Annotated in this window: 42 protein-coding genes; 18 read left to right on the top strand and 24 right to left on the bottom strand. The window is 74.6% G+C overall.

Annotated elements, in window-relative coordinates; translation table 11 throughout:
* The 4 genes from ACFC1F_RS23710 to ACFC1F_RS23695 form a co-directional block, all read right to left on the bottom strand.
* Window positions 1-1,205, bottom strand: a 1,205-nt coding sequence (locus tag ACFC1F_RS23710; protein WP_376161057.1) for an SAV_2336 N-terminal domain-related protein, incomplete at its 3' end; no start/stop codon positions are given.
* A complete protein-coding gene (locus tag ACFC1F_RS23705) occupies window positions 1,202-2,302 on the bottom strand; it encodes an AAA family ATPase (protein WP_376161055.1) in 1,101 nt (366 codons plus the stop codon). The genes ACFC1F_RS23710 and ACFC1F_RS23705, both read right to left, overlap by 4 nt.
* A 41-nt stretch (window positions 2,303-2,343) precedes the next feature.
* Window positions 2,344-4,485 (bottom strand): hypothetical protein, encoded by a 2,142-nt coding sequence (locus ACFC1F_RS23700; protein WP_376161053.1) that lies wholly within the window; start codon window positions 4,483-4,485, stop codon window positions 2,344-2,346.
* Window positions 4,482-5,843 carry a hypothetical protein gene (locus ACFC1F_RS23695; protein ID WP_376161051.1) on the bottom strand — a complete coding sequence of 454 codons (1,362 nt, stop codon included), beginning with the start codon at window positions 5,841-5,843 and terminating at the stop codon, window positions 4,482-4,484. Before ACFC1F_RS23695 ends, ACFC1F_RS23700 begins: the two co-directional genes overlap by 4 nt.
* A 355-nt stretch (window positions 5,844-6,198) precedes the next feature.
* Here ACFC1F_RS23695 and ACFC1F_RS23690 point away from each other — a divergent pair, with 355 nt between their 5' ends.
* Entirely contained in the window at window positions 6,199-6,624 is a 426-nt protein-coding gene (locus ACFC1F_RS23690; RefSeq protein ID WP_376161049.1) for a hypothetical protein, read from the top strand.
* Between the two features lie 53 nt (window positions 6,625-6,677).
* Here ACFC1F_RS23690 and ACFC1F_RS23685 read toward each other — a convergent pair whose 3' ends face one another.
* Window positions 6,678-7,778: a chemotaxis protein gene (locus ACFC1F_RS23685; protein ID WP_376161047.1), complete on the bottom strand. Its 1,101-nt coding sequence runs from the start codon at window positions 7,776-7,778 to the stop codon at window positions 6,678-6,680.
* 268 nt (window positions 7,779-8,046) lie between these two features.
* Between ACFC1F_RS23685 and ACFC1F_RS23680 the strand changes: the two genes are divergently transcribed.
* Complete coding sequence (locus ACFC1F_RS23680; RefSeq protein WP_376161045.1) at window positions 8,047-8,301, top strand: hypothetical protein; 255 nt, start codon at window positions 8,047-8,049, stop codon at window positions 8,299-8,301.
* 131 nt (window positions 8,302-8,432) lie between these two features.
* On the opposite strand, the gene ACFC1F_RS23675 is transcribed toward ACFC1F_RS23680, so the two are convergent.
* From ACFC1F_RS23675 to ACFC1F_RS23665, 3 genes are all read right to left on the bottom strand, one after another.
* Complete coding sequence (locus ACFC1F_RS23675; RefSeq protein WP_376161043.1) at window positions 8,433-10,142, bottom strand: sigma-70 family RNA polymerase sigma factor; 1,710 nt, start codon at window positions 10,140-10,142, stop codon at window positions 8,433-8,435.
* Window positions 10,143-10,401: 259 nt separating this feature from the next.
* Window positions 10,402-11,385: a CAP domain-containing protein gene (locus ACFC1F_RS23670; protein ID WP_376161041.1), complete on the bottom strand. Its 984-nt coding sequence runs from the start codon at window positions 11,383-11,385 to the stop codon at window positions 10,402-10,404.
* Window positions 11,386-11,604: 219 nt separating this feature from the next.
* The gene (locus ACFC1F_RS23665; RefSeq protein ID WP_376161039.1) at window positions 11,605-12,144 is read right to left on the bottom strand and encodes a GNAT family N-acetyltransferase; all 540 of its coding nucleotides are present in this window, start codon (window positions 12,142-12,144) and stop codon (window positions 11,605-11,607) included.
* Window positions 12,145-12,469: 325 nt separating this feature from the next.
* Here ACFC1F_RS23665 and ACFC1F_RS23660 point away from each other — a divergent pair, with 325 nt between their 5' ends.
* Both ACFC1F_RS23660 and ACFC1F_RS23655 read left to right on the top strand, forming a co-directional pair.
* The gene (locus ACFC1F_RS23660) at window positions 12,470-14,014 is read left to right on the top strand and encodes an ATP-dependent DNA ligase (RefSeq protein WP_376161037.1); all 1,545 of its coding nucleotides are present in this window, start codon (window positions 12,470-12,472) and stop codon (window positions 14,012-14,014) included.
* 81 nt (window positions 14,015-14,095) lie between these two features.
* Window positions 14,096-14,608 carry a hypothetical protein gene (locus ACFC1F_RS23655; RefSeq protein ID WP_376161035.1) on the top strand — a complete coding sequence of 171 codons (513 nt, stop codon included), beginning with the start codon at window positions 14,096-14,098 and terminating at the stop codon, window positions 14,606-14,608.
* 157 nt (window positions 14,609-14,765) lie between these two features.
* Here the strand turns inward: ACFC1F_RS23655 and ACFC1F_RS23650 are convergent, their stop codons facing one another.
* Window positions 14,766-15,356, bottom strand: coding sequence for a TetR/AcrR family transcriptional regulator (locus ACFC1F_RS23650; protein WP_376161033.1), 591 nt, complete (start codon window positions 15,354-15,356; stop codon window positions 14,766-14,768).
* A gap of 328 nt (window positions 15,357-15,684) precedes the next feature.
* Between ACFC1F_RS23650 and ACFC1F_RS23645 the strand changes: the two genes are divergently transcribed.
* Window positions 15,685-16,626, top strand: a complete 942-nt coding sequence (locus ACFC1F_RS23645) for an alpha/beta hydrolase family protein (RefSeq protein ID WP_376161031.1) — start codon at window positions 15,685-15,687, stop codon at window positions 16,624-16,626.
* A gap of 130 nt (window positions 16,627-16,756) precedes the next feature.
* On the opposite strand, the gene ACFC1F_RS23640 is transcribed toward ACFC1F_RS23645, so the two are convergent.
* Window positions 16,757-17,974 (bottom strand): erythromycin esterase family protein, encoded by a 1,218-nt coding sequence (locus ACFC1F_RS23640; protein ID WP_376161029.1) that lies wholly within the window; start codon window positions 17,972-17,974, stop codon window positions 16,757-16,759.
* Between the two features lie 58 nt (window positions 17,975-18,032).
* On the opposite strand from ACFC1F_RS23640, the gene ACFC1F_RS23635 reads away from it, so the two are divergent.
* Entirely contained in the window at window positions 18,033-18,842 is an 810-nt protein-coding gene (locus ACFC1F_RS23635) for a TioE family transcriptional regulator (protein WP_376161027.1), read from the top strand.
* 43 nt (window positions 18,843-18,885) lie between these two features.
* Here the strand turns inward: ACFC1F_RS23635 and ACFC1F_RS23630 are convergent, their stop codons facing one another.
* On the bottom strand, window positions 18,886-19,419 hold the full coding sequence (locus ACFC1F_RS23630; protein ID WP_209415014.1) for an NUDIX domain-containing protein: 534 nt from the start codon (window positions 19,417-19,419) through the stop codon (window positions 18,886-18,888).
* Window positions 19,420-19,952: 533 nt separating this feature from the next.
* Between ACFC1F_RS23630 and ACFC1F_RS23625 the strand changes: the two genes are divergently transcribed.
* The 4 genes from ACFC1F_RS23625 (at window position 19,953) to ACFC1F_RS23610 (ending at window position 22,392) form a co-directional block, all read left to right on the top strand.
* The gene (locus ACFC1F_RS23625; RefSeq protein ID WP_209415015.1) at window positions 19,953-20,162 is read left to right on the top strand and encodes a ferredoxin; all 210 of its coding nucleotides are present in this window, start codon (window positions 19,953-19,955) and stop codon (window positions 20,160-20,162) included.
* An 88-nt stretch (window positions 20,163-20,250) separates the two neighbouring features.
* Complete coding sequence (locus ACFC1F_RS23620) at window positions 20,251-21,465, top strand: cytochrome P450 (protein ID WP_376161025.1); 1,215 nt, start codon at window positions 20,251-20,253, stop codon at window positions 21,463-21,465.
* Window positions 21,466-21,773: 308 nt separating this feature from the next.
* A complete protein-coding gene (locus ACFC1F_RS23615) occupies window positions 21,774-21,926 on the top strand; it encodes a hypothetical protein (RefSeq protein WP_376161023.1) in 153 nt (50 codons plus the stop codon).
* Window positions 21,927-22,107: 181 nt separating this feature from the next.
* Window positions 22,108-22,392, top strand: coding sequence for a hypothetical protein (locus ACFC1F_RS23610; RefSeq protein ID WP_148647228.1), 285 nt, complete (start codon window positions 22,108-22,110; stop codon window positions 22,390-22,392).
* A gap of 347 nt (window positions 22,393-22,739) precedes the next feature.
* On the opposite strand, the gene ACFC1F_RS23605 is transcribed toward ACFC1F_RS23610, so the two are convergent.
* From ACFC1F_RS23605 to ACFC1F_RS23590, 4 genes are all read right to left on the bottom strand, one after another.
* Entirely contained in the window at window positions 22,740-23,624 is an 885-nt protein-coding gene (locus ACFC1F_RS23605) for a hypothetical protein (RefSeq protein ID WP_376161021.1), read from the bottom strand.
* Between the two features lie 36 nt (window positions 23,625-23,660).
* On the bottom strand, window positions 23,661-23,945 hold the full coding sequence (locus tag ACFC1F_RS23600; protein WP_209415018.1) for a DUF427 domain-containing protein: 285 nt from the start codon (window positions 23,943-23,945) through the stop codon (window positions 23,661-23,663).
* A gap of 72 nt (window positions 23,946-24,017) precedes the next feature.
* Complete coding sequence (locus tag ACFC1F_RS23595; protein ID WP_376161019.1) at window positions 24,018-24,254, bottom strand: DUF6296 family protein; 237 nt, start codon at window positions 24,252-24,254, stop codon at window positions 24,018-24,020.
* A gap of 69 nt (window positions 24,255-24,323) precedes the next feature.
* Window positions 24,324-24,560, bottom strand: coding sequence for a DUF2277 domain-containing protein (locus ACFC1F_RS23590; protein ID WP_376161017.1), 237 nt, complete (start codon window positions 24,558-24,560; stop codon window positions 24,324-24,326).
* 328 nt (window positions 24,561-24,888) lie between these two features.
* Here ACFC1F_RS23590 and ACFC1F_RS23585 point away from each other — a divergent pair, with 328 nt between their 5' ends.
* Complete coding sequence (locus tag ACFC1F_RS23585; protein ID WP_376161015.1) at window positions 24,889-26,175, top strand: MFS transporter; 1,287 nt, start codon at window positions 24,889-24,891, stop codon at window positions 26,173-26,175.
* An 82-nt stretch (window positions 26,176-26,257) separates the two neighbouring features.
* Here ACFC1F_RS23585 and ACFC1F_RS23580 read toward each other — a convergent pair whose 3' ends face one another.
* From ACFC1F_RS23580 to ACFC1F_RS23570, 3 genes are all read right to left on the bottom strand, one after another.
* Window positions 26,258-26,845 carry a gamma carbonic anhydrase family protein gene (locus ACFC1F_RS23580; protein ID WP_376161013.1) on the bottom strand — a complete coding sequence of 196 codons (588 nt, stop codon included), beginning with the start codon at window positions 26,843-26,845 and terminating at the stop codon, window positions 26,258-26,260.
* A 75-nt stretch (window positions 26,846-26,920) separates the two neighbouring features.
* Entirely contained in the window at window positions 26,921-28,300 is a 1,380-nt protein-coding gene (locus tag ACFC1F_RS23575) for a serine hydrolase (protein ID WP_376161011.1), read from the bottom strand.
* A 436-nt stretch (window positions 28,301-28,736) separates the two neighbouring features.
* Complete coding sequence (locus ACFC1F_RS23570) at window positions 28,737-29,303, bottom strand: DJ-1/PfpI family protein (RefSeq protein WP_376161009.1); 567 nt, start codon at window positions 29,301-29,303, stop codon at window positions 28,737-28,739.
* A 262-nt stretch (window positions 29,304-29,565) separates the two neighbouring features.
* Here ACFC1F_RS23570 and ACFC1F_RS23565 point away from each other — a divergent pair, with 262 nt between their 5' ends.
* Window positions 29,566-30,114, top strand: a complete 549-nt coding sequence (locus ACFC1F_RS23565; RefSeq protein WP_376161008.1) for an RBBP9/YdeN family alpha/beta hydrolase — start codon at window positions 29,566-29,568, stop codon at window positions 30,112-30,114.
* Between the two features lie 170 nt (window positions 30,115-30,284).
* Here the strand turns inward: ACFC1F_RS23565 and ACFC1F_RS23560 are convergent, their stop codons facing one another.
* Window positions 30,285-30,719, bottom strand: a complete 435-nt coding sequence (locus tag ACFC1F_RS23560) for a hypothetical protein (protein ID WP_376161006.1) — start codon at window positions 30,717-30,719, stop codon at window positions 30,285-30,287.
* Between the two features lie 443 nt (window positions 30,720-31,162).
* Here ACFC1F_RS23560 and ACFC1F_RS23555 point away from each other — a divergent pair, with 443 nt between their 5' ends.
* A complete protein-coding gene (locus ACFC1F_RS23555; RefSeq protein ID WP_376161004.1) occupies window positions 31,163-32,431 on the top strand; it encodes a glycerophosphodiester phosphodiesterase in 1,269 nt (422 codons plus the stop codon).
* 81 nt (window positions 32,432-32,512) lie between these two features.
* Here ACFC1F_RS23555 and ACFC1F_RS23550 read toward each other — a convergent pair whose 3' ends face one another.
* Window positions 32,513-34,813 carry a transglycosylase domain-containing protein gene (locus ACFC1F_RS23550; protein ID WP_376161002.1) on the bottom strand — a complete coding sequence of 767 codons (2,301 nt, stop codon included), beginning with the start codon at window positions 34,811-34,813 and terminating at the stop codon, window positions 32,513-32,515.
* 184 nt (window positions 34,814-34,997) lie between these two features.
* Window positions 34,998-36,071, bottom strand: coding sequence for a hypothetical protein (locus ACFC1F_RS23545; protein ID WP_376161000.1), 1,074 nt, complete (start codon window positions 36,069-36,071; stop codon window positions 34,998-35,000).
* Window positions 36,072-36,190: 119 nt separating this feature from the next.
* Between ACFC1F_RS23545 and ACFC1F_RS23540 the strand changes: the two genes are divergently transcribed.
* The 3 genes from ACFC1F_RS23540 (at window position 36,191) to ACFC1F_RS23530 (ending at window position 39,072) form a co-directional block, all read left to right on the top strand.
* A complete protein-coding gene (locus tag ACFC1F_RS23540) occupies window positions 36,191-37,231 on the top strand; it encodes an SPFH domain-containing protein (RefSeq protein ID WP_376160998.1) in 1,041 nt (346 codons plus the stop codon).
* Window positions 37,228-38,220 (top strand): hypothetical protein, encoded by a 993-nt coding sequence (locus tag ACFC1F_RS23535; protein WP_376160996.1) that lies wholly within the window; start codon window positions 37,228-37,230, stop codon window positions 38,218-38,220. Before ACFC1F_RS23540 ends, ACFC1F_RS23535 begins: the two co-directional genes overlap by 4 nt.
* A gap of 201 nt (window positions 38,221-38,421) precedes the next feature.
* Window positions 38,422-39,072, top strand: coding sequence for an HAD family acid phosphatase (locus ACFC1F_RS23530; RefSeq protein WP_376161059.1), 651 nt, complete (start codon window positions 38,422-38,424; stop codon window positions 39,070-39,072).
* Window positions 39,073-39,343: 271 nt separating this feature from the next.
* On the opposite strand, the gene ACFC1F_RS23525 is transcribed toward ACFC1F_RS23530, so the two are convergent.
* The 3 genes from ACFC1F_RS23525 to map all read right to left on the bottom strand — a co-directional run bounded on the left by ACFC1F_RS23525 (window position 39,344) and on the right by map (window position 42,261).
* Window positions 39,344-40,690: a DUF2254 domain-containing protein gene (locus ACFC1F_RS23525; protein WP_376160994.1), complete on the bottom strand. Its 1,347-nt coding sequence runs from the start codon at window positions 40,688-40,690 to the stop codon at window positions 39,344-39,346.
* A 215-nt stretch (window positions 40,691-40,905) separates the two neighbouring features.
* Entirely contained in the window at window positions 40,906-41,331 is a 426-nt protein-coding gene (locus ACFC1F_RS23520; protein ID WP_376160992.1) for an acyl-CoA thioesterase, read from the bottom strand.
* Between the two features lie 162 nt (window positions 41,332-41,493).
* Window positions 41,494-42,261, bottom strand: a complete 768-nt coding sequence (gene map / locus ACFC1F_RS23515; RefSeq protein WP_376160990.1) for a type I methionyl aminopeptidase — start codon at window positions 42,259-42,261, stop codon at window positions 41,494-41,496.
* 80 nt (window positions 42,262-42,341) lie between these two features.
* On the opposite strand from map, the gene ACFC1F_RS23510 reads away from it, so the two are divergent.
* The gene (locus ACFC1F_RS23510) at window positions 42,342-42,611 is read left to right on the top strand and encodes a helix-turn-helix domain-containing protein (protein WP_376160988.1); all 270 of its coding nucleotides are present in this window, start codon (window positions 42,342-42,344) and stop codon (window positions 42,609-42,611) included.
* Window positions 42,612-42,932: 321 nt separating this feature from the next.
* Window positions 42,933-46,928 (top strand): hypothetical protein, encoded by a 3,996-nt coding sequence (locus ACFC1F_RS23505; RefSeq protein WP_376160986.1) that lies wholly within the window; start codon window positions 42,933-42,935, stop codon window positions 46,926-46,928.
* Window positions 46,929-47,252 lie beyond the last annotated feature (324 nt).

Here is a 47,252-nt window from a genome sequence, read left to right as displayed (position 1 = left end):
GGCGGGGGGGGGGCGGGGGGGGGCGCCGGGGCCCCCCGGCCGGCCGGGGGGGGGGGGGGCCGGGCGCGGCCCCCCCCCCCCCCCGGCCCGGGTCCGCCGGCCAGCAGGCAGCTGAGCCGGCTGCGGCGGCCGCCGCCGGAGACCAGGGCGGCGAGGGCGGCCAGTGAGGACGGGCTCGGATCCACCACCGGTACCGGCAGTGGCCGGCCGACCGGGTCCGCCAGGTCGCCGGCGTCGGCCCGCAGCCGCCGGTGGGAGCGCCCGCGCGGGCGGGTGGCGGCGGCCTCCCAGCGGGCGTTGGGGGCGGCCGGACCGGTGGCGCGCAGCCAGAGCGGGGTGGGACGGACGGCGCCGCGGGACCAGAGGCGTTCGGGCAGCACGTTGAGCACGGCGACCGAGCCGTGGCGGCCCCACCCGCGCAGCACCGCGTCCAGGGCCGGCCCGCCCCAGCCTCCGCCGACGGTGTCGGTGACCACCAGGACCAGGCGGCGGCCGGAGGGGTCGGCGATCTCCTGCGGCCGGCGGGGCGCCCCGCCGGGGCGGGCCGCGAGGCCGGGGAGTCCACCCGCTTCGGTGCCGCCGAGGTACCAGGTGCGGACGTCCCGGAAGACACCGGTCTGGGCGATCACCCTGCGCAGCTCGGCGACCAGGTCGTGCCAGAGGGCCATCGAGCGGTGGGTGTCGATGACCAGGGCGAGGTCGAGCCAGCGGCCGGGGGTGGGGCGCAGGACGGGCACCAGGAGCCGCTGCTCGACGCCCGCGCTGACGGTGGCCTCCTCGTCCAGCTCGGTCTCACTGCGGCTGTGGGCCAGGGTGCGGCGACCGAGCGGGCGCAGGGCACGCATGACGGCGAGCGGGTCGGCGAGGGCGGCGGCGCGGGCGACCCGGACGAGGTCGCCGCGGCGGGTGTCCGGGGCCGGCTCGGTGCTGCCGGGGGCGGCCAGGTCGGCGGTGGCGTAGTGCTGTTCGAGCCTGCCGCCGGTGGAGCCGGGGGCGGGGTCCGGGTCCGGGTCGTCGGCTGCGTCGGGGCCTGGGGGTGGGTCGGCCTCGGGGGCGGCCGGGTGCTCGGGCTGCTGCGGCCGCTCGCGGGAGGCTCCGCCGAGGCAGCCGGCCAGCCAGAGGATGTCCGCCAGCTCCTCCGCGCCGAGGCCGGCCGCGGAGGCGGCGTCGGCCTCGGCAAGGGCGCGCAGCAACCGGTCCGTCACGGCGAGGCCGGTCCGGTGAGCTTCTGCAGGACGGTGTGCAGGAAGGCCTCGCGTTCGGTGTCGTCCGACCAGGCGCCGCTGAGCCGGAGCTGGACGGCGTTGAGGAGCTGGTCGGTGGCGAGGTCGCCCTCGGCCCGCCGCTCGTCGAAGGCGTGGATCAGTCCGAGAACGAGGTCGCGGCGCCGGTCGTCGAGGTCGGCGGGGAGGCGGAGCCGCTGTCTGACGATCTGTTCGAGCCGGGCCGGGCCGGGCGGCTGGACGTGCAGGCGGATGCAGCGGCGGAGGAAGGGCGGCGGGAAGTCGCGCTCGTTGTTGCTGGTGAGGACGACGATCGGGAAGGCCCGGCACTGGACGCGGCCCCGGTCGACGGCGACGGTGGCGTCCTGGGCCTCCGGGACGTCCGGGGCGTCGTGGCTGGCCTCGGCCTCGCGGGTGCCCGGGGTGTCGTCGGTGCCGATCCGCACGCGCGGTTCGCGGGCGGCGATCCGGGCGAGCTCCGGAATCTCGAAGCCGCCGTCCTCGAAGACGGTGAGCAGGTCGCCGGGCAGGTCGATGTCGCTCTTGTCGATCTCGTCCACGAGCAGGACGCGAGGGCGGTCCTGCGGGATCAGCGCGGTGCCCAGCGGGCCGAGCCGCAGGTAGGGGGCGATCGATCGGTCGGGTGCCGAAGTGACCGGTGGACCACCGTGCAGTTGCTGGAGGTTGGCGTCGTGCAGGCGGCTGATCGCGTCGTAGCGGTAGAGCCCGTCGCGCAGGGTGCTGCGGCTGGTGACCGGCCAGTGCAGGACCGGGCCGAGGCCCAGGTCGGTGGCGATGCTGTAGGCGAGGGTGGACTTGCCGACGCCCGGCTTGCCGGTGACGAGCAGCGGGCGGCTCAGGAGGAGGGCGGTGTTGACGGCGTCGATCTCGGTCTCGTCGGCGACGTAGCCGGTGCCGCGCCGGGTGGTGCGCTCCCAGGCGTGTCCGGAGGGGCCGGGCGCCCGGTACTGCGGGTCCGGCGTGCCGTCGAAGTCGCGCCAGGGCGGCTGCTTGCCGGCCAGCCGGGCCAGCCGGTCGCCCGGGGTGCCCTCGCCCTGGTAGATCCACCAGTCCTTCATGTGCTGCTTCCTTCCCTTCCAGGCCGGAGGGCGATCCCCCGTCAGGACAGTGATCTGGTCCGGGGCCGGTGCTCGGGGTCGTCCCAGAGCAGTCCCAGGCGCGGGCCGGCCGGGCAGCCCGCGCACCCGCCCGGGGCGGCTGCGATGCGTAACAGCCTTACAGTGTCGGGCAGTCGGTCGAGGTCGAGGCCGGGGTCGGGGTCGGGGCCGCGGGCGGGGTCGGTGCCAGGGCTGGGGCCGGGGCCGCGGAAGGGGTCGCCGGCCCGATCGGTCGCGGGGCCGGCACGGGAGGCGAGCAGGGCGGCGAGGCCGTCGGGCCGGGTGCAGCAGTCCGTCGTCGGGCCGGGCCGCACCCATACCGCGATCGGCAGGCCGGCATCCAGGACCGTCTCCAGCCGGTCGGCCGGCGGTGCGGGGTGCCGGTCGAGGAGGGCGCAGACCGGGTGGTCCTCGGCGCCGAGCCGGTCGGCCAGGCCGGGGTCGGGCGGGGTGTCCCCGGCGAGCGTGCGGACCGCGTCCGGGTGGCGGCCGCCGTGCTCGCGGTACCAGGCCCACTTGCGCCGCCACCGGTGGCCGGACTGGTGGGTGCGCTCGTCCGGGCAGCGCACCAGCACCTCGTACTCGGCGCCGAGTTCGGCCGTGCGGCGGGCGCGGATGGGCAGCGGCCAGCGCTCGAACTCCTCGTCGAGCAGCGGTTCGGGGACGTGGAACTCGATCCGCCGCAGCTCGGGGCCGACGGCGGCGCCGAACACCTGCCGGGCCAGCTCCTCCCGCACCGCGGCCAGGGTGATCGGGCGGGCGGACTCCCAGAGCGCCTCGAAGCCCCGCCGGTGCAGCCACATCCGGACCAGGTAGGCGTCCTCGTCACTGGACTCGGTGAGCTGGACGTGCAGTTCGGTGCGGCCGTCCCGCTCGCGCGCCGGGGGCACGGGGACGGCGTCGGCGCCGAGCCTTCGGCCGGTGCGCCGGACCCAGTCGACCAGCCGGTCGGCCCGGTCCCGGTCGTCCTCGCGGGCGGCGAGGTAGCGGACGAAGGCCAGTGGGAGCGGGAGGCGGCGGGAACCGGCGCCGAGCCGGTGGTCGAGGTCGCGCACCACGGCCATCGGCTCGGCGGCGGGCAGCACGGGCCCGGGCGGGGCGCAGCCGGCCGCCTCGAAGGCCCACCGGTAGGCGCGGTAGGCGTCCGGCGGCAGGCCGGGACCGGGGAAGAGGCCGTCCAGCTCGGCCCAGGCCTGGTCGTCGAGCCTGGGCGCGCCGGGCTGCTCCGGCGGCCAGCCGTCGTCGGTGAGCGGGTTGCCGTCCCAGCCGCTGATGCGCCACTGGATCTGCTGCCAGGCCTGGCCGCGGTCGGCGAGTGCGGCGAGGTCGGCGTGGACCTCGCGCGCGATGTCGGGCAGGCGGCGCAGGTTCTCGTCCAGGCTGCGACTGTCCAGCCGGGCGAGCAGGGTGTCCGTGAGCCGGCCGGCGCCGCCGATGTTCTGGGCGGGCAGTCCGGGCCGGGTGGCGTAGAGGACGAAGGTGCTGCGGCTGCGCACCAGCGTGCCCTCGCCGTATTCGACCCGGCCGAAGGTGGGGACGGCCCCGGTGCGGACGTCGAGGCGGCAGGCGTCGCCGATCGAGACCACCCGGCGGAACCGCCGGTTGACCTTGTTGGAGCTCCAGAACCGGAGGGCGGAGTCGAGGTCGAGGTGACGGATCGGCGGGGCGGAGGCGTCGGCGAACGGCAGCAGCAACTGGTCGTGGTCGCCCGCGAAGCCGTGACCGGCCCAGTAGATGAGGAGCAGGTCGCCGTCGCACTTGGGCAGTTCGCGCAGCAGCGCGTCCTCGATCTCGTTGCCGGTGGCGGGGCGGTGGGCGGGCAGTCCGGGCGGGGCCGCGAGCGCGGCGGGCGCGGCGCCGGCGGCTGCGGCTGCGGGCGGCTGCGCGACAGCGGTCGGCGCTCCGCCGGGCGGCGCGACGACGGGGGCCACGACGGGTGCGGGCAGCGGGGAGAGGAAGAGCCTGACGTTGGCGGCGGGCACGCCGGCCGGGCCGGTCAGCCACTCGGCGATGCGGACGGCGTCCCGGGCGGGGCCGCGGAGGTCCCAGTCGGCGCCCACCCCGTACGACTCGATGCCGACGACCAGGGCGAAGACGCGTTCGGGCGCGAGGTACTGGGCGTCGTCGACCACGAGGTGTCTCACCCGGCGGCCCCGGCGGCCGGCACCACGGGCGCGTCCCCGGCCAGTGCCGCGGCGATCCGGTCGTAGAAGGCGGGGAGCTTGAAGTAGGCGCTGTGGCAGTACGGGAACGGCTGGCGGCTGCTCACCTCGTGGTCGGTGACGCGCGGGTCGCCGGGGAAGACGGGCCCGGCCCGGTAGCCGAGGACGTCCCCGGGGTCGTAGACGTTCAGCCAGTCCGGGAACCCGGCCGGCAGGGCCGCGCCCGGTTCCAGACCGCTGAGCGCGCCGAGTTCGTGCAGGAACGGCGCCTGCGAGCCGACGGTGACCAGCAGTCGGACCCCGGCCGGGGGCTCACGGCGGGCGGCGGCGAGGGCCAGGCAGTCGACCAGGGCGATGCCGCCGAGGCTGTGACCGATCAGTACGGTCGGGCCGGGTGCGGCGGCGATCCGTTCGGCCAGGAACGCCCGGAGCGGGCCGCCGCGCGCCTGGTAGCGGAGGATGTCGCCGAGTGCGGGGGTGGCGCCGACGGTCAGGGCGCCGCGGTGGCGGTCCAGCATCCGCTGGCCGCCGATCCGCATGCTGAGCCTGCCGAGCACCCCGGCCGCCCGGCCGAGCGGCCCACGGGCGGCGCCACCGAGGCGGTCGCCGAGGAGTTCGACCAGACGGTCACGCTCGTCGGCGGTGCAGAGCGCCTCGGGGCCGGCCGCGGTGAGGAGTTCGGCGGTCAGCGCGCGGGCGGCGAGGGCGATCAGCTCGGCGCCGGCCACCGGGTCCACGGCGCGGTCGCAGGCTTCGGTGAACTCCTCGGCCCCGGCCAGCCGGTCGAGGGCGGCCGGCAGGTGCGGGCCGAGCCCGGTGGCGGCCAACAGGGCGTCCAGCTCGGCGTCTTCGGCCGTGGGGCCGTCCGCACCGGGGGGCGCGAGTACCGCCAGTTTGCCGGCGACGGTCTCGCCGGGCGTCCGGACCCCGGGGGCGCCGAAGCCCTCGTCCTCGACGGGCAGTCGGGCGAGCACCCGCAGCTCGCAGAGCGGGTCGACCAGCAGCAGCGCCCAGCCGCCGTCCGCCCAGCCGCCGTCCGCCCAGCCGCCGTCCGCCCCGCCGCCGTCCGCCCCGCCGCCGTCCGCCCGGCCGACCGAAGCCCCCGGCCGTGCCGCGGCCGTCTGGGCCGGCAGGAACACCGGCGCCGGCCCCGGACGGCCGGCGAACCCCGGGATCGAGGCGCCGCCCGCGGCCAGTGTGGCGCCGTGGTCGTCGCCCCAGTAGCAGGGCGCCACCTCGGCGTCCGGGAACCGGGCCGTCAACTCCCGGGCGACCAGCTCGAACAGCGGGTCGTAGCCCGCGCGTCGCACGCCGGTGCCGTGCACGAAAAGGAATCGCATGCCGCCCCCACGCCCTCCGCCGAGTCCGCGGACTCCCCGAGCCCCGGATGCTCCGGTCAGCACCCTAGCGCCGCACTTCGGCGCGCGGCAGCGGTCCGCCGCAAATCAGCGCGCGGCGGGGGCGGCACCACCGGACAGCTCGCTCGGAAAGGGGCTCCGTGGCAGGCTTTCTGACGCTCCGACAGGACCGCTCCGCCTTGCCTCTCCGGCACCGGGGAGGGCGCCGGCCGAGGCGCCGGCCGAGGCGGCGAGGAGCAGCGGGGAGACGCTGCGATCTGACGCACCATCGACTGTCAGTCCCCCTTGCTACAGTCGCGAGCGTTCGACAAACGGTTACACACCATGGGGGGCCTGAATGAACGAGGAACTGCGGCGGTTCGGCGTCGAGGCGTACGACCGCTGGACGGCGATGTGGAACGGCGACACGGGCCTGGCGGCGGAGATCATGGCCCCTGAGTTCACCCTGCGCTACGCCCAGGCGAACACCGAGCCCTTCGACGAGGCCCGCACCCCCGACCAGCTCGCCGAGCTCGTCGCCGGATGGCACCGGTACCGGTCCGGGATCAAGTTCGAGGCCCAGGGGACGGCGGTGGTCGACCTCACGCTGGTCGACGGCCGTCCGTCCGGGCTGGTCGCCCGCCCCTACCTCGCCACCTTCGCGGACGACCAGGGCAGGCCGGTGGCCCGCAGCGGGACGGACACCCTGCGGATCACCGCCGGCCTGATCAGCGAGGTCTGGTCGGTCTCCTCGGGCGCCGCCGGGCGGACGTTCTACCGCTGACGCACCGGGGCCCGGTCGCCTTCCCGCGGCCGGGCCCCCCGCCGTGACGGCGGTCAGTACCGCAGCGCCGCGGCGATCCGGCCGTGGGCGGCGAGCTCCCCGGCGGGGACGAACTGCACGGTGGCTCCGGTGTCCAGCGCCCGCTCGACGATCTCGTCCACCATGTCCTCGCGGACGTCCGGCTCGCCGGCGGGGGCGGGCACCAGGTGGTTGTCCGTCACCTTGACGGGCTCCCAGTAGTCCTCCTCCACCGCCAGCACGGCGACCCGGCCCTCGGTGACGTTCTGCCAGACCTCGTCCATGCCGCTGGCCAGCGCCCTGACGCCGAGCGACTGGTCGAGCCGCCGGTGCAGTTCGGCGACGGCCTGCCGTGCCTGCTGCTCGACCGTGGGCCGGGCGGCCTCGACGACGACGGCGGGCGCCGCGTGGCCGAGGCCGCCCCGCGGCACCTGGGCGGCGGCGCGCTTGACCGCGGTGCCGACCTCGCCCAGCAGGGAGAGCGCGGCGGCCTCACCGAGCACGTAGAGCGGGCGCGGGTCGGCGTCCAGCACGGCGCCGAGCGCGGTGTCCGCCTCGCGCAGGAAGCGCCGGGTCTCCTCGTCGCGGAACGTGCTGGGCACGTCGCCGATCCGCTCCTTGCGCTCCACGTCCCAGTCCGGGCCGACGTGGTCCAGCGGGAAGCCGCCCGCCGTGTGCTCCGCCAGCCTCGCCCCGGTACCACCGAACAGGGCGACCCGGTCGGCGGCGACCGTCAGCACCCAGTGGGGCGCACTGGCGGTGTAGGCGGAGACCAGATTGCGGGTCAGGAAGGTCTCTGAGAACACCACCCGGGCCGGCACGGTGCGCGGCAGCGACCAGACCTGGTGCTCACCGGGCGCCGCGAAGATCACCAGACCGTCCTCGGCGTGCACCAGGTCGACCTCCCGCAGGGCCAGGTCCAGCTGCCCCACCACGTCCAGCCGGTCGGCCCGGGAGAGCGCCTCGTCCGCGTGCAGCCGGTTCTTGGCCTCCGCGATCAGGTTGCGCAGGCGCACCGGGTCCTGGGTCTTGTCGGGCTCGCTGCGGTGGGTCGGCAACAGGACGGAGACGGCCGGGTAGCGCCGGGGGCGGCGCAGCTCGACGAGGACGGCTGGCGTGAGCTCCGCTGTGTGCATCGGATGCCCTTCTTGTCGCGGTTGGCGTGGGCGCAGTCGGAATGTTCGGCTTTGCCGGATTCCCCCCAACCCCTCCCCATCCCACCGCCCTCCTAAGCCGCCCGTCACCGGGAACCCCGCTCTCCGTCCGCGGCCTGTCCGGGCCCCGTGGACGACCCGTCCACCCCGTCCACCCCGTCCACCCGTCTGTCCACCGCACGTCCACGCGCACGTCCACCGGCCCGGATCCGGCCCGTAACCCGTGCGGCGGAGCGTCGTTGGACAGCGCATGAAGAAGCGCAGCATGCTCGCCGTCGCCTCGCTCGCCGTGGGTGTCGTGGCCTCCCTGACCGCTCCCAGTGCGCACGCGAGTGCGGTCGGCGGGCAGGGTGACCTGACCGGCCCGCTCCAGCAGGGCGGGGCGCTCACCACGGCACCGGCCGCCGTCCAGGGGCAGGTCGGGGACGCCGGCGGCGTGACGGGTGACGCGACGGGCTATGTGACGGGCCAGGCGAACGGCCTGGTCGGGCTGCCCGCCGTCTGACCGCCCGCGGCCTCGCCCGACCCCGCCTGGTTCCGTCTGACCGCCCGTGACCACCCTTGACCGCTCGGGGGCAGGCGGCTGTCGGCTCCCGGCCGGACACGGTCGGCCGGGAGCGCCCGCCCCGGCACGGCTCAGCCGAGTGGGGCGCCGAGGTCCTGGGTCCAGTAGAGGCCCGCGGGCCCGGTCGCGACGCCGACACCGACGTCCTTGAAGGCGCAGTCCAGCATGTTGGACTGGTGGATCCCGCCGTCCATCCAGCGGGAGAACACGGTGGCGGGGGCGCTCGTCCCCCGGTCGAGGTTCTCGCCCCACTGCGACCAGCGGTAGCCGGCGGCGGTCAGCCGGGCGTCGGCGCGGGCGCCGTCCGGGTTGACGTGGTCGAAGAAGTTGCGGGCCACCATGTCGTCCGCGTGCTTCTGGGCCGCCGCGTGCAGCTTCGGATCGATCCGCAGCGGGCCACAACCGGCCTTGGCGCGTTCGGCGTTGACCAGGTCCACCAGCTGGCGCTCCGGGCCGGGCGGGGTGGCCGTCGGACGGGCTGCGGTCGGTGACGGCGTGGGGGTGGCGGTGGCGGGCGGCTCGGTGGGCAGCGGCGCCGCCGTCGCGCTCGCGGTCACCGGAGGCGTGGGGACCGCGGACGGCTCCGGGGCGGGCGGCACGGGTATCGCGGCGGCCGGGGCTATGTCGGGCGCGGCGGCGGCCGGGGCGGTCGGTTCGGGCCCGGCCGGTTCGGGCTGCGGGTGGTGCGGCCAGACCAGGGCAAGGGTCGCGACGGCGAGCACCGTGGCCGTGCCGCCGGCCACGGCCGCCTTCCCCCGGGTGAGGGCGCTCCACGGACCGCTCCCGCCCCCGGTGGGGTCGGCCGGAGTGCCGGCGGCGCCGTGCGCCGCTCCGCCGTTGCCGGCGCCGCTGGCACCGCCGTCGGTGGCACCAGCGTGCGCGGCACCTCCGTGCGCGGCACCTCCGTGCGCGGCACCTCCGTGCGCGGCACCACCGTCGGCGCCTCCGCCCGTGGCACTGCCCGGCGTCGCCGTGGCGGCCGTGGCCTGGAACGACAACGCCACCGGCGAGTCCAGCGGAATCGGCACCAGGGCCAGGCCGGCCAGCAGTCCCTCGGCGGGGAAGAGGTCACGGCCGAGCCCGTCGCAGGCGGCGCAGCTGCGGATGTGCCGGGCGATGCGCTTGCGCCAGACCGAGTTCGGGGTGCCGTCCCAGCCCGTCGTCACCTCGGCCAGCTCCGGGCAGCGCGGGTAGGCCGTGAGCGCCCGGACGACGACCCGGCCGGCCTCCAGCTGCTTCTTCATCCGCTGCACCCGGACCGCCGTGTGCTGCGGGGACAGGTCGAGCGCCTCGGCCAGCTCGGCCCGGGTGAGGTCCCCGCAGGCCTCAAGCCACCAGAGGGAGAGCAGCTCGCGGTCGTCCGGGTCCAGCCAACGGGTCGCCTCGGCCACCTCGCGCCGCTGCCCGGAGAGTCCGAGGCGCAGGATGGTGAGGTCGGTGAAGTCGGCCCTGGGGTCGGCCAGCTCCCACGCCTCGTCGAGGCCGCCGACGGTGCTCTGCTGCTGGCCGGTGCAGCGGCGGCGGACCTGGTTCATGGTGATCGCGACCAGCCAGGAGCGGAACGACTCCGGGTCGCGCAGCCCGTCCAGGCCGTCCAGCGCACGGATCATCGTCTCCTGCGCGACGTCGTCCACGTCGGCATGGCCGTTCAACGCGCGCCCGGCCACGTTGTACACCAGCGGCAGCCAGGTGGCGACCAGCGCCTCCTGGGCCTGCCGGTCGCCAGCCTGAGCCGCCAGCACCAGGGTCGTCCCGGTCCGGTTCTGCACGTCAACGTTCATGGGTCCGCACTCCGTCTTGCCGTCATCCGTCCGCCGCTGCCTCCTCGGAGACCTCGGCGAAGTGCTCAGATAACAACAATTCGCGCGGATTCGGAAAACGGGGCTCGGGGACGCCTCCCGGCGGGGGTTCGGCCGGACCGTCCGGCGGGGTCGGCCGAGGGGCCGGCCCGGGGTTGTGACGTGGTCCCGGCACGGGGTTGTGACGAGGTCTCGGCGGGGTCGGCCCGGGGTGCCGGTGGTTCCGGCCGGGCCCGGCGGGTCAGGACGGCGAGGCGAACACCTGCGTCCACCAGGGGCCGCCGGAGCCGGTCTTCACGCCGACGCCGATCTGCTTGAACGAGCAGTTGAGGATGTTGGCGCGGTGGCCCGGGCTGTTCATCCAGGCGTCCATCACCGCGGCCGGGTCCTTCTGGCCCCGCGCGATGTTCTCGCCCCAGGCGCTCCAGCGGTAGCCGGTCGCCTCGATCCGGTGGTCGGCGTGGTAGCCCTCGGGGCTGGCGTGGTCGAAGTAGTTGCGGGCCGCCATGTCCTCACTGTGGCCCTGGGCGGCGGTCGCCAGCCGGGGTTCGGCGGTCAGCGGGCCGCAGCCGTTCTGGGCGCGCTGCGCGTTCACCAGGTCCACGACCTGCTGGGCGTACTCGGCCGCGGTGCCGCTCGCCGCGGTGGCCGGAGCCGGGCCGCCGCCCCGGGCGGAGGCCGTGGTGCTCGCGGACGCCTTGGCAGGGGCACCCGCCGAGGCGCCGGAGCTCGCCTTGGCCGACCCGGCCGGGCTCGAACCCGTCGCGGTGGGCTTGGCCGGGCCCGTGGCCGAGGGGGTCGCAGCGGCCGTGGTCGCAGCGGTGGCCGACGGGGTCACGGGGGCGGCGTGAGCCTCGTCGGTGGCGGTCGGGCTGCCACCGGCCGCGGCCGGCGTCGCGTCGAAGCCGCCGGCGCCGGGGACCTGGATGCCGTCGTGGTCGCCGGCCTCCGCCGCGATCTGCGGCTCCAGCGCCACCGCGGCCCCACCGTCCCGGTCACTCCCGGCCCCGCCGTACGCGGCGTACCCGGCTCCGACGAGCGCCGCGAGCACCCCGGTGCCGGCCACCGCGGCCACCACGGCCGCCACCGGGCCGACGCCCCGGCCGCGGCTCCGGCGGCCCCGCCCACGACGCCGGTCTGCGGCACGGCGCGCGGAACGGCCGCCGTCCGCGGCGCGGCGGCCGGAGGCGGCGGGGAGGATGGTCGTCCTGTCTTCGCTGTTCACCTGGGCACGCTTCCTGTGTCGGGTCGGCCGGTACGGGTGCCGACAACTGGGAGACCTCGCGGCGGCGCGTCGATAACAGAAAACACGAACGAATTTCCGAGTCCCGACCGGGGGGTCCTCCGGCACGCCCCGGGCCGGGCACGGACGCGGGGCCGGCTGCAGCCCGGGGACCGGAGAAGGACGAGGGCCGGGACAAGGGCCGGGACCGGGGCTGCGTGGTCAGCCCGCGTCCGGCGCCATGTCGTAGGTGACGAACATGGTCCGGGTGGCGACCTGGTCGTACTTGCTCCGCGCCCGGTGGTTGTTGTCGGAGGTGATCCACCGCACCACGTTCCAGCCGCGCTCGGCGGCGATCTCCCGTAGCCGGGCCAGCAGCGCGTCCACCGCACCGCCGCCGCGTGCGTCCGGGCTCACGAACAGGTCGTCCAGGAAGCCGCCGACAGCCCCGTGCAGCGGCCGGGAGAAGGGACGGTAGTGGGCCAGCCCGACCGGCGTGCCGCCGGCGTCGCGGACCAGCAGACCGTCCAGCTCGTGCGCCGGATCGTTCAGCCAGGACCAGACCAGTTCGGCCTTCTCCTCCGGCATCGGAACGCGGTAGAACGCGCAGTAGCCGGCGAAGAGCTCGCGCCAGGCGGCGTAGTCACCGCTCCCGGGCGCGTCGACGGTCCAGCGGGTGTCGGGCTCCGTCGTGATGGCGGTGGCTGCCTCGGTGGCGGGGGCTGCCTCGGTGGCGGGGGCGCCGGCGGTCTGGGGAGTCATCTCGGCCTCCAGGGGTCGGGTGGACCACGGTTCTCGCGCGGCGGTGCACCGCGCGCGGTATCGCGCCAGCATGACGGCCCGTCGGGTCGCCACAGATGGACGGGGTGGACAAGAGCGCCCTGGGGCCCGCTCCAGAGCGGCGCAGCCGTCCGGCCGTCGCGAAGGCGTGTCCTGCGGTCCGCGACGGACCCGGTCGCGGATGCTGGAGCCCCCGCCCGCCCCGGCGTGCCCCCGGCCGCACCGCCCCCGGTACGTCCGACGCCCGTACGTCCGCCGGCTGCCCGGTAGGTCCGCCGACTGCCCGGCCCGGCCCCGAGGAGTTCACATGCTGCTCCGTCACCTGGCCCAGACCTCCCGCGCCGTGGCGGCCGAGTCCGGCCGCCGGGCAAAGATCACGCTGCTGGCCGACTGCCTTCGTGAACTCGGCCCGGCCGAGGCCCCCGCCGCGGTGGCGCTGCTCTCCGGCGAGTCGCACCGGCTGCGCACCGGCGTCGGGCCGGCCGCACTGCGGGACCTGCCGCCGCCCGCCGCCGAGCCCTCACTGGGCGTCCGGGAGGCCGAGGGGTTGCTGGAGGCCATCGCCGAGGTGCACGGCACCGGTGCGCAGGCCGGGCGCCGTCGGCTGCTGGCCGGGCTGTTCGAACGGGCCACCGGCGTCGAGCAGGCGTTCCTGCGGGCGGTGCTGGTCGGCGAGTTGCGTCAGGGCGCGTTGGACGCGGTGGTGGCGGACGCCGTCGCCCGGGCTGCCGGGGTGCCTGCGGCTGCGGTGCGGCGGGCGCTGATGTTCCGCGGCTCGGCCCGTGCGGTCGCCGATGCTGCGCTGACCGGCGGGGCGCCGGCGCTGGACGCCTTCCGGCTGGAGGTCGGCCGCCCGGTGCGACCGATGCTGGCCGCCTCGGCGCCGGACGTCGGCTCCGCCCTCGACCGGATCGGCCCCGCCGCACTGGAGTGGAAGCTCGACGGCATCCGGGTCCAGGTGCACCGGGACGGCCGGGACGTCGCGGTGTTCACCCGGAGCCTGGACGACATCACCGCCCGGGTGCCCGAGGTGACGGAGGCCGCCCTCACCCTGCCGGTCCGCTCGGCGGTGCTGGACGGCGAGGCGATCGCGCTCGGCCCGGACGGCCGCCCCCGACCGTTCCAGGAGACAGCCGCGCGGACCGCCTCCCGGCGGGACCCGGAGCGGCTGCGGGCCGAAGTCCCGCTCAGCGCCTACTTCTTCGACCTGTTGCACCGCGACGGCGAGGACCTGGTGGACCGGCCGGGCCGGGAACGCTGGGCCGCCCTGGCCGGGTCGGTGCCCGCCGGCCTGCGGGTCGCGCGCACCGAGACGGACGACCGGGACCAGGCGCTGGCCTTCTTCCGGGAGACGCTGGCGCTCGGTCACGAAGGAGTGCTGGCCAAGGATCCGACGGCGGGTTACGCGGCCGGCCGGCGCGGCGCCGGGTGGATCAAGGTCAAACCCCGGCACACCCTGGACCTGGTGGTGCTGGCCGCCGAGTGGGGCAGCGGCCGCCGGCGCGGTTTCCTCAGCAACCTCCACCTCGGTGCCCGGGCCGCCGGCGAACCGGGCCTCGGCCCCTGGGTGATGCTCGGCAAGACCTTCAAGGGCCTGACCGACGAGACGCTCGCCTGGCAGACCACGGAACTCCTCGCCCGCGAGGTCGAACGGGACGCGTACACCGTGCGGGTACGGCCGGAACTGGTCGTGGAGATCGCCTTCGACGGCGTCCAGCGCAGCCCCCGCTACCCCGCCGGGCTCGCCCTCCGGTTCGCCCGGGTGGTCCGTTACCGGCCCGACAAGAACGCCGCCGATGCCGACACCGTGGCCACCGTCCGGGAGTGCGCGACCTCCCACGAGTTCTCCTGAGCCCTGCTGAACCCCTTGGCGACCCGGACGGTCCGCGGGAATCCGCTGGACCCGACCGCCCCGTGAGGCGATCATGAAGAGATGTCGTCCACCGAATCCGCAGCCCACGAGCTCCAGGACCACGCCGTCCTCTGGAGCATCGGCGAGATCCGGTCTCACGATGTCGTCACCGCAGCCTGCGATGCACTCGTTGCCGGACTCGACAGCCCTGCCTTGCGGGCCCTGGCCGGCTGCACACGCGCCGAAGCGGACTACGACGTGCCCGGGATCCTCCCCTCGGCGCTCGGCGAGCTCGGCCTGACCTTCCATCCGGTCGGCAGCACCGCCGGCCGGGAAGCCGCCGCACGGGCACTCGCGAGCCTGCTGCTGGCCGGCCGGCTGACTCCTCCGGAGCTCGCCTTCCAGATCCACCAGCGCTTTGGACACGAGCTACCCCTGGCCGAACGGCTCGCCGAGCTCGACGACGAGTACGGCATGCTGGACTTCGGGGGCGGCAGGGCACCGTCGGAGGTCGACGACGAGGTCGTGGCCGAGGCGCACCGGCTGGCACAACACCCTTGCGTCCCACTCGATCCCACGGACACACCGACCTGACGCACACCGATTGACCCGTCGGCTCGGGCCGGACCGGCTTCGTGCCGGACCGGCTTCGGGCAAGACCGGCTTCGGGCACGACCCGGATACGCCCGATAGGCCCGATGCACCCGGGATCCGCCAGGGGATGATCTCGGCTTCCGGGCGTGCGCCACGGTCAGTGCGGCTGCCGGAGTCCCGCGACGAGGAGCGCGACCAGTCGGCGTGCGTCGTAGCGGGGGTCGCTGTCGGCGCCGATGCAGAGGTTTCCGATGCCGCGCATGAGTTGGTAGGCGTCGAGGTCGGCCCGGATCTCGCCGGAGGCGGCGGCGGCGTCGAGGAGTTCGGTGCACACCGGCAGGAGACGGTCGAGGAAGTAGGCGTGCAGCGTCTCGAAGCCGGCGCTGTCGTTCTGCATCGCGGCGGCCAGGCCGTGTTTGGTGACCAGGAAACCGACGAAGAGGTCGGCCCACTGCCCCAGGGCGGCATGGGGGGTCGGGCCGGACGCCAGCAGGGCCGGGCCGGCTTCGGCGCAGGCGTCGACCTGGTGGCGGTAGACGGCGATCACGAGGTCCGCCCGGGTGGGGAAGTGGCGGTAGATCGTACCCGTCCCGACTCCGGCCCTGGCCGCGATGTCGCGCACCGGCGCCTCCACGCCCGAGGCGACGAAGGCCTCCGCGGCCGCGTCCAGCAGGGCCTGCTGGTTCCTCCGGGCGTCCTTGCGGTTGGACCTGGCCGAACTTGCCGCACCCTGGCCGTCGTTGCTCACCGCGATCTCCCTCCATGGCATTGCAAAGCGGAACCGAGTTCCGTATCGTAATCGGAACAAGGTTCCGTTTCATTCATGATGGCAGACCGGCGGGCGGTCGGCCAGATCGCCGCCGCGCCTCCGCTCCGGCCCCGGTCGGCGGAGCGCGCGACCCTCGACCCGGCATTGATGTCTCCGGGCACGAGAAGCGCTCGATCCCCGCTCCCGGCCCGCCCCTTGCTGCCCTGTCCCGTCCTGCCCCGTCCCTTGCTGCCCTGCCCGGCTTGCGCTCCACCGACCGCCGGCCGCACCGCACCACGACTGCGAAGAACCGAACGGAAGGCACTCCATGTCCGACTCGAACACCACGAACGCTCAGAAGACCGCGGGCGCGCCCACCCTGGTGGTATCCGCGAAACCGGTCGTCCTGTCCGCCCCGGACCGGGGCGAGGACCTCCAGGTCCGCGTCTGCGCCCCCGCGACCGGCGGCGACCTGCCCGTCATCGTCTTCTCCCACGGCTTCGGCTCGTCGATGAACGGCTACGCCCCGCTGGCGGACTTCTGGGCCGCCCACGGCTTCGTGGTCCTGCAGCCCACCCACCTCGACTCCAGGACGCTCGGCCTCCCCGCCGAGGATCCCCGGACACCGCGGATCTGGCGCTTCCGCATCGAGGACCTCAAGCGCGTGCTGGACGGACTCGACGTCCTGGAAGCCTCCGTGCCGGGCCTCGCCGGGCGCCTCGACCGCGAACGCATCGCCGTGGCAGGCCACTCCTGGGGAGCCCAGACGGCGAGCACGCTGCTGGGTGCCCGTGTCCTCGACTCCGACGGCGTACCCGGCGAGGACCTGTCCGATCCCCGCGTCAAGGCGGGCGTGTTGCTCGCCCTGACCGGCCTGGGCGACGATCTGACCCCGTTCGCCGCCGAGCACTTCCCCTTCATGAAGCCGTCCTTCGACACCATGGCCGCACCGGCTCTCATCGTCGCCGGGGACAACGACCAGTCGCACCTGTCCACGCGTGGACCGGACTGGTTCACCGACCCCTACACCTACAGCCCGGGAAACAAGAGCCTGCTCACGCTGTTCGGGGCCGAGCACTCGCTCGGAGGAATCCCCGGGTACGAGGCCGCCGAGACGACGGATGAGAACCCCGCCCGCGTCGGCCTGGTCCAGCGACTCACCACGGCCTTCCTGCGCAGCGCCCTCCATCCCGAGGACACCGGCTGGAAGGCGGCGGCCACCGCACTGGCGGAGAGCCCCGACCCGCTGGGGAAGCTGCAGAGCAAGTAGACGCCCCTCACCAGGGCCGTCGCAGGCGGACGCATCCGCCGTTGACCGCCGGGGCGCCTCCCACGTGTCCGAGGCGCCCCGGCAGGCCGGACGGCCGGACGGCTGGACCGCCGGACGGCCGGTGTCGGCGTCAACCCGGCAGGACGTCCTTCACGAACACCATCCCGTCGCTGCCGGCCAGGTGGGCCGGGTCGAACGGGGCGTAGCCGAACCAGCCGGACACGCGGGGCGCGAGCTGCCCGTCGCCGAGGGCTGCGGCCAGCCGCGGGGCGTCGACGACGAATCGGTCCTCCGGGAGCGCGTACAGGTGTCCCTCGACGGTGTCCGGCGGCGGCGTGTCCACTCCCTGGTGCCGGATCGTCCCGAGGGCCGTGGCCACGAAGCCGTACTCCCCGCCGAGCCGGGCGTTCACCAGCGCACCGGCGCTCCACCACTCCACCCGCCCCTGCCACATCTGCATCGAGCTCTTCTCCCGCTGGAGATGGGCGTTCTGGGCGTGGACGAGCGCCGGGCCCCGGGCGGCGAGGGCCAGGAGGTTCTGGGACATCATCAAGTCCCGCAGCGCGCACAGCCGGGTCATGCGGGCCGGCGAGGTGTCGGCGATCCAGTGGTGGTAGCGGAGCAGTCCGGTCGCGGTGCGTCCGTACAGACGTGCCCTGTCCAAGTCGTCGGGCGAGGTCGCCGCGAGCAGGTGCGGCGTCTGCGCGTCGAGCAGGGCGACCAAGTCGTCGGCGAGCAGCCGCAGTTGCCCGGCCTCGGCCGACCGCCCCACGGACTGGGTCGGGTCGGTCATCGCGGCGGGGTCGGTCCAGCGATCGTCGGCGCCGAGGAGGAGGTCGACCGTCTCCGCGGTGCAGGGGAGCAGGTCGGCGTCGACCTGGCGCGAGAGGTAGCCGTGGAGCGCGGTGAGGGCCTGCCGGGGGCTCGCCGCGCCGGTGATCTCCAGCGGGCCGTCGAAGCCGGCGAAGCGGAGCCGCTCCGACGCCGGCCGGCCGTCGCGGTCGGCGCGGGCGTTGTGGGCGCGCATCCAGCGCACGAGCTCGCGGTTGGCCGCGGAGGCACCCCAGCCGTGACTGAATCCGTGCTCCATCACCGCGTCGAGCGAGCCCGTGCCCGAGGTGACGTAGTCGTCGACGAGCAGGCCCGTCATGCAGTCGCTCTCGATCGCGATCGTCCGGTAGCCCTCCTGCTCCACGAGTTGCCGGAAGAGCTCGTTGCGCAGGTCGAGCAGGGCGTCCTCGCCGTGGGTGGGCTCGCCCAGCGCGAGCAGCCGGGGCCTGGCCGGGAACAGCCCCATGACTGCGGCTGCCTCGACGGCGCGGACGGTGTCCTTGATGTCAGTAGCCATGCCTTCAACGCTATCGCTGAACCTTCGGTGGAAACTTTTCCGCGATATCGTCGGCTTCATGGGGAGAAACCTTCAAAGCGGTGATCGGCTCAGGCCGGTTGATCTGGCACGCGGGCACGGTCTGTCCACGCAGGCGGTCAGGAACTACGAGGAGGCCGGCATCCTTCCGGCCGCCGACCGCACACCCCACGGCTACCGCACCTACACCTCGCTGCACGCACGGGCCCTGCGCGCGTTTCTCGCCCTGGTGCCCGGTCACGGCCACCAGACGGCGACGGCGATCATGCAGGCGGTGAACCAGGGCTCGGCCGAGGAGGCGTTCCGCCTCATCGACGAGAGCCACGCCCAGCTCCTCGACGACCGGCGGACCCTCCAGGCCGTGGAGAGCGCCCTCCGCGACCTGGAGCCCGACACGGCGCCCGGGTCCGGGCCCGGACCCGGACCCGGCGCACGGTCCGGGCCGGCGGCGGGACGGGGGTCGGCCGCGAGGTCCCGGCCGGAGGCGGGGTCCGGGTCCGAGTCCAGCAGCACGTTCATCGGACCGCTGGCAGGGAAGCTCGGCATCCGGCCCGCGACGCTGCGCAAGTGGGAGCACGCCGGGCTGGTGCGCCCGGGCCGCGACCCGCGGACCGGGTACCGCGTCTACGACGAGGCCGACGTCCGGGATGCCCGGCTGGCCCACCAACTCAGGCGGGGCGGCTACCTGCTGGAGCAGATCGCCCCACTGATCACCCAGGTGCGGGCGGCCGGCGGGCTGGAGCCGCTGGAGGCCGCACTGCTCGACTGGCACACCCGGCTCTCCACCCGCGGTCGGGCGATGCTGAGCGGGGCCGCCGAGCTGGAGGCGTACCTCGGCGCGCGCGGATGAGACTTCGGTCGCCGGCCGAAGGGATCAAGGCCAGGCGGCCCGGTCACGCTCCCCGGAGCCGGTCGGACTGCGCTGCGAACCGTGCCGCATGTTGGCGCATTCGAGCCCGGTCCGCGGCAAACCAGCCGTCCCACTCCTCTTCCAGGCCCACCCACCTCGCCGGCTGCCCCGTCTCCGCGACGAGCGGCACATCCGCATCGACGACCACGGCATACGACAGCCCGAACGTGACGGGAGCACCCGACTGATAGGAACGGACGGTTGCCAGAGCCGGCTCCCGGAACAGCTCCGCCCGGATTCCGGTCTCCTCGAACAGCTCGCGCCCTGCAGCCTCGCGGGGAGTCTCGCCGGGTTCCACCTGCCCACCTGGCGGGACCAGCCCCCGCCACCGGTGCTGCACCAGCAAGACCCGGGACAACGATTCATCGAACACCCAGACCTCCGCCGCGAGCGGACGCACCAACTCGGGCCCGGCGGCGGCCAGCCACTGACGTGCCCCATCGAGCTCCACCACCGCCAGAGCCGCATCTGCCGTCGCCGCTTCGTGGGCCCGCTGTCCGATCGTCTCTCCAGTCATCGGGCCACCATACGAAGTCCCACCGACACCGACGGATCTCTTGGGACCAGGCCTGTCAGGACGGGCTCCCCGGGACGGGCGCGTCAGGACGGGCTCCCCAAACCGGGCCTGTCGGGACGGACTTGTCAGGACGGGCTCCCCGGGACGGACGGCTACGACGGTAACGGAGCGTCGTCCCGGAGGACTTCCGTACCCGGGCGCACCCGAGCTCACAGTCTCGGCGATCCACCCGGCGAGACGTTCGCCTTCCAGGCGGGTGAGCATCTCGACAAAAGGACGACCGGGCCGGTGGCGGTGTCCCGCCCCCACTGCGGAGGCACTCCCCCACCCCAGCCGCCGACCCGCACAGGCGTTCTGACGAAACCTCAAACATCTTTCACTCCTTGGACTTTGACCATCAGAGTGGAATCGGCCATTTTGCCCGAAAGCGGCGAACCACTCTTCGTGTGCGACAGAACGACGGTTAGGTTGACATCAGCGGGGGGCGGCCGGCCCGGGTGAACCGGTGCCACACCACGGAGAGGTGTCCGTACATGCAGGTGAGCGTCGACCCGTCCCGCTGCTGTAGCTCCGGCCAGTGCGTCCTGACCGTGCCGGAGGTCTTCGAACAGGGCGACCACGACGGCCTGGTGAGACTCCGCCTGACCGTCCTGCCGCCGGCGCAGTACGCCGACGTGCGACTCGCCTCCGCGCTCTGCCCCGGCGGCGCGATCACCGTCACCGAGGACGACGGCGGCGCGTAGCAGCCGCGCGCTCACGCGCTCCGTCATCCGCCCGGTTCCGGCCGTCACCAGCTGCCGGCTGTCACCCCCCACGCAAGGAGACCCCACCTTGACGAGCACACCCACCGCCCCCGCCATGCTGCTCCCCGCACCCCACGACAGCCGCTGCCCCTTCAGCCCGCCGCCCGTCTACACCGCGGCGGCCCGGGCAGGCTCCGTCAGCCGTGCCGAGCTGCTGGACGGCTCCTCGTGCTGGCTGGTGACCGGCTACCGCGAGGTCCGCACGGTGCTCTCCGACCACCGCTTCAGCGCGGACGCCCGCCGGCCCGAGTTCCCCAGCCTCGTCCCCGGGCGGCGCGAGATCGCCGCCGCCAACCCCAGCTTCCTGCGCCTCGACGACCCCGAACACTCCCGGCTGCGCCGCATGGTCACCGGGGACTTCCTGGTCAAGCGGGTGGAGGCGATGCGGCCCGGTATCCAGCAGATCGTCGACGAGGCCATCGACGACCTGACCGGGACCGGCGGGCCCGCCGACCTGGTCGCCCGGTTCGCCCTGCCGGTGCCCTCGCTGGTGATCTGCCTGCTGCTCGGTGTCCCCTACGAGGACCGGCAGCTGTTCCAGGACCTCAGCCGGGCACTGATCAGCACCACGACCGCCCAGGAGGAGGCCGCGCGGGCCCAGGACGAGATGCTGGACTACCTCGGCGGCCTCGCCGCGCGGAAGCGGCGGCAGCCCGACGACGACATCCTCAGCCGGCTGGCCGCCCGCGACGACCTCTCGCTCCGGGAGATCGCCTCCACCGGCATGCTGCTGCTGTTCGCCGGGCACGAGACCACCGCCAACATGATCGGGCTCTCCACCCTCCTGCTGCTCCGCGATCCCGGGCAGGCCGCCCGGCTGGCCGACCCGGCCGCGCTCCCCGGGGCCGTCGAGGAACTCCTGCGCCACCTCACGATCGTCCACACCGGCCTGCCCAGGCTCGCCCTGGAGGACGTGGAGCTGGGCGGCACCCTGATCCGGGCCGGCGAGGGGGTGATCGCGATGCTCTCCACCGCCAACCAGGACCAGGAGCTGTTCGGCACCCCGGGCAACCGACCCGTCGACGAGCTGGACGTGGACCGGGACGCCCGGCGCCATCTGGCCTTCGGCTTCGGCGTCCACCAGTGCCTCGGCCAGCCGCTGGCCCGGGCCGAGCTCCAGATCGCGCTCGCCACGCTCTTCCGCCGCCTGCCCGAGCTGCGGCTCGCGGCACCGGACGACCAGCCGGCCTTCCGCACCGATTCGCTCATCCACGGGCTGCTGGAGCTTCCGGTCACCTGGTGAGCCGGGGCGGGCCCCACGGCCGGCGGACGGCGGACAGCGGACAGCACTCAGCGGTCGGCGGACGTCGGCTCTCGGCCCGTGGGGTCACCGGACGGCGGACGGCGGACGGCCGACGGCGGCCGGCGGCCGGGCCGCGCTATCCGCGGTGGCAATGTTCCCGGGCCCCGGTTGGCCTCGGGGCGGGCTCGGGGGCAGGCTGGAAGGGCGAGACAGAGACCCCGGTCCGGCGTCCGCCCGGCGCCACCCGTCCACGGTGTACCCGGACGTGCCCGGGTCCGGCCGAGGAGACGGAGCCCACGATGACCGACATGAGCGCACGGTCCGAGGTGAGCGTCAACCGCGAGGAGGACGTCCGCGCCGCCGACCCCGAGGAGGGCATCACCTCGATGCAGAACCTGCACGCGCAGGACACCTCGCAGGCGGAGGGCGAGCCCCAGGACGAACCCGAGGCGCGCGGCTGACCGTCCGCGACGAACGAATTTCCACGAGGCCGCCCGGCGCACGGGCGGCCTCCGCGACCGCTGGTGTCGCTGCCGCATCGGCGGCGGACCGGCGGGGGAGGATTGGCGCATGAGCGAGCAGCAGCAGGGCGCAGCAGCGGCGCAGGGCGGTCGGCCGACCGGGCCTCCGGGGGATCCCCGGATGTCATGGGCCACCTGGACCACCCAGTCGATCATCAGTGGCCCCGGCGGTGTCACCACCGCGGAGGTCGGCCCGATCTCGGGGGACCTCACCGTACACACCACGTGGGTGGACGGCGAGGCCCGGCTGACCGTGCAGTACACCGGCGCACTGGACTGGTACACCGTGTCCGGCAGCCCCGTGCCGGCGGCGGACGAGATCACCGCGCGGGCGATCCACCAGGCCATGGTGAACGCCGTCAAGGCCGGCCGCGGAGCCGCCGCCCCGCAGGCACCCGGCGTCTGACCCGGGCCTGCACAGCGGCCGGCCAGGGCGGCGGCCGGCCGATGCGGAAGCCGTCCCGGCCGTCCCCGTCAGCGGTCGGCCCCGTTCGGCGGTCGGCCCATGCGGCGGTGTGCCCGTGCGGCGGTCGGCCGGTGCAGCGGTCGGCCCGCGCGACGCTCAGTCCGTGCGACGCCGGACCCGCGCCAGGGGGCGTGGGCTGCCCAGGGACCTCCCGAAGACCACTCCCCCGGGCCCGAGGCCCGGGGCCCTTCCGGCTGCCCCGGGCCGGCCTGACTCTCCCCGGGCCCTCCCCGGTGAGCCGGCCGGCCTGACCCACCCGGCGGCACCCGGCTGGTGCGGGTCCTCCTTCAGGGGGCCGTTTCCCCCTGCACGGCCGGGGCCGCGGCGGACCAGTAGGCGCCGTCGGCGGGGCGGCGAGAACGCAGGTCCTTGTGGACCGCCCGGCCCACCTTGCGGGTGTCGCGGCGGTTGATGGTGGCGCCGAGGCCCGCGCCGACCAACAGCGGGATCATCGTCGGCAGGCGGCGCAACGTGCTGCGGGTGAGCCGCTTGCGGACCTGCTGGCGGACCTCGCCCCCGAGTGCCATCGCGGCGAACCCGGCCGGCTTCACCAGCGTCGTCGCGTTGATTCCCCGCCGGCCCGCCCAGGCGCCGAGGTAGGCCGACGCCCGGTGGGTGGCGGTGCCCTGGGCGGGGACGCCGTAGACCTCGTGCAGTTCGGCGATCAGTTTGATCTCGACGGCCGCCACGGCGAGCGTCTCGGCGGCGATCTCCACCGGCATCGCGGGCGGAACCGGCAGCATCGCCGCCGCCCCGACTCCGGCGCCGAGCGCGGCGGACGCGCGGGCTGCACCGAGGATCAGCAGCTTGGCCAGCGCGTCGGGATCGGCCGCCGTCGGGTGCTGGGACCGGAGGGTGGCGAGGTTCCGGATCGGGATGCGCGGAGCCGCCTGGATCAGCTGGTCGGCCAGGGTCCGGCCGCCGCGCGCGGCGCCCTTCGCGGCGGACCGGCTGCCGGTGCCGAGCCGTCGGGCGACCGAGGCGATCAGCTCCGCGGCCCGGCGGCGTCCGCGCTCGGCCCCGTACTCGGCGACCCGCCAGTCCGTGCCGCCCTCGGCCGGCCCCGGGGCGGGCTTCTCCATCTCCTCGACCAGCTCGGCCAGCTCGTCGGCAATGTGTCCCGGGGCGGGGTCCGGCTCTCCGGAGCGCCCCGGCCTTCTGAATATTGCCATGCCCTGCCGTTACCCGGTCGGGCGCCACGGTACGCGCTACCCGGTGACCTCCACCCCGCGCCAGAAGGCGATCCGGCCGCGGACGTGCGCCGCCTCGGGCTCGGGGTCGGCGTAGTACCAGGCCGCGTCGGCATTGACCTCGCCGTCGACGTGGAGGGTGTAGTACTCGGCGGTGCCCTTCCAGCCGCAGACCGTGGTGGTGTCGGAGGGCCGCAGGTACTCGGTGCGGACCGACTCGGCCGGGAAGTAGTGGTTGCCCTCGACGACGGTGGTGTCATCGCTCTCGGCGATGACCGTGCCCTGCCAGCGCGCTGTGGTCATGCGGCGATTCTGCCGGACGGCGGTGCGCCACGGGAGCGAACCACCGAAGGTGCGGCCCGGAGCGGGCACCGGTCACGGGAGCGGTTGGGCGTGCACCGGGAGGTGCGGCGACTGGTGGCCGCCGCTGGCGAGCATCCGGACCTCGCCCGCGTCACTGATCTCTGCCCGCACGATACCGCTGGCGTCCTCGTAGACCGGATGCCCGCCGGGACCGGTCGTGCTGGTCCGCGTCACGACGACGACGTCCTGCGGGGCCTGGGTACCGGGCGTGCCCGGGAAGGTGAGTGCGTAACGGTCCGCCGGACTCATCGCCGACCTCCTGTTCCTACTGGTGAGGACCGGCCGTGTCGCGGCCGACCGCTTCCTGTCGCCGTCCGGTCAGGCGGAGGCCTGCGCGGTCCGGGCGGACGCGCCACGGACCTCCAGCTCCGCCAGCAGCCTGGCGGTCGCCTCGGTGACGGCGTCAACGGCCCGGTCGAAGGCCTCCCGGTTGTGCGCCGCCGGTGCCCGGAACCCGGACACCTTCCGCACGTACTGCAGCGCGGCCGCCCGGAAGTCCTCCTCGGAGGCGTCGGGCGTCACGGGTGGTCTCAACGTCTTGATACTGCGGCACATGCCCCCAGTCTCGCGCGCGGGGGCGTGGCTGGCGACCCCCGCCCGTCACCGTTGCGACATGGGGACAACGCGGGAGCGTCATCCGATCGGATTAGGATTTCGGACGAACTAATCCCTTTCGCCCTTGCTCCCGCGTCCTCTCCCGCCCTCGCATCCTCCCGCGCTCTCGCCCTCCTGCTTCGGCCTCACCCTCCGACGTCCCTCGCGTCTCCCGCCACGCTCCCGCGTCATTTCGTCCTCCCGTCATCCCCTCGTCCCGTCGGCCCGACGACCGTGCCGACGACCGCTCAGCCCTGCCCTCGTGCGGGCGTCACCCCGGAGTTCCGCCTTGCCACTCGCGCTGGTCGCCCTGGCCGTCACCGCGTTCGCCATCGGCACCACCGAATTCGCCGCCATGGGGCTGCTCCCCCAGGTGGCCGACAACCTCCACGTCTCCATCCCGCAGGCGGGGTGGCTGATCTCCGCCTACGCCATCGGCGTGGTGATCGGCGCCCCGCTGCTCACCGCGCTCGCCGCCGGCCGGCCCCGCAAGGCGGTGCTGGTAGCGCTGGCCGGACTGTTCGCGGCCGGCAACCTGTTGTGCGCGGTCGCGCCCGACTTCTGGTCGCTGGCCGTGGCGCGGCTGATCACCGGCCTTCCGCACGGGGCGTTCTTCGGCGCCGGGGCCGTGGCGGCCGCCGAGCTCGTCGCGCCGCACCGGCGGGCCCGGGCCGTCGCCGTGATGTTCTCGGGCCTGACCGTCGCCAACATCGTCGGGGTTCCCGCCGCCACCCTGCTCGGCCAGCGCCTCGGCTGGCGGGCCACCATGCTGGTGGTGGTCGCGATCGCGGCGGTCGGCACGGTCGCCATCGCCCGGCTGGTGCCGGAGCTCCCCTCCCCCGCGCAGTCCGGGCTCCGGCACGAGCTGAGCGCCTTCCGCAGCGGTCAGCTCTGGCTGGCGCTGGCCACGGTGGTGTTCGGCTGCGGCGGGTTCTTCGCCTGCTACAGCTACATCACCCCGCTGCTCACCGAGGTCTCCGGGTACGCGACAGGCTCGGTGACGCTGGTGCTGGCGCTGTTCGGTGTGGGGATGACGATCGGCAACGTGCTGGGCGGGTTCGCCGCCGACCGTGCGCTGCGGCCGACCGTCTGCGCCGCCTTCCTCCTCTCCGCCGCCACCCTGGCGCTCTTCGCGGTGACCGCCCACGCCGCGTGGTCGGCCGCCGTCACGGTGGTGCTGATCGGGCTGTTCGGCTTCGCGATCGTCCCGGCCGTGCAGACCCTGGTGCTGCAGAAGGCGCGCAGCGCGCCGACGCTGGCCTCCGCGACCGTGCAGGGGGCGTTCAACCTGGCCAACGCCCAGGGCGCCTACTTCGGCGGGCTCGCCCTGGACGCAGGGCTCGGCTGGACCTCGCCCACGCTGGTCGGCTCCGGGCTGGCCGCGTCCGGGGCGGCCATCGCGCTGGTCGCGTGGGCCGCCGATCGTCGGCGCCCTGGTGCCGCGGGAGACCCGGAAGGCGCGGGGCACGAGCCGGCCGCGGCGGCAGGGGTGACAGGGGTGGCCGGGCCGGGTACCGCCCCTCTGCCGGAGCCGGCCGGGCGGGCGGACCGCACCGGGGCGGGTGCGCCCGCCTGATCCCCCTCCCACCGCGCCGCCGCCCCGCCGTTGACGATCGGGGAGGGCGGCGGCGTGCCCGCGCACTGTGCCTGCGTCACCGCTACTCGGCCGGGAGGTCGGCCTGCCCGGTCTTCCCAACCGGTCCGGCCGGGGCGACCGGGGCGACCGGCTCGATCTCCCGGTGCCCGTCGGCCAGCAGACGGTAGCCCTCGCCGTTGATCTTGATCCCGGCCCGCTCCTCCTCCGTCAACTCGCGCCGGACCTTCGCCGGGACGCCGGCCACCAGCGATCCGGGCGGCACCTGCATGCCCTGCGGTACCACCGCACCCGCTGCCACCAGCGAACCGGCACCGATCCGGGCGCCGTTGAGCACCGTGGAGTTCATCCCCACCAGAACGTCGTCCTCGACCGTGCAGCCGTGCAGGACGGCGTTGTGCCCGACCGAGATCCGCTCGCCGATCACCAACGGGAAGCCCAGGTCGGCGTGGAGGGTGCAGTTGTCCTGGATGTTGCTCCCCGCGCCGACCGTGATCGACTCGGCGTCGCCCCGGATCACCGCGCCGTACCAGACACTCGCCCCGGCGGCGACCGTGACGTCGCCCACCACGACCGCGTTGGGCGCGACGAAGGCCGTCGGGTCGACGGACGGCACCCGGCCCCCGACTGCGGCGATCAGCGGCTCTGCCATGTCTCGTCCTCCTGTTGACGTCCGGCCATCACGTGCCGGTCATGATCGCACCCGGGCCGTCGGCGCGACCACCCCTCAGCCGAGCAGGAGCGGGGCCGGGCCGACGGCCGACGGTATGGCGGCCGTGGCGGGCGGTGCGAGCGGCCCTGCGGCGGCCGGCGGGCGGCCGCCGCAGGTGCCTGTCGCGACCAGGGTCTCGAACGCGGCGTTGGTCGCGGGCAGGTCGGACATGTCGTAGGGGTTGACCGAGGCCGCGAACTGCCGGCTCCCGTCGGCGGTGCCGTACAGCAGGGTGTTGTAGCCGGGGATGCCGCCGCCGTGGCCCCAGAACTCGCCGCATGGGGTCGTCGTCCGCTGGAGGCCCAGGCCGTACTCGGCGGGCCCGCTCTGGGGGCTGGTCCGCTTCATCTCGGCGAGCTCGGCCGGGCCGAGCAGCCGCCCGCCGAGCAGGGCGGAGACGAACCTGGTGAGGTCGGCGGTCGTCGAGATCCCGGCGCCCGCGGCGCCGCCCATGCTCGGGTTGAGCAGGGTGGCATCCGCCGGGCCGGTGGCGAGCTTGTAGTAGCCGTGCGCGTGCGGGCCGGGGATGAAGGGCGAGTCGACCGGCATCGAGGTGCCGGTCAGGCCGAGGGGGCGGATGATCCGGCGCTCCACCTCCTCCCCCCAGGTGCGGCCGGTGAGCCGCTCCACCAGCAGCCCGGCGACGATGTAGTTGGTGTTCGAGTAGTGCCACCCCTGTCCGGGGGCGAAGTACGGCGGGTACTTGGCGGCGATGGCGATCAGTTCCTGCGGCCGGTAGGAGCGCCAGCGGCCGGTGCTGAGCCACTGCTGCAGGGTGCCGGTGTCCTCCTCGAACGAGAAGGCCGGGTCGTCGGTGTAGTTGGCGAGACCGCTGGTGTGATTGAGCAGTTGACGCACGGTGATCTGCCCGCCGTTGGGCACCAGGCCGGGCAGGTGGCGCTCGACCGGGTCGTCGAGGCCGAGCCGGTGCTCGGCGACGAGCTGGAGCAGCACCGTCGCGACGAAGGTCTTGGTGACGCTGCCGATCCGGAACCGGCCGTCGGCCGAGGCCCGGGCGCCGGTGGCGAGGTCCGCGGTGCCGGCCGCGCCCTTCCAGACGGTGCGACCCCGCTCGCTGACCCGCCCGAGTGTGGCGGAGGCGCCACCGGGGCTCACCAGGCCGCGCACGGCGGCGTCCAGGGCCGCCGGGTCGACGCCGCCCTGGCCGGCTCCTCGGTCGACGTCCCGGCCGGCGTCGGCCACGGCATCCGCTCCGCCGCTGACCGCCTCGCCGGTGACGTCGCCGCCCGCGCCGACCGCCACCGTCAACCCGTAGGAGGACGGCGGTGCGCCGTGGGCGGCGGCCACCGGGGCGAGGGCGCCCACCAGGCCCACGCCCGCGAGGACGGCCGCCGCGGTGCGCAGCGCCGGCCCGCGTCGTCGCCGCCCCCGCACGCTCCCACCCGCGGACTCGCGCGCTGTCCCACCCGCACGCTCCCCTACCGTGCGTCCCGCCTGCTCGTGTGCCGATCCGGGCATGCCGCCACCCCTTCCGCATTCGAAACGGGCGGTGTCCCCACAACTGCCGCCCTGCTCCTGACAGCTGACACTCTGACAGTCGGACGCGAAGCAGTCGTCGGCCCCAGGTCCGGAACGCCTCAGACCCAGGTCTCATCTTTTTCCGTCGGTTCCCTCCCCCTCAGGTCGAACACGACCCTGAGAACCCCCGAGAACCCCCGGGGTGCCGCGAACGCCGTGCCCCGCTCCCGCAGGCCGGGGAGCGGGGCACGGAAGGCTCACCTGCACAACGGGGGCCGGCCGGATCAGGCGGGCCCGGTCGGGCAGGCCGGGGCACGCCGGGCCCGGTCGTACCCGGTCACGCCGGGTCGACTCAGGAGAGCGGGGCCTTCACCCGCAGCACCTCGACGAACGCCCGGAGCCACGCCGGGTGGTCGGGCCAGGCGCGGGCCGAGACGACGACGCCGTCGACGACCGCCTCGCCGTCCACGAACTCCGCGCCGGCGGCGGCCACGTCCGGCGCCAGTGCCGGGTAGGCGGCGCTGCGCCGGCCGGAGAGCACCCCGGCGGCGGCGCTGACGAGCGGGCCGTGGCAGATCTGCGCGACCGGCTTGTCTGCCTCGAAGAAGTGCCGGACGATCCGCTGCATGTCCGGGTTGTTCCGCAGGTACTCCGGCGCGCGGCCGCCGGGGATCACCAGCGCGACGTACTCGGCCGGGTCGACGTCCGCGAGGGCGAGGTCGGCGGGCCAGGTGTAGCCGGGCTTCTCGGTGTAGGTGTCGAAGCCGTCCACGAAGTCGTGGACCACGAACTGGAGGCGCTTCTTGGCCGGTGCCGCGATGTCGACCTGGTAGCCCTCCTCGCGCAGTCGCTGGTAGGGGTAGAACACCTCCAGCGACTCCGCGGCGTCACCGGTGACGAGCAGGATCTTCGATGTCATCGCCGACATCCCTCCACATGATCGACCGTCAGACATGGTGCGGGCCCGCCTCGGTGGCGACCGGTGCGGGCCGGGGAACAACCTCCCGCACCCGGCGGCGCCGACGCAACAGGGCGCACCGGGCGCGCCGCAGCGCACGAGCGCCCGCGCGCGCTGGGCCCGGGCGCGTGCGCTGTCGCACCACCACGCGCGCCCCCTTGCCGGGCCGGGCCCTAAACTCCAGGTGCCCAGGTCACCGCCCATCCGAAGGGAGTCCGCACCCATGGCGGACCGCGTCACCTACCTCGTCCTGCCCGGCTACGAGAGCTCGGGCCCCGAGCACTGGCAGACCCGCTGGGAGGAGGCCGACCCGGCTGCGTTCCGGCGCGTCCAGCAAGAGGACTGGGACCACCCGGAGCCGGAGGCCTGGGTGGCCGCCGTCGACGCCGCGGTCGCCGCGGCGGCGGCCGACGGTCCGGTGGTCCTGGTCGCGCACAGCCTCGGCTGCGCCACGGTGGCCCGCTGGGTGGCCTCGGCGCCGGCCGAGCGGACCGCCGTCGTGCGGGGCGCGCTGCTGGTCGCGCCCGCCGACATCGACAACGCCGACGTCCCGGAGCTGTTCGGGTTCCGGCCGGTGGCCCGGGAGCCGTTCCCGTTCCCGGCCGTGGTGGTCAACAGCCCGGACGACCCCTGGGTCACCCCGGAACGCGGCCGGGGCTTCGCCGAGGCGTGGGGCGCGCAGTACGTCGCGACCGGCCCGCACGGGCACCTCAACTCCGCGTCCGGCCTCGGGGACTGGCCGGAGGGCCGGAAGCTGCTGGCCGGGCTCTGACCGGCCGCGGGCCGGGTGCGCCTCGGGAGGCTTCGGACCGAGCCCACCCCGGGACGCCGCCTACCGGGCGCACGTCGGGGCGCCGCAGAGCGGACCCACCCCGGGGCGGCCGACGGCCCGGCCCGGGGGGGCACCCCGGCAACGGCGGGACGGACGGGCCCCGGGCGAGGTCAGCCCCGGCTGAACAGGAGCCCGTCCGCCCCGGACGACTTCAGCCTCGGAGTCCCCTGGGCCGTGAAGGCGCTCAGGTCCAGCACGCACGGCTGCGCGCGGCCCTCGACCGACACCTCGACGCCGTAGTGGGAGTTCCTGCGGTACTCCTGCCACGTCCCCTCGGCCGGCCGCACGCCCGCCCCGGAACCCGCCCCAGAGCCCGGCACGGGCGTCTCCCCGCCGCAGAGCGTGGCCGGCAGGAAGGAGGCGCCCAGCCGCCCGCCCTCCTCCAGGACCAGCACCGCCGAACCGCTCGTCCACCGCCCGACCGGGCTGGCCGGCTTCTGCCCCGTGCTGCCGACCACGACGGCCGCGATCGTCGCACCGACGACCACCACCAGCCCCGCGATCGCCACCCGCGAACCCCCCTGCCCTGCTTCCCCGTTGCGCATGGCCCACAGCATAGGGAGCGCCGACCACCCGGTCACCGGTCCGCGGAACCCGGCGGCGTTCCCACGCCGGCGACCCACACGGGCGACCCACGCGGGCGACCTGGGCCCGCGACCTGGGCCGGCAGCCGCTCCGCGCGGGCCGACCGTGCGCGCGGGGCGCGGGGCGCCGGGCAGCCGTACGGGCACCGGAGCTCCGACGGCCGCCGCAACGCACCCGCATACACACATGCACGCACGCGCACGAACCCGGCGGCGCCCGGCCGTGGAACCCCGCGGCGCGCGGAGGAACGACGCGAATTTATCCGCAGTTCGCCCGTCGGCCACCCGGCCGCGGGCCACTGCTCCTAGTCTGCGGGCGACGAGCACCGCCGCGACCGGCAGCACCGCGGCCGCCACCATCCCGGCCACCACCGCCGCGCCATCAGCGCGGGCAAGGAGCACTCATGACGTACCGTCCGCTCGACGGCAGCACCCCGGCAGCACCCGTGCAGGGCGCCGACTCCTCCCGCCGCCGGTTCCTGCGCGCGACCGGCGTCGCCGGCCTGGGCGCGGCCGCGCTGGCCGCCGGCGCCGGCGAGGCGTTCGCCGCGCCCGGCGAGGACCAGCCCGAGGCCTCCGACGAGCGGGCGGCCGCCGCCGCGCCGGCCGGGACCCGCGCGCCGGTGCGCACCGGAACCGGTCTGGACCGGCTGCCGCACCCGCTGGTCATCGGCCACCGCGGCGCCCCCGGCTACCGTCCGGAGGAGACCCTGGGCTCCTACGAGCTGGCGCTGGAGCTGGGCGCGGACGTCATCGAGCCGGACCTGGTGCCCACCAAGGACGGCCACCTGGTGATCCGGCACGAGAACAACATCGCCGAGACCACCGACGTCGCCGACCACCCCGAGTTCGCGGGGCGCAAGACCACCAAGACCATCGACGGTGCGCCGCTCACCGGCTGGTTCACCGAGGACTTCACGCTCGCCGAGCTGAAGACGCTGCGGGCCAAGGAGCGCCTGCCGCAGCAGCGCCAGCGCAACACGCTGTACGACGGCCGCTGGCAGATCCTCACCTTCCGCGAGCTGGCCGACTTCGCGCGCAAGCGCGGGCGCGAGCTGGGCCGCGACGTCTGGCTCTACCCGGAGACCAAGCACCCGAGCTACTTCCGCTCGATCGGCCTGCCGCTGGAGGAGCGCCTCGCGGACGAGTTGCGCCGCACCGGCCTGGCGGGCAAGCGCGGGCGGGCGATCCTGCAGTCCTTCGAGCCGAGCAGCCTCCAGCGGCTGGCGAAGCTGGTCGACAATCCGCGGATCCAGCTGCTCAGCGGCCCGACCAGCCAGCCGTACGACTTCGTCCTCTCCGGCGACAAGCGGACCGTGGCCGACCTGGTGACGCCGGAGGGGCTGCGCTGGATAGCCTCGTTCGCGCACGGCATCGGCCCGACCACGCAGCTGATCGCGCCGGTCGACGCGAGCGGCAAGCTCCTGCCGCCGACCACGCTGGTGCGCGACGCGCACGCGGCCAACCTGCTGCTGCACCCGTACACCGTGCGCAACGAGAACGGCTTCCTGCCGCTGGACTACCGCCGCGGCACCGACCCCAACGCGTACGGCGACGCCATCGGCTGGGCCAGGTACCTCTACGAGCTGGGCGTGGACGGCTTCTTCACCGACCAGACCGACACCACGATCCTGGCCCGGCAGGACTTCTGGGCCGCCAAGGGCGTCAACTGAACAGCCGCTGAGCGCGCCTGACGACCGTGCCCCGGACCGCGAGAGCAGGTGGTCCGGGGCACGGTCGTCGGCGGGTGCGCGTCAGTTGTCGTCGGTGTGGTCGGTCGGCGGGGCGCTGCGCGGGCGTCCGGGTGCGGGCGTCCGGCCGCCGCCGGTCCGGCCCGGTGCGGTCTCGGGCCGGCTGCCGCCCGGATCGACGGTGCCGCTCGGACCGGAGCCGCCCGGGCTCGCGCTCGGGTCCTTCTTGGGCGGCGGGTCCGGGATGTAGACGGTCTGGAAGGTCTCCTCCGGCATCCCCTTGACCGCCTGGTTCATCGCCATCTCCCAGATCGGCCCGGGACCGGTGGCGCCGAAGATCTCCTCGAAGTACTTGCCGCCGATCCGGATGTCCTTCATCGGCACGCCCTTGGCCGGTCCGCCGAGCCAGACCGACGCCGCCAGCGACGGGGTGTAGCCGCTGAACCAGGCGGCCTTCTTCTCGTCGGCGGTACCGGTCTTGCCGGCGATCTGGCGGCCGTCGTCCAGCCCCAGGTCGCGGGCGGTGCCCTTCTCGGTCACCCCGAGCAGCACGGTGTTGATGACGTCGGCGGTGTTCTCGGAGATCGCCTGGCCGCACTTGACCGGGGTGACGGGCACGTCCCGGCCGTCCACGGTGGTGATCTTGTTGATCGCGACCGGCGTGCAGTAGGTGCCCCGGGCGGCGAAGGTGGCGTACACGTTCGCCATGACCAGCGGGCTGACCTCCTGGGTGCCGAGGCCGAGTGCGGGCAGCTCCTGGAGCGGGTCGCCGCTGGCCTTGGCCGCGATGCCCAGCTTGTTGGCCATCTGCTTGACCGGGCAGAGGCCGATCTCCTGCTCCATCTGCACGAAGTAGGTGTTGACCGAGAGCGCCATCGCCTGCTTCAGCTGGTACGGGCCGACCTCACTGGCCGACTCGTTGGGGACGGAGCCCTCCTTCCGGCCCTTCTGCAGGTTCTTCCAGTTGCCCGAGCAGGTGGACATCGTCGGCCAGTCCATCCGGTTCGGCGACGGGTACTGCTGGGTGGGCGGGAGCCCGGCCTCCAACGCGGCGGCGGCCACGATCGGCTTGAAGTTGGAGCCCGGCTGGAAGCCGTTGCCGCCGCCCATCCCCGCGTCCACGTTGTAGTTGACGACGGTCTCGTTCTTGGCCGGGTCCAGGCCGTACGGGCGGGTCTGCGCCATCGCCAGGATCTTGCCGGTGCCCGGCTCGACCATCGTCATCGCCGCCGAGACCGGGTCGGAGACGAACACCTTCTTGGTCACCGCGGCCTGCGCGGCGGCCTGCTTCTGCGGGTCCAGCGTGGTGTAGATGTTGAGACCGCCCTGGTCCCACAGCTTCTTCCGCTCGGCGGCGGTCTTGCCGAACACCGGGTCCTGCTTGACCACGTGGCGCACGTAGTCGCAGAAGAAGCCCATGCCCGCGTTGGCGGTGATGCAGCCGTTCTGCGGCTCCTTGTAGCGCAGGCCGAGCGGGGCCGCCTTCGCCTCCTTGGCCTGGGCCGCCGTGAGGTGCTTGTTCTCCACCATCTTGTCGATGACGGTGTCGCGCCGCTTCTGGGCGGCGACCGGATGCGTCTTGGGGTCGTACTGGGACGGGTTCTGCACCAGACCCGCGAGCGTGGCCGCCTCGGGGAGGGTCAGGTCCTTGGCGTCCTTGCTGAAGTACCGCTGGGAGGCGGCCTGGATGCCGTAGGCCTGGTGGCCGTAGAAGGTGATGTTCAGGTAGTTGGAGAGGATCTGGTCCTTCGTCAGCTCCTCTTCGAGCTTGATGGCGTACTTGAGTTCCTGGATCTTGCGGCCGATCGTCTTGCGCTGCGCCTCGCGGACGGCGGCCTGGTCGTCGCCGGCCTTCTCGACGTTGACGTTCTTCACGTACTGCTGGGTCAGCGTCGAGGCGCCCTGGACGGCCGTGCCGCTCTCGGCGTTCTTGGTGACGGCCCGGAGCACACCCTTGAGGTCGACCGCGCCGTGCTCGTAGAAGCGCGCGTCCTCGATGTCCACCTGGGCCTGGCGTATCAGGGGAGACATCTGGTCGGCGGGTATGACCGTGCGGTCGCGCTCGTAGACCTTGGCGATCAGCACGCCCTGGGCGTCGAAGATCTGGGAGGCCTGGCTCAGCGGCGGGGTCTTGAAGTCGTCGGGAATGCTGTCGAAGCTGTCCGCCGTACTCTTGGCGGACAGTCCGAGCGCGCCCGCCGCCGGCAGGGCCACTCCCGCCAGCAGGACGCCGGCCAGCGTGCTGTAGCCGAGGAACTTCACCGCATGGCCCAGCAGGCCGAGCGGCGTCTCGCGGCGCCGGGGACGCGGGATCCAGGTGTCGCCCTGATCCGGGGGGGCGATGCGGCGGCTCTTCCGTGACATAGCCGGAACACTACGTCCACGAAAACCCCCCGTGGGGCGGGTGTTGGCCATGCAATGTCACAAGTCTGCGACAGATTCGCCTCATTCCGGCCGGTCGGTCACGCCGTCGCCGCAACTCCGCGCACCGACAAGGATCGTTCGCCCACGCCCGTTCGGGCCGCCCGACCGGATTGATGAGCGCACGTCAGTCTGACCGGCGCTTCTTCCGCAGCCCGAGCACCACACCCACCACGGCGAGGACGGCCACCACGCCCACGGCGCCGTCCGACGGACCGTCCGCGGAGCCGGAGGAGCCGGCCGCGGAACCCGCCGAGGGCGAGGCGCCGGGGGCCCGGCCGGGGGGCGCCCCGGCCCCGCCCGACGGCGGGGCGGACGGCAGCGGCTTGACGGTGTCGGGGAGTTGGCCGTCGTCCAACGGCTCCCGCCAGACCGGACTGTCCTTGCCCTCGGTGCCGTAGAGCACCGACCGGCCGTCCGCCGTGAAGGTCACCGACTCGCCCTGGCGCTGCAGCGGCGCGGCGAGCGGGCCGAGTTCGGTGGGCGCACCGTCCTTCCAGCGGTACAGCCCGGCGGAGAGGTAGCCGCGCAGGACGAGCCGGGTGCCGTCCGGCGAGAAGGCGCCGTCGGTGACCCACGGGACGTCGCCGATCCGGCGGAAGGTGTTGATGCCGGCGGTGGAGAGCTTCTCCGGGCCCTCGTAGAGGCCGCCCCCGCCCTGCTTCTTGCTGGCGATGTACGCCCGGCCGGTGACCGGGTGGACCATCAGCGCCTCGGCGTCGCGGGGCCCGTCCTCGTAACGGACCCGGTAGCGGATCACGTCCACGGACTGGTCGCGCAGCTCGGCGGGCTCCGCGAACGAGTAGATCCACACCTCGGACCACTTGCCGCCGAGGTTGTCGCCGAGGTCCCCGACGTAGAGCCGCCCGTCGGGACCGAGCGAGATCGCCTCGACGTCGCGCGGCTCGGTGCCGCGCAGCGTGACGGTGGCGACGGTGCGGCCCTGCGAGTCGACGGCGTAGACGTAGGGGCCGTCGTCGCTATCGTTGTGCGTCCAGTAGACGCCGGGGTGGGCGAGGCTGGCGGCGAGGCCGCTGGACTCGGTGATCCGCGGGTCGGTGATGGTGAACGCCTGGCCGGCGCCGTCGGCCGCGCGGGCGGGCGGCGCGGCGGCGAGGGCGGTCAGCGTGAGGGCCGCCGCGAGGGCCGCCGGGGCGCGGCCCGCCCCCTGGTGCCGCTTCCGCCGTGTGTTCGTTCGCATCCTCAGCACCCGCCGATCCTCCCACGGCGCCCGGCACCGGTCCGGAAACCCCTTTTCGTCATCTTGACGAGATCGTCGCGCGCGCAATATCGTCGCACTGACGAAAAGGGGTCCCGCTCATGGCCGACATCACCCGGCGCTTCGGACTGCGCCACCTGCGCGCCGTTCCCACCGCCCACATCCGCCACCTCGACCGGGGCAAGGTCGCCCACGACGGCACCGGCCTCGCCTTCTGGTTCCGCCCGCTCACCGCCGCCCTCTCCGAGGTGCCGGTGGACGACCGCGAACTGGCGATGCTCTTCCACGCCCGCACCGCCGACTTCCAGGACGTCACCGTGCAGGCCACGCTGACCTACCGGATCACCGAACCCGCCACCGCGGCCGCCCGCGTCGACTTCGGCATCGACCCCGACACCGGCGCCTGGCGCGCCGCGCCGCTCGACCAGATCGCCACCCTGCTCACCGAGACCGCCCAGCAGCACGCGCTGGGCCTGCTCGCCCGCACCCCGCTCGCCGCCGCACTGGTCGACGGCGTCAGCACCGTCCGCGACCGGATGGCCGCCGGACTCGCCGCCGAACCCCGGATCACCGAGACCGGGCTCGCCGTGATCGCCGTCCGCGTCGTGGCGCTGCGCCCCGAGCCCGAGGTCGAACGGGCCCTGCGCACCCCCGCCCGCGAACTGGTCCAGCAGGAGGCCGACCGGGCCACCTTCGAACGGCGGGCCGTCGCCGTCGAACACGAGCGCGGCATCGCCGAGAACGAACTCGCCAACCGGATCGAACTGGCCCGGCGGGAGAAGCAGCTGATCACCCAGCAGGGTGCCAACGCGCGCCTCCAGGCCGAGGACGAGGCGGTCGCCGACAGGGTCCGCGCCGACGCCGAGGCCGGACGGCGTACCCGGCTCGCCACCGCCGAGGCCGAGGCCGCCCGCGCGCTCTCCGGTGCCGAGGCCGACGCCGCCCGCGCGCTCGGCGAGGCCAAGGCCGCCGCCGAGGCCGCCTGGCTCGCCGCCCACCAGCAGGCCGACCCGGCCGTGCTGCGGGCGCTCGCCCTGATGCGGCTGGCCGAGCACCTGCCGCGGATCGACAGCGTCACCCTCACCCCGGACCTGCTCAGCGGGCTGCTCGCGAAGCTCGCCGGCCCGGCGGGTGAGCGGTGACGCTCGCACCCCGGGCCGTCCTGGTCCACCGCCGCACCGAGTACGAGGAGTTGCTCGCCCACCACGGCACCCCCGGGCAAGCCGCGTTCTTCCTCTCCTCCCGCGGCCGCTCCGTCGCCGAGGTCGAGCACCGCCACCACCGGCAGGCCGAGGCGCTCGCCCGCGCGGCGGCCGCCGTCCCGCTCGACTGGCGGCGCACCCGGGTCGAGCGGGCCGACCTCCCCCGGTTCCTGTTCGAACCGGAGGACGTGGTCGTCGTGGTCGGCCAGGACGGCCTGGTCGCGAACGTCGCCAAGTACCTCGACGGCCAGCCGGTCATCGGCGTCGACGCCGACCCGGGCCGCAACCCCGGCGTCCTGGTCCGCCACCGCGCCGACGCGCTGCCCGCCCTCCTCCCGGCCGCCGTCGCCCGCAGCGGCTCCCGGCACCTGGAGGAGCGCACCATGGTCGAGGCGGTCGCCGACGACACCCAGCGGCTGCTGGCACTCAACGAGGTGTACGTCGGGCAGCCCGGGCACCAGACGGCGCGGTACCGGCTGACGGTGACCGGGGCCGGGGCCGCCTCCGCGGAGACACCCCCGCTCTCCGCGGACCCGTCCGCATCGCGGGGCTCCGCAAGGCCGCGGGGCCCCGCCGCGCCGCCGGACTCCGGCGAGCCGCAGGCCTCCTCCGGGGTGCTGGTCGGCACCGGGACGGGCGCCACCGGCTGGTGCCGGTCGGCCTGGCTGGAGCGCGGCGGACCGCTCGCCCTGCCCGAGGCGGCAGCACCCGCGCTCGCCTGGTTCGTCCGCGAGGCGTGGCCCTCCCCCGCGACCGGCACCAGCCGGGTGCACGGGGTGCTGGACGCCGGCCGGCAGCTGGTGCTGACGGTCGAGTCGGACCGCCTGGTCGCCTTCGGCGACGGCATCGAGACGGACGCGCTGGAGCTCACCTGGGGCCAGAGCGTCCGGCTGGGCGTCGCTGCGACGCGGCTGCGACTGCTCGGCTGACCGGACCGCCTCCGTCGCACCGGGCCGGCTCCGCGCGGTGTCCGGGGAGTTCACTCGCCGGATGCACAGAAGATTGTTACCTGTCGGTAAGCAAGAGTCCTGTTGCGGGACCTAACGGTGTGCAAGATTTGCCATGGCCGCGTCGTGTTCGTCACCTCGCGGATTCCGACACCATGACAGAAAGGCTCCCCGGTGGCAGGTATGAGACTGGTCGGCAGAGCAGCCGCCCCCGTTGTTCTGGCCGGCGCACTCCTCGCGGGCCTGGCCGGCCCGGCGGCGGCCGCCGCCCCCGCCCACTCGGCACCCGCCGTCGCCCGGGCGACGGTCCCGGCTCCGGCCGCGGCACCCCTCTCCGCAACGGGTGTGACCGAGAGCCAGTGGCTGGCCGACGTCCGGGCGGCCCTCGCCCCGGCCCGCGCCTACATAGAGCAGCGCACCTCGGGCCCCGGCGCGGCCGTCCGCCCGGCGATCGTGTTCGACATCGACAACACGACGCTCCAGACGCACTTCCACCCCTTCAGCCAGCCCGCCATCGGCGCCTCGCTGGAGCTCGCGACCTACGCGCACTCGCGCGGCGTCGCGGTCGTCTTCATCACCGCGCGTCCGGACTTCATCGACTCGCTGACCCGCTGTGCCCTCCAGCGCGCCGGCTACCCGGTGGACGGCCTGCACGGCCGCGACCTCGACGACCTGTTCCAGCCGGTGCAGGACTTCAAGACCGCCCAGCGCGCCGCGGTCGAGGCGGAGGGCTACACGATCATCGCCAACGTCGGCAACAACACCACCGACCTGGAGGGTGGCCACGCCGACCGGACGTTCAAGCTCCCCGACTACAACGGTCTGCTCTCGTAGGGTCCGTCAAGTCATCGGCGCTCCGGCGCACGGCCCCCCTCGGGGTCGGCCGGGCGCCGGGGTGCTTCGGCCCCTGAGGGTTCCCGGGCCCCGGGTGCCTCGGGCCGGGGGCGCCTCGCGACCGGACGTGCCTGGCGACCGGACGTGCCGCGGCACCGGGGGTGACCTGGTCCCCGGGGTGACCGTCGCCACCGGGGTGACCGTCGCCGCCGGGGGCGCGCAGCCGTTACCCACGCGGCCGGGACCCGGGTGGCCGTGGTCGGGCCGGGCGTCAGCCCCGGCCGGTGCGGCTCGCGTGCGCGGCGAGGACGGCCAGGTAGCGGCGGTGCACGTCCTCGCGATCGGCCGGCTCGGCCACCGACTCCGCGCTCAGCCGCTCGATCATCCCGGCCTGGCGGAGCAGCACCTGGCGCTGCTCCTCGGTCCTGGTCTCCACCATGATCTCCGCCAGGGCGTCGAGCTGCCGGATCAGGACGGCGGGCATGCCGTGGGCGGTCTGGCGGATCTTCTCGAACGCGCGCTCCACCAGCCGCTCGTAGCTCACCGGCGTGGCGATCACCCGGATGTAGCCGTCCGCGTCCCGGTGGACCGGGTCCGGCTGCCAGCGCGACGCGATCCGGCACAGCCCCTCGCCGAGCCAGTCGATGCAGGTCAGGGTGGTGAAGGTGTCGTTCACCGCGGTGGACAGCGCCCGGATGGCGATCTCCACCAGCTGGTCCACCGCGAAGGCGATGTCCTGGGCGAGCGTCCTGGTCGGGCCGGTGATGTGGGCTCGGGCGAAACTCCGGGACACCTCGTCAGCCGCCTCGGCGGGCCAGACCGTGGCGAGCTGGTGCCCCTGCACCAGGAAGTGGCCAGGTCGCTGGTCCAGGCGGATGACGGCGCCGAGCTCGGACGCCATGCGGACCAGCGTGCGGTGCCGAACGAACTGCAGGTAGCCGCTGGCCGGCGCCGGCACGGCGGCCCCCGACGCGTCCAGGCGGGCGTGCAGTTCGGCCTCGGGCGGCCCCCGCTCGACGCCGCCGCCGCGGGCGGGTTCGCCTGCGCCCGCGTCGATCGCCGCCGAGAGCTCGGCCGCGATGTTCGCGATGACGCGGGGCAGCTGGATGGAGGTGGCGATGTGGTGGATGAAGTAGATCAGCACCCCGAGGTCGGCCAGCACCAGGCCCATGCACACGGTGATGGACAGGTGCGGGACGAAGTCGCCGTGCGAGGACGGTCCGATCACCATCAGGGAGAGCACCGCGTAGACGAACGTCCCGACGAAGGTGCCCAGGGTGAGCTGGGTGCTACGGTCCCGGATGAAGGTCCGCAGCATCCGCGGCCCGAACTGGGTGGAGGCCAGCGTCAGGGTCACGATCATGATCGAGAACACCACGCCGACGACGGTGATCAGCGCCGCCGCGATGGCGGCGAGGATCTGCCGGGCGGCGTCGGCCGTGCCGCTGATGACCCAGGTCGGCAGCGACAGGTCGCCCCGGTAGGCCGCCCGGTCCAGGGACCAGGTGAGCAGGAAGAGAAGCGCGGCGAGCAGCACCTCCAGCATCGGCACCACCCACAGGTTGGTCCGCAGCGCCTCCCGACGCCACTGCGCCTCCAGGTGGACCCCACCGATCACCTCGCCCACCTCCAGCCCCTGCGCACCGGCCCGCCGGACGCCACCTCGTTCAAGGGTCGGACGACCCGGCGGTGACCGCCCGCCGGGCCGCCCCTCCGTGGGGCCGCCCGGGTGGCGCCACGCCCGGCGGCCGGGGCCGGGGGCGGGAGCGGGAACGGGGCCCGGAGGGGTGGGGCGCAGAGGTGGGGCGCAGAGGCGGGGCTCGGGGGCGGGGCTCAGAGCCCGAGCAGCCCCGGGTCCAATGCCAGCGCGAGCATCGGTTCGCGCGGGTCCGCGACCAGCCGCCGCTCGGTCAGGTCCAGGAAGCCCCCGACACAGGTCACCTCGGCGGCGAGGACCCCGTCGGTCCGGGTGATGGCCTGCACCAGTTCGAAGGTCCTGCCGCCGCCCCAGACGAACCGGCAGCTCACGTCCACCTCGTCGCCCGCGCGCAGCTCCCGCCGGTACTTGACCGTGGTCTCCAGCACCACCGGGCCGATCCCCTTGGCCAGCAGGTCGGCCTGACGCACGCCCGCCGACTGGAGGTACTCCCAACGGGCGTACTCGGCGTACTGGAGGTACACCGCCTGGTTGAGGTGGCCCTGCGCGTCGGTCTCGTAGCCGCGGACGGTGACCCGCACCGTGAAGTCCTGATCGGTCATGATCCGCACGCTACTCCGGACGCGGTGTCAGCGGCGCGTGGCGTCCGTCACGGCCACCGCCAGGGCCACAGCCCGGGCCAGGGACTCCACCCCCGCCAGGGCCACCGCCACGGCCGGCCCGGGGAGCGCGCGGTGGCCGGGTCGTGGGGCCACCGGGCGGGCCTACCGCAGGGTGAGGACGCGGGGACCGTCCTCGGTGATCGCCACCGTGTGCTCGATGTGCGCGGCCCGGCTGCCGTCGGTGGTGCGCAGCGTCCAGCCGTCCGGGTCGGTGTCGTGGTCGTCCCGGCCGCCGGCCGTGAGCATCGGCTCGATGGCCAGGACCAGTCCCGGCTTGAGCGGGTACCCGCGGCCCGGGCGGCCCTCGTTGGGCACGTGCGGATCCTCGTGCATCCGCCGCCCGATGCCGTGCCCGCCGAACCCCTCCGGCAGCCCGTAGCCGGCCCCGCGCGCCACCTTGGCGATCGCGTGCGCGATGTCGCCGGTGCGGTTGCCGAGCACGGCCGCGGCGATTCCCGCCTCCAGCGCCCGCCGGGTGGCGTCGATCAGCTCCTGGTCCGCGGGCCGAGCCGCCCCGACGGCGAAGCTGACGGCGGCATCGCCCGCCCACCCGTCCAGCACGGCCCCGCAGTCGATGCTCACCAGATCCCCGTCGCGCAGCCGGTAGCCGTCCGGGATGCCGTGCACGACGGCGTCGTTGACGGAGGCGCAGATCACGGCGGGGAACGGCACCGGCGCGAACGAGGGCCGGTACCCGAGGAACGGTGAGGTGGCCCCGGCCTTGCGCAGCACCTCCCGCGCCACCCCGTCCAGCTCCAGCAGGCTCACCCCGACGCCCGCCGTCGCCTCGACGGCTGCCAGCGCGTCGGCCACCACCCGTCCTGCCTCCCGCATCGCCGCCAGCGCCGCCTCCGACTTGAGCTCGACCATGCTGCTGATCCCCTCGATCCATTCAACCAATTCTTATACCGGTATATCTATCACGGTTGCGGCGGTATTAGTATTGGCGCATGGTGAGGACCCCACTGACCCCCTGGGAGCGCGACCGCGGCGAGCGGTTCGGCGCCCTGCTCCGCGAGGCGCGCGGCGCCCGCAGCATGGTCGAGGTGGCGGCGGCGGCCGGCATCTCCTCCGAGACCCTTCGCAAGATCGAGACCGGCCGGGCACCCACCCCCGCCTTCTTCACCGTCGCCGCGCTCGCCTACGCCCTCGACCTCTCCCTCGACGACCTCGCCTCCGCCTGCGCGCCGGCGGAGGACGACGAGGCGCTGTCGGCGTAGCCGCGGCGCGGCCGGGGCCGGTCGCCCCACCGCGCGACCCCCTGCCCTCGTCCGGCGGCCCGACCGGGCGAGGCGAGGACCCGAAGCCCCTTCACGCCTGCCCGCCTCGCCCGGCAGGCCCTCGACCTCCTTCCCGCCACAGGGGGCCCGAGCGCGCCCCGCCGTCGGGGATCTGACGCTGCGTCAGTACGGGCGCGGGGCCGGCCGGCCGACGGCCTGGAATCCGATGGCACGATGCGTGTACACCCCGTTAGACTCCGCCCGCTCGATCACATGTGTGATTTTTTCGTGAGCGCGACCTGTCCAAGGTGGGGGGAGCAGATGAACGTGCTGCCGATCGGCAGACGAGTACAGCGGAAGCGAGGTGGAGGCGGCCGTGCAGCCGCCTCCGGGGCCCTGCTGCTGGCCGTCCTGGCCTCGCTGGTGGGCCAGGCCGCACCGGCCTCGGCGGTAGGGGCAGCGCCGACGGCGGCCGCCGCGCCGCAGGCGGACGCTCCGGCGGACCCGGGCGCAGGCCCGAGCGCGACCGCGAGCCCGACCGCGGGAGCTCCGAATGCGGGCGCCCCGGCCGCCGCGTCGGACCAGAAGGCCGACCAGGAGGCCCTCGCCCGCGAGCTCCGGCAGGCCGACCCGAGCGGCCCGTGCCCGACGGCGCTGCAGCCCGGCACGGTGGTGAGCTGCACCCTCGACGTGAGCGCGACCGCCGCCTTCAGTCTCACCCTGCCGCAGCAGAAGGACCTGCTGCTCGTGCAGATCGTCGCCGCCCAGGGATCGATCATCCCGACCGTGGTCGCGCCGGACGGCACCACCGTGAGCTGCGACGACCCGGTCGGCCCGAGCTGGGGCAGCAGTCAGGCACTGCGATGCGCCACCACCCAGGCGGGCACGTACACGCTCAGGGTCGGCACCGTCACCAGTTCGCCGACCGGTCTCGCACTCTCGTACCTGCCGCTGCAGTCCACCACGGCCTGCCGGACGGTCGGCGCCACCGACCTCGCCCTGGGTTCCCCGACCGTCTTCAACGGTTCCCTGGCGCTGGGCTCGGCCGGTGACTGCTACCAGGTGCAGGACCTCGTGGCCGGCGACATGCTCCGCACCGATGCCACCCAGCCGGGCGTCACCCCCGTCGTCTACGACGCCACGGGCGCCCAGGTCTGCGGCAAGGGGACCTACCCCGACTGCCGGCTCACCGGCCCCGCGCCGTTCCGGATCACCGTCCAGCGCTACAACGGCGCGGCCCAGACGTACAGCGTCTCCGCGGCGCGGCTCTCCCGCCCGGAGGGCTGCACGCTGGTCGAGCCCCAGGCGTTCGGCGTCTCCCCGGACCTGACCTCCGCCGCACGGTGCCGGACGCTGCGCGTCCCGGAGTCCGCGCGGTACGACTTCGCCCCGGTCAAGAACGACGGCTCCGTCTCCGGCGGGCTGTTCGCGGCCGACGGCACCTCGCAAGGGGGACCCTGCGCACAGGGCGCCTGCGACCTGACGCCGGGTGACTACACCTGGGCCGTCGACGCGTACAAGCCCCCGGTCGGCGCGTTCGGCATCGCCTTCCACTCGGCCAGGGAGACCCGGGGCTGCATCGCGGCCAACGACACCGGCCTGACGGCCGGTCCGGCCACGGGCACCTTCGGCGGGCCGGGCCAGCAGCTCTGCCTGACCCTGCCGACCGCGTCCGGCAAGGGCGTCTACCTGCTCAACCGGCCGCCCGCCGACGGCGCGGCGGTCGGCGGCCAGGTCGTCGACGCCTCGGGTGGCAAGCAGTGCGAGATCGGCACCGCGTCCACCGTCTGCAGGCTGACCGGCACCGCCCCGTTCCGCGCGGTGCTGACCGGAACGCCGTCCAAGGCCTACGGGCTGGTGGTCCACCGGACCGAGGAGACCGGCGGCTGCGCCGCCTGGCCGCAGAGCGGGTTCGACGGCACCTGGGGTGTCGAGGTCCCGCTCACCGCGGCCGCGCCGCAGGCCTGCCTGTTCCTGCCCGCGAACCAGCACTCCACCGCCGAGATGGTCGACTACACCAATCTCAGGAACCAGCTCAACGCCGACCTGTCGGTGGTCGACGCGGCCGGCGCCCCGGTCTGCGCGGGGATCTCGGCCCAGAACTCGGCCAAGACCTGCCGGCTGGCCGCCAACGTCCCGTACACCGCGCTGCTGAACGGCTGGGGCGGGGCGGACGGGTACAAGCTCGTCCGGCGCGACATCTCGCCGGGCGCGAACTGCCTGACCCCGGCCTCGACCAAGGTCGGCGGCCCCGGCATCTCCTTCGACCTGACCTCGGCGCTGGACGCCCGATGCGTCCGGGTCACCGCCGCGAGCAGCGACAAGTACACCCTGGGCGTCCGGACCTCGGACGGCCCGAACGGCGCGAACGCGCTGCTCGGCGTGGTCGACAGCGAGGCCAAGCCGCTCTGCACCCAGTTCGGCATGGCCTGCCAGCTCACCGGCGCGGGCTCGTACACCGCGATCGTGCTCGCCTCCGGGTACCAGGACAGGCCGATCCACACCGGCGTGGACACCTGGAAGGTGCACACGGCCGCGGGCTGGGCACCCGAGTGCGCCGCCAACCCGATCGCCGTCGAGGGCTTCCCGCAGCGCAGCGGGGTGCTCACCGACGACTCGACCGCCTACTGCGCGGTGATCGACATGAAGGCCAGGCAGTCCTTCAACGTGGTCGGCACCAGCAGCGCCACCGGGCCGGGCGACATCCCGCGTCTTCGCCTGCTTCGGGACTCCCAGTGGACCGGCGACTACGGCTACCAGTGCAGCACCAACTACGGGGCCTTCGGGGGCCGGTGCTCCTCCGACTCGCAGGCCGAGCAGGCCGTGCTGGTCCTGAGCAGTGCCACGGCGGGCACGCCGGTCGAGTACAGCATGCAGGGCGTCTGCGACTCCGCCTGCCCGACACCGCGGCCGACGACGGCCCTGACCTCGGTCAGCCCGTCCAGCGGCGCCACCGGGACGAGGGTCCAGGCCGTGATCCGGGGCAAGGGGCTCCACCTGGGCAGCAGGGCCAAGCTGGTGGGCAACGGCTCCTCCGGCAGGCCGATGATGTCGACGCTCTCCGTGAACACCGACGGCACCGCGCTCGACGTGCTGCTCGACACCAACGGCCTGGCCCCGGGCAGCTACGGCATCCAGCTCGACGACGTCTACGGGGTCTCGCTGCCCAGCGCCTTCACCGTCACCGCCGCCGACGCCCCGGCCAGGAGCCGGTTCGTCCCGATCACTCCGGCCCGCTTCCTGGACACCCGGGACGGCACCGGCGCCCCCGCCCAACGGGTCGGCCCCGGCGGCGTGGTGGCCCTGCAGGTCGCCGGCGTCAACGGCGTCCCGGCCACCGGCGTCACCGCCGTCGTCATGAACGTCACCGCCGTCAACCCGACCGGGCCCGGCCACGTCACGGTCTACCCGGACGGACGGCCGCTGCCGGGCGTCTCCAACCTCAACTTCGAGGCCGGACAGATCGTCCCGAACCTGGTGACGGTGCCGGTGGTGAACGGGAAGGTCGACCTGCGCAACAACGCCGGTTCGGTCGACCTGCTCGCCGACGTCACCGGCTACTACACCGACGGGGCCACCGGCTCCGCGTTGACGCCGATCACTCCGGCCCGCTTCCTGGACACCCGGGACGGCACCGGCGCCCCCGCCCAACGGGTCGGCCCCGGCGGTGTGGTGGCCCTGCAGGTGGCCGGCGTCAAGGGCGTCCCGGCCACCGGCGTCACCGCCGTCGTCATGAACGTCACCGCCGTGGAGCCGACCGAGGCCGGACACCTGACGGTCTACCCGGACGGACGGCCACTGCCGGGCGTCTCCAACCTCAACTTCGAAGCCGGACAGATCGTCGCCAACCTGGTGACGGTACCGGTGGTGAACGGAAAGGTCGACCTGCGCAACAACGCGGGCTCGGTCGACCTGATCGCCGACGTCACCGGCTACTACGGGGACTCCGGCTCGGCCTTCTCCCCGACCACCCCGGTCCGGCTGCTGGACACCCGCAACGGTGTCGGCGCCCGGGCCGGGACGGTGGGCGCCGGCGACATCGTCAGCGTGCCGGTGACCGCGATCGAGGGGGTCCCGGCGACCGGGGTGACCGCCGTGGTCCTGAACGTCACGGTCACCGAGCCGACGGCGGGCAGCCACCTGATCGTCCACCCGCACGGGACGGCTCGCCCGGACGTGTCGAACCTCAACTTCACGGCCGGGCAGACCAGGGCCAACCTGGTCGTCGTCCCGGTGGTGGACGGCCGGGTGACGCTCTTCAACCACTGGGGCTCCACGCACGTGGTCGCCGACCTGAGCGGCTACTTCGCGGCCTGACCCCGGACGGTTCCGAACGCCGCCGTGCCGCCCGGTCTCCGGGTGGCACGGCGGCGTCCTGCTTCCGCGGAGCTTCCGGGGAACCCGTTCGTCACGGACACGGCCGCGAGGGCGCCCGGCGGGCCGTGTCGGACACGCCCCGGGCCGGGCGTCGGCCGGCGCCGCCGTCGGCGCCCGCCGGCACCTGCTGAGGGCCGCGGACTCGGGCGAGGCGTCCCTTGAGGTCGCCACGGTCCGCGCCGGCCCGGGGGCCGACGCGGGCCGGGTTCCGCCCAGGCAGCACGGGCTCGACCCCGACGGAACGCCGTCCGCCCCGTGGTGACC

This window comes from Kitasatospora sp. NPDC056181, from assembly GCF_042266225.1.
GTDB lineage: Bacteria > Actinomycetota > Actinomycetes > Streptomycetales > Streptomycetaceae > Kitasatospora.
This window is presented reverse-complemented; position numbering and strand designations above follow the sequence as displayed.

What these genes read in the sequence shown, in the direction of transcription:
- ACFC1F_RS23545 (WP_376161000.1), bottom strand. Translation starts at nt 36,071, where the DNA reads ATGCGAACGAACACACGGCGGAAGCGGCACCAGGGGGCGGGCCGCGCC.
- ACFC1F_RS23530 (WP_376161059.1), top strand. Translation starts at nt 38,422, where the DNA reads ATGAGACTGGTCGGCAGAGCAGCCGCCCCCGTTGTTCTGGCCGGCGCA.
- ACFC1F_RS23675 (WP_376161043.1), bottom strand. Translation starts at nt 10,142, where the DNA reads ATGAACGTTGACGTGCAGAACCGGACCGGGACGACCCTGGTGCTGGCG.
- ACFC1F_RS23510 (WP_376160988.1), top strand. Translation starts at nt 42,342, where the DNA reads ATGGTGAGGACCCCACTGACCCCCTGGGAGCGCGACCGCGGCGAGCGG.
- ACFC1F_RS23555 (WP_376161004.1), top strand. Translation starts at nt 31,163, where the DNA reads ATGACGTACCGTCCGCTCGACGGCAGCACCCCGGCAGCACCCGTGCAG.
- ACFC1F_RS23690 (WP_376161049.1), top strand. Translation starts at nt 6,199, where the DNA reads ATGAACGAGGAACTGCGGCGGTTCGGCGTCGAGGCGTACGACCGCTGG.
- ACFC1F_RS23610 (WP_148647228.1), top strand. Translation starts at nt 22,108, where the DNA reads ATGTCATGGGCCACCTGGACCACCCAGTCGATCATCAGTGGCCCCGGC.
- ACFC1F_RS23605 (WP_376161021.1), bottom strand. Translation starts at nt 23,624, where the DNA reads ATGGCAATATTCAGAAGGCCGGGGCGCTCCGGAGAGCCGGACCCCGCC.
- ACFC1F_RS23540 (WP_376160998.1), top strand. Translation starts at nt 36,191, where the DNA reads ATGGCCGACATCACCCGGCGCTTCGGACTGCGCCACCTGCGCGCCGTT.
- ACFC1F_RS23635 (WP_376161027.1), top strand. Translation starts at nt 18,033, where the DNA reads ATGGGGAGAAACCTTCAAAGCGGTGATCGGCTCAGGCCGGTTGATCTG.
- ACFC1F_RS23560 (WP_376161006.1), bottom strand. Translation starts at nt 30,719, where the DNA reads ATGCGCAACGGGGAAGCAGGGCAGGGGGGTTCGCGGGTGGCGATCGCG.
- ACFC1F_RS23580 (WP_376161013.1), bottom strand. Translation starts at nt 26,845, where the DNA reads ATGGCAGAGCCGCTGATCGCCGCAGTCGGGGGCCGGGTGCCGTCCGTC.
- ACFC1F_RS23595 (WP_376161019.1), bottom strand. Translation starts at nt 24,254, where the DNA reads ATGAGTCCGGCGGACCGTTACGCACTCACCTTCCCGGGCACGCCCGGT.
- ACFC1F_RS23520 (WP_376160992.1), bottom strand. Translation starts at nt 41,331, where the DNA reads ATGACCGATCAGGACTTCACGGTGCGGGTCACCGTCCGCGGCTACGAG.
- ACFC1F_RS23570 (WP_376161009.1), bottom strand. Translation starts at nt 29,303, where the DNA reads ATGACATCGAAGATCCTGCTCGTCACCGGTGACGCCGCGGAGTCGCTG.
- ACFC1F_RS23665 (WP_376161039.1), bottom strand. Translation starts at nt 12,144, where the DNA reads ATGACTCCCCAGACCGCCGGCGCCCCCGCCACCGAGGCAGCCCCCGCC.
- ACFC1F_RS23590 (WP_376161017.1), bottom strand. Translation starts at nt 24,560, where the DNA reads ATGTGCCGCAGTATCAAGACGTTGAGACCACCCGTGACGCCCGACGCC.
- ACFC1F_RS23685 (WP_376161047.1), bottom strand. Translation starts at nt 7,778, where the DNA reads ATGCACACAGCGGAGCTCACGCCAGCCGTCCTCGTCGAGCTGCGCCGC.
- ACFC1F_RS23600 (WP_209415018.1), bottom strand. Translation starts at nt 23,945, where the DNA reads ATGACCACAGCGCGCTGGCAGGGCACGGTCATCGCCGAGAGCGATGAC.
- ACFC1F_RS23640 (WP_376161029.1), bottom strand. Translation starts at nt 17,974, where the DNA reads ATGGCTACTGACATCAAGGACACCGTCCGCGCCGTCGAGGCAGCCGCA.
- ACFC1F_RS23705 (WP_376161055.1), bottom strand. Translation starts at nt 2,302, where the DNA reads ATGAAGGACTGGTGGATCTACCAGGGCGAGGGCACCCCGGGCGACCGG.
- ACFC1F_RS23655 (WP_376161035.1), top strand. Translation starts at nt 14,096, where the DNA reads ATGTCGTCCACCGAATCCGCAGCCCACGAGCTCCAGGACCACGCCGTC.
- ACFC1F_RS23615 (WP_376161023.1), top strand. Translation starts at nt 21,774, where the DNA reads ATGAGCGCACGGTCCGAGGTGAGCGTCAACCGCGAGGAGGACGTCCGC.
- ACFC1F_RS23625 (WP_209415015.1), top strand. Translation starts at nt 19,953, where the DNA reads ATGCAGGTGAGCGTCGACCCGTCCCGCTGCTGTAGCTCCGGCCAGTGC.
- map (WP_376160990.1), bottom strand. Translation starts at nt 42,261, where the DNA reads ATGGTCGAGCTCAAGTCGGAGGCGGCGCTGGCGGCGATGCGGGAGGCA.
- ACFC1F_RS23660 (WP_376161037.1), top strand. Translation starts at nt 12,470, where the DNA reads ATGCTGCTCCGTCACCTGGCCCAGACCTCCCGCGCCGTGGCGGCCGAG.
- ACFC1F_RS23550 (WP_376161002.1), bottom strand. Translation starts at nt 34,813, where the DNA reads ATGTCACGGAAGAGCCGCCGCATCGCCCCCCCGGATCAGGGCGACACC.
- ACFC1F_RS23565 (WP_376161008.1), top strand. Translation starts at nt 29,566, where the DNA reads ATGGCGGACCGCGTCACCTACCTCGTCCTGCCCGGCTACGAGAGCTCG.
- ACFC1F_RS23695 (WP_376161051.1), bottom strand. Translation starts at nt 5,843, where the DNA reads ATGCGATTCCTTTTCGTGCACGGCACCGGCGTGCGACGCGCGGGCTAC.
- ACFC1F_RS23680 (WP_376161045.1), top strand. Translation starts at nt 8,047, where the DNA reads ATGAAGAAGCGCAGCATGCTCGCCGTCGCCTCGCTCGCCGTGGGTGTC.
- ACFC1F_RS23630 (WP_209415014.1), bottom strand. Translation starts at nt 19,419, where the DNA reads ATGACTGGAGAGACGATCGGACAGCGGGCCCACGAAGCGGCGACGGCA.
- ACFC1F_RS23505 (WP_376160986.1), top strand. Translation starts at nt 42,933, where the DNA reads ATGAACGTGCTGCCGATCGGCAGACGAGTACAGCGGAAGCGAGGTGGA.
- ACFC1F_RS23645 (WP_376161031.1), top strand. Translation starts at nt 15,685, where the DNA reads ATGTCCGACTCGAACACCACGAACGCTCAGAAGACCGCGGGCGCGCCC.